Here is a 56,851-nt window from a genome sequence, read left to right as displayed (position 1 = left end):
GCAGGGAATCGCGGTAGGAGGCGTTGGGGTCGTTGTTCTCGGCGGGGCCGGGTGCCGCCGGATCGTCGGGGTAGACGGCGCTGGAGTAGATACCGAATCCGTACTTCTGCCGGTACTTCTTCGCCAGAGCGTAGTCCGCCCCGTCGATCGACGAGCTCGCCTCGTTCTGCGTGGAGCCGGGATTCGGCGTGTAGGTGAACCCCCGCTTCTTCATGCAGGCGGCTATGGCGTTCTCGGTGAGGTAGTGGTTCTTCGTGTCCGGGTCGGCGTCCTCGGGAATGGTCAGCGCGCCGGCCGGCGCGGCCGACGAACCGCCTCCGCTCCGGGCGTTCCCTTCGTCGCTTGCGGCGGAAGGGGATGTGTCGGAGTCGCTCTGGCTGCATGCCGGCAGGGACAGCATGCTCGCCGCCGCGAGCACCATCCAGATATTGCGGAACCGCAAGGTGATCACTTGTCCTTCGGTGGGGAGTCGTCGTGCGGTGGTTCGACGCTGCCCGGGCCGGGAGACCGGTAGTTCCGGTCTCCCGTCGCGTGGGTCGTCTGCCCTCGGTCGGGTGCCGTCCCCGTGGCACAGGCGGTGCCCGACTGTCGCTGCCCGCCCCCGGGGACCCGGAGGGGTTCTCGCGTCGGGCTTGTGTGGTCGACGCCGTATCGCCACCGCGCCATGGAAAAGGCACTGGCCGTGCTCCTTCCCTGCACGCCCCTCGTGTGATGCGCGCCACAATTCGCGCGGTCCAGGCGGCCGTACCCCGTGCCCACCCGGTTACAAGGCTGTGGACACGCGGCGAGAGCCGCACCTCCGACCGGCGAAGCACAGTGGAGAAGGGCGCAGGGGCAATCAGATGAGAAGTGCACCGGAACGAGCGTTTGACGATTTCGTGAAGGCCCGCCGGTCGGCGCTCCTGGGCTACGCGGGCTCGCTGGCGGGCGGGGACCGCCACGCTGCCGAGGATCTGCTGCAGGAAGCACTCGTCAAGCTGTGGCTGGCCTGGCCGCGACTCGGAGACGGAGCGCCGGAGGCTTACGCCCGGCGGATACTGATGCGTTCGGCCGCACGAGCGGCCAAGCGGTGTTGGCGGGGCGAGCGGCCTACGGAGAGACTGCCGGAACTCGCGGCGACGGCCGACGCGGCCGTCTTGGTGGAGGACCGCGTTCGACTGGAAGCCGCCCTGGTCCACCTACCGCTGCGGCAACGGACAGCTGTGGTGCTACGGCACTACTGCGATCTGTCGGAAGGCCAGGTCGCCGAAAACCTGAACTGCGCCCCGGGGACTGTCTCGTCGCTCGTCTCGCGGGGCGTGGCGACATTGCGATCGCTGATCGTCCCCACGGTGGCGAGCGTGCAGGCGTGAGCGGCGAACTGACCGGCACCGGCATCCTCCGCAGACCGGAGGCGCTCGGCGCAGGCGGAGCAGGACGAGTCGCAGTGTGGCTGGCACAAGGCGCCCAGGCACTTGCCCGCGCCGGGGCGACCGGCTCTCCTCTCCCACCGGCCGACCGCGTCAAGGCTCAACGAAGGGCCCAGGCGTGTGATGGTGACAGGGCGTCAGTGCCGGTGAGGGATTCGTCGTCGGACTTCGAGGAGTTCGTGACCGCACGCGGTCCGCGGCTGCTTCGCGCGGCGTGGCTGCTGACCGGCGATGCCCACCTGGCGGAGGACTTGGTGCAGACGGTACTGGCCAAGATGTGGCCGAAATGGCCCCGGATCGCCGAGGACAACCCGGAGGCGTACGCCCGCAAGGCCTTGGTCAACACCTTCTCGTCGTGGTGGCGGCGACGCTGGCGCGGCGAGGTTCCGCACGGGGAACTGCCCGAGTCCGCCGCCTCGGACGTGTTCGCGGACGTCGACCTGCAGCATTCGCTCGCTGCTGCGGTTCGTGCGTTGCCGACCCGGCAGCGCGCGGTGGTCGTTCTGCGCTACTTCGAGGACCTGAGCGTGGAGGAGACGGCCAGGATGCTGGGTTGCCGACCGGGCACGGTCAAGAGCCAGGCCACCAAGGCACTGCATGCGCTGCGCGGCGTGCCGGCCTTGAACACTCACGGGGAGGACGGTGAGCAGGGTGCACGACACTGACGGGAAGGACTCGCGGGAGCAACAGTTGCGCGAACTCCTCGAACGCACCGTGCCGCTTCTGCAGGCACCGCCGGACCGTATGCGCCAGGTCCACCGGCGGGTGGTGGCGCGCAGCCGGCGCCGTAAGGCGGTCGGGGCAACCGTGACAGGAGTGACGGCGATTGCCTTGCTCTACAGCGCCCTCGGCTCACAGCTGTTCGGGGTGCCCACGTCTCCCCGGACTCAAGTCGCCTCCCCCTCTTCCGAGGAGCGCCGGATCAACCTCTCGAACGGAACACTCGGCGTCGCGCTGCCCCAGGGCTGGTATGTGCGTGACCAGGCGGACCGGCTGAACACGGCCCCTGTCTTCGTCGCCAACCGGCCCTTGGATGCGACGAAATCCTGCCCGCCGACGACTGTCGGTGAGTATGACTGCGCACCCCTGTCCACTCTCGCAGAAGGAGAGGCGCTGATCTCCTTCCGGCAGACGGAACGTCCAGAAGCCATTGACTCGGGGACGAAAGTCCACCCCAGCCCGTACTCCAGCCCCGGCGAGGGCTGCCGGTCACTGGGAGGGGATCAGGAGCTGGTCCGACGGGGATGGGCGGCGCGTTCCGACGAGGCATCATTCCCCGTCGACGCCCACGTCTGCCTCAAAGGTGCCTCGGCCGCGACACGCACGGAAGTCGCAGGGATACTCGACACCGCGACCCTTGACCCCGGGCGGGCATAGTGCAAGAACCCCTGAGTGAGATCGACTCTTCGGGCGTGGCCGACAGGGCAGCACACACCCGGTGCGCGCATGAGGCGGCGGACCAGCTCCACGCCTGCGGCGACGCCCCGGTCGAGCTGGGCCTGGATGCGCCGGTGTCCGTAGGTGTGTCGTGGTAACCGCGGTCGGCAGCGCGGTCGTCGATTCGGACCCCCTCGGCAACCTCTACGCCACCGGCCTCATCGGTGTCGAGGGCCCGATGCGGATGTTTCGGCGACGGCAACGAGTGGGCGCTCCACCTCGACCAGTACGCCACCGGTCGCGGCTACATGCCGGTCAGGCCGCCCCTGCGCCTCTGGCGCCTACCGGCTCCCCGCGGCGGGCAGTTACAGCATGGGCGTCATGAGACGCTGGACCAAACGACTGACAGCGGCACGACTGCAGGCGAGTCAAGTTCGACCGCCTGCGAATTCTGGGACGGACCAAGCCCACGCAGACAGCGCCGGTCGACGCGGTGGTCGCCGCACACCCATCAGCAGGAAGAGGGCCGTCGCGGTGTGGAGCGGGAGCCACCAGTGCGGGAGTACGCCAGCAGGCGCCCGGTGTTCCGGAAGCGCAGGCCGGTGCTGGCCGGTGCTATGACACTTGTCCGAGCGCAATGCTTCAGACGGTGGCTGCCACCTTTCTCTGGCAAGGTGAGGTAGGGCTTCGGGCGGATCATCGCGATGACCCTCTCGTTGACCGTCATCGCATGCAAAGCCGTTGTACCCCAGAACACAGCCCTCACCCGACTGGCGACACACTCGTTCTGATTGCGGGGGGCAGAGCCTCCATGCGGCCGTCCGGCCGACGAGTTGGAACAGAACGCCTTTCATGGTGATGAAGCCGGTGGCGTTGGTGATCCCAGCCGCTAGGTCAGGCTCTGCGGGGCTTTCGGCGAGGGTCTTCTTGGCCGTCCTTCGTGGTGGTCTTGTGGGGGGCTGTGGTCTTCCGGGCGGCCGTCTTCTTGTTCGGCAAGTCGTGGACCGTGGCCTGGGAAGTGGCCCCGGGACGTGTCCTGGCCTCGCGAGGCTTTGGACTTCACGACGGACTCCTCCAGCACCGCCATCTGGTCCACCACCCGGCCCGGCGCCGCCTCCGGGGCCGGGGCCGGGGCCGGAGCCGGGGCCGCAGACGGATCGTGGCCCGCCCGCTTCGCCTCGATCCCCGCCTCCAGCGCTCGGTGCACTCGTCGGCGAACCCCTCCAGGCCCTCCAGCACCTGGCGCCGCTAGGCATTCCCCCTGGGACACGTTCCCTGCTCGGAACCCGTCCGACCTGCGAGCCGGGCAAGCCCGGTATCCGACTGCGCTGCTTCCTGGCCTGCCGCGAAATCGAGCTCGCTACATGTAGCCAGTGTTCGGGAAGTGGCCCTGGCGTGGAACACGACGACATAGGCAGGATCGTGAGTCATGCGTGCAGTTGTGTTCGACATGGATGGGACGCTTCTGGATAGCGTCCCCACGGTGTCCCGCGCGTACGCCGATGCGATTCGCTCGCTCGGCGGCCCGCCGGTCTCGCCGGATGAGGTGGTCGCCGGCTGGCATGTCGGCCACACAGAGCTGGTTCTCGCCCATTTCCTCGGCCGCACCTGCGGCCCCGCCGAGGTCGAACGCTTCCACGCCTACCTGGATCCGGCCGTCGCCGAGCTACGGCCGTTCCCCGGCATACCGGCCCTGCTAGAGGAAGTCGCCGATGTGGGCATGCGGCTGGGCGTATTCACGGCGGCCACCCGGCGAGTGGCTTCGAGCATGCTCGCTGCCGCCGGAATCGGCGCGCGAATCGACGTGGTCATCGCAGGCGACGAAGTCGACAGCCCCAAACCGGCGCCGGACGGGCTGTTGCTGGCGCTGCGGCAGCCCGGGGTTCCGGCCGAGGCAACCGCCTATGTCGGTGACGCTGAAGTGGACCTCGACTGTGCCGACGCCGCGGGATCGCGGGGAGTGCACGCCAGGTGGGGTGCACGCGCCGGTGTCCGCCACGGGGCCCACCCGGTCGCGGCGCGTCCGCACGACGTACTCAGCCTGCTGGTGGAGCCACGCAGGCGTACGGGCCACGGCACGGCCCTCCAAAGCGGGTCCGGGACAGTGTCCCGCGGATCGGCAGATCAGTTGACGCTCGCGAGTGAGGATGGGCAATCGTGATCACCATTGGTTCGCTGCGCGAGGAGGACCGCGCCGCCTGGGAAACGCTGGCGCGCGGTTACAAGGAGTTCTACCGCACCATGGTGCCGGACGAGGGCTACGAGCAGACCTGGCAGCGCCTACGGGGCGGCACCGAGCTCCACGGCATCGGCGCCTGGTCACACGGGAAGCTGGTCGGCATCGCGCACTATCTGTTCCACCCGACGTTCTGGATGGAAGACAGTTGCTACCTCCAGGACCTTTTCGTCGACGAGGCGGCACGCGGCCGAGGCGTGGCGCGGAAGCTGATCGAGAAAGTGGCCGATGCATCACGGGAGCAGGGAGCATCCCGCTTCTACTGGACCACTCAGGAGGACAACACCGCCGCCCGCGCCCTGTACGACAAGGTGGCGAGCTTCAAGGGGTTCATACGCTACGACTACCCCATTGGCTTGCGACCTGGGGGAAGTGCTGGCGGGACTGGTCGGCATGAGTAGGCCGGCTGCGCCGGTTAGCGTCTTCCGGCGGATCTTGGGCCGAAAGTCAGGCGACAGCCAGAGACCGAGCGCCTAAGGTCCGCAGGCATGGCACCTTCGTTTGAGCGTCCCCCCTTGCAGGCCGACGAGCGCACCGCGCTCGTCGGCTGGCTGGATCTGCAACGGCAGATCCTGAGATGGAAGTGCGAGGGCCTGAGCGAGGCCGACGCGCACCGCTCTGTCATCCCGACGTCGCCGGCGATGACGATGGCCGGCCTCGTCAGCCACATGCGGTGGGTCGAGCACACCTGGCTGGAGGTGCTGTTCCTGGGCGGCGACAAGACGCAGAACCCGTCCTTTGACGAGACGCTTGAGGACGCGAACTGGCGTACCGACGGCATCCCGCTGAAGCAGCTGCTCGCGGAGTACGAGGCCCAGTGCGCCCGCAGTAACGAAATCGTGGCCGCGGCCTCCCTGGACGACGTGGGCCGCCACCCCGACTACCGCTCAGGCAACGCCAACCTCCGCTGGATGCTCATCCATCTCATCGAGGAGACCGGACGGCATGCGGGGCATGCGGACATCGTGAGGGAGCTACTCGACGGGGCAAAGGGATATTACTAGGTACTCGGTGGATCACGACCGGAGTAGCGTCAGTCACGCTGGCACTGAGCTGCACTGACTTGTTGCCCCCCGCCTCGCCATACGACTTGGTCCAGAGAACCCCCTGTGCCAGTGGTGCTGGGGCGGTGGAGCCCGGGCGTGCGCTACGTCAGCACCGCGTCTCCTATCCCCCGCCGGCATTCCCCCCTGAGCGTCGCCGCCGCGCTGACGGCGGCACTGGCGCAGCAACCCCGACGGCATTGGTGCCGCCGGGGCCGCGGCACCGAACACGGTGCTCCACCTCACGGGGCGAGCACCAGGTCCGAAACCGTTGAAGGCAGACGCGCTTGGCCGCGGTGCGCATGGCGCGAGTCCGGCTACGGGCGCGCTGGGAAGCCGCCTCAGGTCAGCAGGGTCACCGAGTAGTCGAAGGTGGTCCCGGTGACGGTGTACGTGGCCGTCTGACCGTTGTCGCAGTAGGACACGTAGGAGCTGCCGAACTCCTTGGTCCCGCCGACCGCTTGGGCGTACGGACGGACGTCCGTGCCGTCCGCAAATGAGGTGGTGGACAGGTCGATCACCCTGGTCTGGTTGATCGGGTACTCGTCGGTCGGGGCCGACTGTTCACCGGTGCGGGCGGTGGCGGCCCAGGAGAGGACGAAGCCCGCGTTGTTGACGACGGCCATCTTCTGCACGCAGGGCTGGGCCTGTGCGGGTGCCGCCGCCGCGGTGACCGAGGGCAGGACGGCCATGGCCGTCGCGCTCGCCAGGACAGCGGCCGCCCGGCGACGTATCCGGGTCCGGTTCATGATCAACACTCCCTCCGGGCCGGGGCCGTCCCGGCCAGCGATCTCCGAGTTACCCGACGGACCATCAGAAAACGTTCGTGGACGGTGAGTTGCGAGCGACCTGAGTGGCTCAGGTCCGGCTCATGCTGCTCGCGTCCTTCTTCTTCGTCCTGCGTCCGAGGGCTCCGGGGGTAGCGGGCGTCATGGCGGAGTTGCGGAGAAGGGACGGTCAGGTCGACCGGGTGTCCGCTTCGGGCCGGGCGGTTCGGATCCGCACGTCTGAAGCCAGGGCAACACCGATGCCGGTGGCGATGAGCAGCCGGCTGGTGGTCACTTCCCAGCGCTGGTGGATCTTGGCCGGGTGAGGAACGACCGCAGCCGCGCGGCGACGGCCACGAGGGCGAACCAGTAGAGCAGAACAGCGCCGCAGCGGCCCACTCCATACGAGCACCGCCCGTATTGGCTGCACCAGCACGGCCGGGTTCGACCCTCGGATCGGACCGGACTCGCCGGAGTGCGGCACCGGCTTCACGGGTACTGTCTCCACCCGATCCCGACCCAGACGCCAGCACCGCCCCCCGGCTGGGCGTCACGGCGCGCCGAGCAGCAGAACACCGAGAACCGTCTACCGCCGACGGAGGTTCAGCGCTCATGGCGGACCTGCGAGCCTCCAGCGGCGGAGCCAGCCACGGGCCTTGGTTCGGCTGCGGCACCTGCTGCTCCTGGATCTGGCCCTCACCTCCGACCGTCAGGCCTGGGACCGTTCGGCGGTGTGGAGCCGTGCCGGTGGCCTGACCCGGTAAGAGGGTGCGGAACTGGGGTGCGTGGTGGTGTAAGGGCCCGGTTCTGTGCGACGCTGCAAGGACAACCAGCCTGATCCGGTGACAGACCCTGCGTTCTCCCTGAGGTGGCCACGATGGCCGGGGCGGGATTGGGGTGGTTTCGCCCGGCTGTGCGCGGCCCCACGTCGCGCGCTTGATACCGCTGACCGGACCGTGATCACCGCAGCCGGGGAGATAGACCTGGCCACCTGCCCGGCACTTCGGCGGGCCACCCTCGTCGTCCCGCTCGGCGGCAGAACACTGCAGATGGATCTGTCCGGGGTGACCTTCATGGACTCCAGCGGCCTGAACTTCAGGCCGCAACTGCGTAAACGTCTTCTCGCCGAAGGTGGCCAGGTTGTAGTCACGGGGCTTCAGCCCCGGGTGGAGTACATGCTGCGCCTGACAGAGACCTATGAACTTCTGACCACTGCTGCTGTCAGCAAGGCAGCATGAGGCTCCAGGAACAGAGTGAGGCCGTGGTGAGTGCTTGTTTTCATTAGAGTGACCTGCATGGACATGCGGAGGATCGTCGCAGTACTGGCCGAGGAGGCCGAACAGCAGGTCCGAGACCAGGTGTGGAAAGTGGCGCCGAGCGACCGCGCACTCGCCCTCGAGGCCGAGGCCGGCTTGCGCGACGCCGTCGGTCCGCCGGACGTTCAAGAGGCGTTGCCGCAGATCAAGCGGCTCGAACACTTGCGAGAGACTCTCGCTGTCCTGGCCATCGCCCTCGCGCGCACTCACGGCCGCCTGGCCTGGTTTCTTTCCGGCGCTCTCAATGCACTCGAACCGGTCCTGCGCTGGCGTGCTCTGCCGTCTGACGGTGGCGGCACCTTCGGCACTGTCCTCCCGAGTCCCGAGCAATACAGAGAAGCCGAGGATGCCGTCCGCCGACTCCAGGACGCTCTTGGGCAGCTCACCACCGAGACGGTTGACCTGAACCGTGTTCACCCAGATCAGCAAGCAAACGGGACGTGACTGTCTGAGCGAACGCGGGCGAGCCGCACGCGGACACCTGCACCCTGGAGGCCCTCGGACGCGCCTTCGTCACCACCCTGCATACCTGGGGGCAGGCGGGGCTGGACGCAGCGGAGGGCATCGCCCGCGCCGGTGAGCTGAGCGCGTGCGGGTCGAGGTTCACCTGCCGCCCGACTTGATCCATGGCCATTTAACGATGCAGACCACGACAGGTGCGACGAGCATGGTCAGCATCCACAGGCCCACGCTCGCTGGAGAGTAGATGTAGTAGCGCCAATGCTCTGGCAGGGGCGACGGCGCAAGTAGGAGCAAGATCAGCGTGGCCCATGTGGCCAGCACGGCGGCTGCCATGCGTGCTGCGGTCATCTCTATCGGCCCCCTCAACGGTGCTCATCTCTATGGATCGGATGATAGGGAGGCTGGGATGATCTTGGTGTGGCTGGTGTGATCAAGGCGTCGGAGCCGTCCTGAATAGCCCCAGCGTACAGAGGGCCAGAACATTGGCGTCAGCCTCTCCTACGGAGTTGCTGCAGTTCGCGCTGAGAACCAGAGCTCAATCAATCGGTTCGGCGAGTGTGAGTGGCTCACGCTCCACTTCGACATCTACCTGACGGTGGGCGGCAGGCCGCAGGTGGCGTGCGGGGAGCGGGGCCCTGATCGGCGCAGAGACCGCGTGCCCGCGGACATCGAAGGCGTTGACGTGTGGGTGTTGTCTGCGATGTCGCTGCTGGTCATGATCTGGGAACGGCTTGTGATGCAGGCTGGGAAGGGCAGGTACCGGTATGGGGGGGCAGTGTGGAGAGCGGAAGGGACGCGGCAGCGGCTGTGTGGCTGGCGCGTCGGCTGCGGGCGTCGGGGCTGTGGTGGCGAGCGGACTTCGACGGGTACCAGGTGACCGTGGCGAGGCGCTGGGTTTTGGTTCCGGGGTTGCGTGCGCGCCGGCTCCACATCGCGGAGGTGGCCTCCGCCGAGGTCTCGCGTCTGCAGGCGGATGGAGAGTTGTGTCGCTTTGACATCCATCTGCGCGGCGGAGAGCGTATACAGGTCGGCGGTCGTGTGGGGATCCGTGGGACGGGACCCTGGCATGACCTGTGGCGGGCGATTCGACTCGCGGCCGCGATACGTGAGTTCTACGTGCTTCGCACCACGGTGGGTCTGGGGCCGTGGGGCGAGGACGAATGGGCGCGGGTGGAGGCACTCGTACCGGAGATCACGGCGTTCGACACCTACGTCTGTCAGCCGACGTCCGCTCCCGGCCGGACACAGCGCGTGGCGATCAGTCATCGCGAGGGGGTCAACACCCTGCTGCGCCGGTTGGCGGACCCTAAGAGGCCGTTCGCCCTGGCCGGCTGGGACATCCTTCTCAGGGGGTGGGACCTGCCCGATACCGGCGCCGAGCGCGACGCGAAGATCAGACGCCGCTGTGACGCATGGGCTGCGCTGATCGAGCGCCTGCAGGACGGCACCGAGGTCACCAGGTCCCCCCAGTGGGCCTCGCAGGCCGACGCGATCTTCCGTGCGGTTCGCGTCGGGCCGTGTCCGGGACCCCTCGGGGTCGAGTGGAGGCTCGACGCTCCAACGTGAGCGACACCGCCCGCGCGCGAAATCGGCCTGCCTGGCCGGCGATGTCCCTCACTTCCCCGGTCGCCAGCGAATGCCCTTGACATCTCACACCCCTGGATGCGGAAGCGCCGACATACCTCCGGCCGCCCCATTGGTGGGCAGCGCCCACGGCGGTGTGTAGGGCGCGGCTGGCGGTGACGCCGGCTGCGGTGGTGTCCACTGACCGGAACCCGGGGGTTACGTCGGCAAATCGGGACCAACGGAATACTCCGTGGGCACCGCACCGTCCCCGCCCGCGCCCGCGCCCCGGCGACGAACGACGGCGGCTCCCGTCCACGCCTTCCCCGTTCTCAGCCCTTCCGTCGCCTTGCAAGGGTCGTGCGGGGGTTGCGCCTCTTGAGCCTCGGCCTCCTCCGTGGGTCGCGGGCAGCCGGGGTAAGGCGCCAGTACCCGTACGGGTTGTGGAAGAAGTCGTCGTCCTCGAACCGTTCGCACTCCACACGGTTCATGATCCAGCGCGTGGCCTCCGGGGTGATGCGGAAGCCCTCGCCGTCCTGGACGCCGTGGTCCGGCTGCTCGGTCAGCAGGTAGTACCCCGCGACCTCCACGGTGGTCACCCACTCCAGCACCAGCTCCGGCTCCGACCCGGGCGCCGCGGTGCGTCCGGGGGCCAGCTCCACGTCGGCCTCGCCCAGGAGGTGCATGCCGCAGCTGTAGTAGACCTCCCCGTCGTAGATCACCGGCACGACCCACGCCTGGACCAGGGCGCCGACCAGGTCCTCCACGTTCTCGGCGGCCGCCGCCTCGCTCGCCAGGGCCAGCCACCGCTCCCGACCGCAGGCCACCCCGCTGGACTCGTTCTTCACCGCGGTGGCCCCGTTGGCCAGCAGGGCCGCGGTGACGGCCAGCGCCCGCCGTGACACGTCGACGCCGGTGGCCTGGGAGATCGGCGGTGACAGGACATAGGCGACCGAGTCGTGCGCGTCCACCGCGGCCCAGTCGTCTTCGCCGAACTCATCGACACCGGTGATCCGGCGGGAAGCCACCGCCGCGTCGAACGCCTCACGCATCCGGGGGTCCGGCTCCCGCTGGAACTCGTCGAGTTCGAACTCCCCGCCTCCGGCCTCGTCGACCACGCGGCTGAGGACGTCGGGATCCAGGCCCACGCCGACCGCGCACAGCACGTGCCTCGGCATCACACCGGACGCCGGGACCACGAAACGCGTGCCCTCGATGACGTGTCCTTGCCACACCTTGCTCATCTGCCCAGCATCGCAGATGTGCGTACGACGTTGTGATCTCTTCTGCACCCACAGCCATTGTGGACCGGCCCGTTCACGCGGTTCCCCTCGTCTCCGGGAAAGTAGTGACGCGGAGAACGGTCGGTCACGTCCGGCTCCACCTCTGGTTGTCCTCATCGTTGCGGGACCAAAGGACGAGCTTCGTGCCGCTGGCCTGGACCGCCTGTCGGACAAGGTCTGCCCGGCCGCGAGCGAGAGATGCGGGCGACCCACGAGCAGTCGGCCGAAGCCGGGCTGGGGAAGCCCGCAGCGCACCCCGGCTCTCGAAGCGACGCGTGGGGGCAGAGCGCAGCCGTACCAACGGACTTCGAGCATGAAGCGGACGGCGAGCCGGGATGGGTGCTGTGTCTGGTGACCGGCCGCCCTCCGGCCGCCGTCGCCGCGCCGGTATGGCAGGCGATCGTCGCAGCGGGGCGGCGTGCCCCGGGCGGTCAGGACCCTCTCGCTGCCGTCGGCTTCCCCCGGCTTCCCCCCGACTCGGACACGCCGTGGGTGATCCCGGCCGACACTCGAAGCGTGGACCTCTACGGCGGATCGTGGGGTGCGGGCCGGCTCTCGCGGGCGGTCAGGGTGCGGGGAAGACGAGGCGGATGTCGTTCTGTTCTTCGGCCCGATGGAGTGCGGGGACCAGGGTCCGGCGCAGGGTGCGGATCTCCTCGGCGTGGTCGGTGACGAAGCGGGTACGCAGCCGCTTGCGGGCCGGTTCGCGGACGGCCTCGACCGGGCGCATGCAGGTCGCGTACGCGAGGCCGAGCTCGCGTTCCGCGCGGGGCAGGTCGGAGGGATCGGCGGTCTGCATGCGGGTGTCGGCGAGGGCGAAGAAGGCGTTCTCGTCGCGGGCCCGGATGCCGTATCCGGCGAGGCAGTCGGGCAGGGTGCGCAGGGCCCGGACCGTGGCGGGGTCGTGTCGTAGGGAGACGAGTTCGCCGAACCATTGTTGCTGGAGCGGGGCATAGAGGTCGCGCAGCGCGTCCGCCGCGGTCTTCCCTTCAGCACTGCACCGGCGCAACACGGCGGGGCCGGCGGTCCGGGTCGTGGCCGGGCCCGCCGCGGGGGTGGGAACAGGAGCGCTCCCGCTGGTGCCGTGCCGGGCGATGAAATCCAGGTCGGGAAGTTCGAAGAACCGGATGAAAGCGAGCGGAACCTGTGCGGGCAGGGTCACTCCCTGTTCACGCGCGCAGGACGCCGCAGCGGCACGCGACACCTGCTCCACGAAGACGTCCAGCCCCTGCGTCCAGCGTGTTTCGGCACCGATCGCGGGCAGGACCATGCGTACCGGATCGTTCGGCAGGGCCCGGCTGAGCCGGGCCGGAATGACGGACGCCGGCGAACCGCGATCCGGCGCCGCCTCGTTCGAACGCTGGACGGGTTCGGCCGCGCAGGCGGTGAGCAGGGTGGCCGCGGCCGCGACCGCGACGCGGGTCAGAAACCGGAGCCGGTTCGTCCGGCGGGCCATCCGGATCAGTCCTCTCCTCCTCGCGGGGACGCCGTCGACGTGCGCCGTTGACGCCCCCGCACACGGCGGGACGTGGTCAGTGGGTGATCTGAACCGAATCGCCGCCGTCGTAGTAGCTCGCCACCGTGAACGCGGTGCCGTCGTTGACGTCGGTGCACAGCCAGTAGGTGGAGTCGTTGACGCTGTGGTTGCCGTCCGAGGCCCAGACGTAACCCTTGTTGCAGGTGTTCCAGACGCCGCTGGAGTTGCGGAGTCGGCCGGCGTAGCGGTCGCCGAGGGTGGACGTCGAGTCGTTCGAGTAGGTGAGGTTGAGGTCGCCACAGGTGCTGGTGGACGACTTGTAGCGAATCGTGCCGACGCCCTGGTGGGCGCCCGTGGTCAGCGACGTGGTGACGCATGCCTGCGGGGCGGCGGATGCCGCGGGTGCCAGGGCCACACAGGTCGCGGCGGAGGCGAGCGCGAGTGCGCCGGCCGTGATGGCTCGTTTCATGGTTCCCCCAACTGTGTTTGCCACGGGCGGGGATGGTCCGCTCCGCCCTGTGGATGTTCTCCGCGGTGGTACGCCGCATACGCTCGCAGAGCGGGGCATGCCTCGGCCATGACCTTCGAACGAGGTCGAAAGACCATGGCCGGGTGGTGGAAGCCGCTACTCCGGAGTTACCCCTGAGACTTCTGTGACCAGTGAGAAGGAGAAGGACGGTCCTGGACCGCCGATGCGGGGCGGACCGTTGGCCGGAACTCGGCGGGAGGGTCCGGTTCCCCGGGCAACGGCGGTACGGGGCGGAGCATCGCCGCGCCCAGCGGGGTGAGTGTGTGCCGCACGGTGTTGTGGGAGCGTCGGCTGGTGATCAGGCCCGCGTCGCGCAGCACGGTGGTGTGATGGGTGACGGTGGCCGGGGAAATGCTCAGGAACCGGGCCAGTTCGGAGGTGGTCGCGCCCAGCGCGAGGGCACGCAGGGCGGCGGCGCGGGTCTTGCCCAGGAGCGCGGCGAGGGAGGCGTCGGAAGGGCGCGCGGGTGTCGGGAGCCGGGAGCGGTGCAGGGGGTAGACCAGAACCGGCTGCAGGGTGTCGTCGGCCAGGGTGATGGGCGTCTGCCAGCAGAAGTAGGAGGGGACCAGGTGCAGCCCGCGGCCGCCGAGATGAAGGTCGCGGTCCGCGACGTAGTCGACGTGGAGAACGGGTGGGTGCCAGCGCATGGCGGGCGTCAGGGCGGCCAGCAGGCCGTCGATGCCGGTGTCGAGGGCCTGGTGGGCGCGCAGGCTGCGCTCACCGGTGAGTCCGGCGCAGATGCGGTCGTGGTGGGGGGCGATGACGGCGTCGTGGTATGCGCGGAGCACCTTCACGAACTCCTCGCGGGTGCGGCGTTCCACCAGCCTCCAGGCCCAGGCGGGGGCGCCGTTGACCTTCGCCAGCCGGTGCACTTCGCTGGCGACCCGGGCGGACGGGGTGTCACGGATCGCTGTCAGTCCCTGGTCCAGTCCGTCCGCGGACTCGTGCGGGGTGAGGAAGTCGGGAAAGTAGCGCGCCCGGGGGAGCACCGGGATGAGCAGTCTGCGGACCGCGTCCCCGAGCGGTTTGTTGCCGACCAGTGCTTCCCGGGTGCTGCAGTACCAGTCCGCGTAGGCCCAGCGTCCGTGCGTCGTCTGGAGCCGGTGCAGGCTGCAGACGATCTCCCAGAGCGGATCGGGAGTCCTCGCCAGCCGGACGTGCGCGAAGTCCTCGGGCGTGAAGTGGATACGCAGCACAAGACTCGTCTCCCGTCGACTGTCACCCTGCTCGGGAAGCAGCCTTGCGACACCGGTCACAGGAGGCAACACGCTTATTCGGTCGGTGCATGCCGTCACAGCCGGTGTCGGGTACCACTCCCCCAGCACTGCCCACGCTTGGTCGCGTCGCGCTGCCGTCGTCGAGTGTGGAGCTGGCGGGCCCGCGCAGCCTCACATGCGGGATCTCAGCACGTCGACCTCGCAACCGGGCGCGAACGGGTCGAATCCGTGCTCGACCAGCCAGCGAACCGCCAGCAGGCTTCGCAACGACCACCACGCGTGGATCACGTCGAGGTCGATGTCGGCGCCGTAGCCGGCGATGACGTCGTCAAGGTGCTCCTCGTGTCCGAGCGTGAGGGTGGCGAGGTCGTACAGGGCATCACCCTGGCCCGCCTCGGACCAGTCGATGATGCCCGTGACCTCGTCGGCCTCGACGAAGACGTGCGCGATCTGCAGGTCGCCGTGTGTGAACGCCGGAGTCCACGGCCGGAGCGCGGCCTCGGCGACCCCGCGGTTGCGGGTGACCAGGTCCGCGGGCAGGACGCCGTTCGTCACGAGCCACTCGCACTCGTCGTCGAGTTGCGCCGCCAGCGCGATGATGCTCCGGCCTGCCCGGCCGGGCCGGGGCGGCAGCGGCGCGTCGTGCAGCTTCCGGATGGCGGCGCCCGCCGCGGCCCATGCCGTCGGCGACCCGGTCGACGGCCCGCCGAGACGTCCAAGCGTCGTCCCTGGGAGCGCGGCGATCGCGAGCACGGGCGGCTTGCGCCACAGGACCTCCGGGGTCGGGACCGGAGCGAGGGACATCGTCTCGACCTCGACGTCGATGCGCGCCTGATCGGCGTCCACCTTCAGAAACACATCGCCGACGCGCAGGGTCGCGCGCTCGGAATGGGCGACGACGACTTGGACCTCATCCATGGGCGACCAGTATCCCGGGGGTGATCGCCGACGTCGCCGGCTTTATCGCGCGCGATTACGCGGCTGACTGCGTCCCGATACCCGGCGGCCTCGTGCGCGACACAGGAATCTGCTGTTTGGTCTGCGGGTCGGATCGCGCGGGTGGTCACCGCCCTCACCACCCGTCCCGGCGACACGTCACCCGGCAAGCGGCGCGGACTCGGATCCGGCTTCAAGGGCGTCGCCGCCCGGTAGGCCAGCGTCACAGGGCTGGTCGGCCCCTACTCGTCCGGGAGGCTTCCGCCAGCGGAACCGCCAGCTTGCTGGGCATGTGCACGTCCCAGATGATGACGCCGCGCGATTGCATGGCAGTGACGGGCCCGTCGGGAGCACCGCGGCGAACATCTACGCCGCCCAGCCCGCCGTCGGCCGTCCACGAGCCGCACATCCCGGCGGCTGGCAGGGCTGAGCCGTCCCAGAAGGGGTAGTCGAGATGAGAAGGCACTCGCCGGTAACAAGGGATGGGAGCCGCATGCCACGCATGATGGAACGAATCAAGCAGTTCGCAAGGAGCCCCCAAGGGCGCCGAACGGCCGAGCAGGCGCGGCGGGCCGCTGCCGACCCCCGTCGCCGACGCCAGGCCAAGAGCCTGCTGAACAAACTCCGCAGCCGTCACTGACGGTATCCGCCTCACCAATACTCGCGTTCGACTGCTTCCTGCGAGACGGCGCCGCGCCTCTTCGGCGCGGCGCGCGAGGGCGGCATCGCGGTGGGGGTTGCCGATCGCGTCCCAGAGGTTCTGTCGGTCCTCGCGGCCGAAGGCGGGACCGATTCCGGGCCGTGCTCGCACAGCAGCTCCTGGTGGTCGCCACGATCGGTATCTTCCCCATGCGAGGGTGGAAGCCGTCGGCTCCTGCCCTGCGGTGCTCCCGGTGCTCGCAAAGGAGGGCGGCGTATCGGGTCATGATGGCAGCCTCGCTCCCGCTCGTCACACCCCATGCCCGCCCGACGACTCCGCACGGGCAGCGGCTGGTGGGCTCCGTCGTCCCCGCCGGGGACCTCACCGAGTCTTCAGGCCCGCCGCGACCCCGGTCCGCCCCCCATTCGACGACGTCGCCGTCGAGCGCAGCGCCGCAGGCGCAGTTTTTCGATGCGGCGTATGACGACATGTGGCCTGGCCATCGGCGACGGTGATTCCGTGACACCTCGGTGACTTTTCGGTCTGCCCATCACAGGCTTGATCAGTACGTGCTTCGCTGTGCGCGCAAGCTGGCGTGTTTCCTTTAAGGTGTGCCGGTCTAACGTGACCAATCTGATGATTCGGCGGTTCGGGAGGATGTGAGGACTCGGCCGTGGATGGTGGACGATGAGTTGTGGGCGCTGATCGAGCCGTTGTTGCCGCCCTGGCCGGAGAAGGCACCCGGGCCAAAGCCGGTGGATGACCGGCTGTGCCTGCAGGGCATCCTGTACGTGCTCCACAACGACGTCAGCTGGCAACTGCTGCCGCTGGAGTTGGGGTTCGGCTCCGGGCAAACCTGCTGGCGCCGACTGGGCCGGTGGCACGAGGCGGGCGTCCGCGAGAACCTGCACCACGTCCTGCTCGCCCGGCTCCACGCTTCCGACGCGCTGGACTGGTCGCGGGCCTGTGTAGATGCCTCCCACTTCCGCGCGAAAATGGGGGCGAGGCCACCGGTCCCTCGCCGGTCGACCGCGGGAAGACGGGCAGTAAGCATCATCTGATCTGCGACGGCAAGGGCACCCCGATCAAGGTCATCACTACTGCAGCCAACGTGAATGACGTCACCCAAAGCACGACGCCTTCGTCTCCCTGGCCTGCGGCCTCATCTGCTGGAGACACCTCAAAAGCCGCACCCGGTGAAGGTAGTGGGAGGCGTCTTGAGGACGGCGTGTGGGTGGCCGGCAGACTGACACCGCCAGCAGCAGGTAGGAATCCCAGTGCCCTGGAGTTCCTGATAGCGCCACACTGTCACAATGGATCAAGTGAAGATCGCCAGGGAACTGGTGCGGAACCGTTTCCCTGAGGCCCGGGCCGCCTTCCTGGCTGGCAGCGTACTGACACACCGCCGCACACACACCTCCGACCTGGACATCGTGGTGCTGCTGGCGGGCCCGCCTGCTCCCTTCCGAGAGAGCCTGGTGCATGAAGGTTGGCCGGTGGAACTGTTCGTCCAGACTGAGGCCGACTGGCGTCTCTTCGCTGAGCGGGAGACGGCGGCCCGTAAATCTCCGCTACTGGCCATGTGCGCGGAAGGCATGCTGCTGGCCGATGCGGACGGGCTCGGAGCTGCATTGCAGGCAGAATCTCGGGAGCGGTTGGCAGCGGGGCCTCCTCCCGCATCAGCGGCAGAATTGGAAGACCGGCGGTACGCGCTCACCGACACGTTGGACGATCTTCACGGCTGTACCGACCCGTTGGAGCGGACATACATTGTGGCCGACCTGCTGCAGCGCGCCTCAGAACTGGCCCTGCTGACGGGCGGGCACTGGCTCGGCGGCGGCAAGTGGCTCTCGCGGCGACTCGCTGCAGCCGAACCCGAATTGCACAGTCGCCTGACGGCAGGCGCGGCTGCAGCGATGTCCAATACGGGCGACGGAACAGGCCACTTCACAGAAGCAGTGAAAGAAGTCCTGAAGTTGGCCGGCGGCCCCCTGTGGGCTGGGTACAGCCGCAGATGAGACTGCGCGGCAGCCGCCATCGGCCGGGATGTCTTGCGAGTTCCCATCTCAACGAAGAGCCACCTCGAGATCAGTAGCGATGCGCAAGATCGTGTTACCGGCTCCTTGTGGCAGCTGGCGTCCACCCCGCATTGCAGTCGTGCGGGATCGGCACGTTCCTTGTTGAAGCCGCAGAACTGCGGATCAGGAGCCGCGGTCTGCGGCAGGCCGAGCTCGGTGTGGAGGAAAGCAACCCCCGGGCACGTGCGCTCTACGAAAGGCTGGGTTATGTCGAGTACGACCGTCAGCCGGACTCATGGGACGAGCAAACCCCTGATGGGTCGGTGCGCCGCTACGAGACGATGTGCACGTTGATGCGGAAGGATCTCACGCAGCTCAGTCACCTTGGCGGGGTCTCTCAGCGGACGCGGCATCCCAGGTCATGGTGTCGTCAGATCCGGGCGCCGTACTCCGAAGCCGTCGGCCACGGCGGGGGCTGCTTCCTCAGATCCAGCCAAGCTGTGGTCGCGGCGCGGGTTGATCCGCACCCAGTTCGCCCTGCCCCGCGCATGCCGCGGCACGTGCGTGCTCGATGGAGCACAACCAGACTCGCGGGACGGCTTGCCCGACGGCGAGAGCGTGCGGACGTGGCGACGTAGCCCGAGCGGTCACAAGATGGCCCACCACTGACCCCCGGCGATCTTTACGGGACAAGCCTTGGTGTGATGACGGCGTCAGAGCCGTCCTGCATAGCCGCGTTCACCGGGCTGAGTCCGCGACAGTTGAGCCCACGACAGTTCAGCAAGCTGATCACCGCGTTGTGACGCGAGGGTGCGGACGCGGTCCGCATGGCGGTCGGCATAACGGAGGATCTCGGCGTTTGCCGTTGCGGGAGTCGCCGCCGTTCTTGCCGACCGGATCATGCTTGTCATAGCCAAGGGCACCTTCAACGGCGCCACCTTCAACGGCGCCATCATCCAGACCGGCACCGAGTCCTACCGCCTCGCCCACACCAAGGCCCTGCCCGAGCAGACCGGCGCGTCGGCTGAGATCCAGAGCCGGGTGCTTGCGCGGTACTTGCGACCGCGCAAGCACCTCTCAGGCTCCGGTGACTCCGTCGATCTGCTCGCGGATCAGATCGGCATGACCGTTGTGACGTGCGTACTCCTCGATCATGTGCACCATGATCCAGCGCAGGGAGACACCCTGATCGCCCACATGACCCGCTTCCTGTTCGGACAGGCGCCCGGAGTCGTCCAGCGATGCCTCAGCGATCAGCTCACGGCCGCGGGCGACCTCGGCCTGCCAGGCAGCCATCGCCTCGTCGAGCCCTCGGTCCGGCTGCAGTGCATAGCCGTCGACGTTGTTCTCCCCGAAGACCGGGGGCACATGTTGACCTGCGAAGACACGCTGGAACCAGTTGCGTTCCACCTCAGCCAGGTGCTGAACGAGGCCGAGCAGCGTCATCGACGAGGGTGACACGGCAGCATGCCGTAATTGATCATCCTTGAGGCCCGAACATTTCAGGGCAAGAGTTGCACGGTGAAAGTCCAGCCATGCCTCCAGCATGGCGCGCTCCTCAGCATGCGCGGGTGGGACGGGCCGTCCATCCGGTGTCGTATTCATCGGCCCACCATGGCAGCAACACCAGTGACCCACGACCACCTTCGCTGGCGACGAACACGCTTCCGTCCCCTCCCCCGGCGAGCCAGTGACCCACGGCCCTGCCTCCGTCGCTGCTGACGTCGACGCAGGGGGCGTCGTCGCGGCGCCGTGTGGCGGGTCGGTGTCCTGCGCGCGGCGGCCTGGACCGCCCGTACGCTGCGGGTGCCGGCCCGCAACGCGCTGCCGGCCGACATACGTCCCGGTCCAGGTGTGTGGCCGGGCGTGCGGCGGTGTCCGTGTCTCATCCGGTCCGTTCGGCTGGCCGACACCGGTCCGGTGCGGCCGGCCCGCAAGGTGGAGCCGAGGGCGTCTCTTGCGTGGAAACGCGGTAGCGGGCCAGGGCGCTGGGGCGGGGTGACGCTCCCTTCAGTACGCCGGTGGCCTGCACAGCCCGGGCGGGTCGGGCAGGCCGTCGTGCGGCAGGCCCTGCCTGACCCTGGGCTTCGGTGGCCGGCAGAGGCGTTCGTTCAGCTGCTGAGTTCGCGGGCGGCCAGGGCGGTGCCTTCGATGCGGGCGCTGATCTTGGCGAAGGCGGTGTCGCGGGAGGTGGAGGTGTCGTCGGCGAAAGGGGGCGAAGCCGCAGTCGTCGCAGGTGCCCAGACGGTCGGGGGGCAGGTGCCGGGCTGCGGCGAGGACGCGGTCGCGGACCTGCTGGGGGGTTTCGACACGTGGGTCGATCGGGTCGGTGACGCCGATGAAGACCCGGGCCTCGTCGGGGAGGTGTTCAGCGAGGACGGTGAGGACCTTGTCCGGTTCCGGCTCGCCGGCGAGCTGGATGTAGAAGGCGCCGGCCTTGAGATGGAGGAGGGCAGGCAGCAGCGCGGGCACGGAGTGCAGGTCACGCAAGCAGGGGCGAAACAGCGAGGCAACGCCGCTGGCCCCGCCCTGACGCCTCCTTGCCTGTCAGGGGGTCGGCCGCCCGGGTTGCGGGCGCCGCGGCGCATGCCCGGGGGGCGGGCTTGTGACGGGGTTCCGAACAGACGGCCCCAGCCGGGCTGTCCCAGCGCTCACCTGGACTCAGGCGCGCCGATCGCGTCGAGCACCGCCTGGGTGACCTGCTCGGGGTCGTCGGACATCGGTGAGTGCCCGCAGCCCCTGAGCGAGAGGTGCCGGGCGCCCGGAAGCAGTCGGGCTGCCCTGAGGGCCTGGTGGGGTGGGGTCATCAGGTCCCGAGTGCCCCAGCCGACCGTGACCGGGACCGGGACCTCAGGGACGAAGGCCCGCAGCCGGTAGGCGCGCACCGCACGCCGCGTCGGCTCGAAGCCGGGCGAGCGAGCCAGGTTGCGCAGCGCGCCTGCCGCCGCCTCCTGCGGGATCCGCCAGGGCCGGGCGACGAGCTGCCAGAAGGCCACGGTACGCCCGATCGGGTGGCCGGCGATCCAGCCGGGGCGTTCGGCGCAGGCCCGCGCCATGGCATGAGCGACGCGAAGCGAACCGAGAGCGTAGGCGGCCTCGGCGCGCGTCCACAGCCCGATCGGGGACAGCGCGACGACGCTGCCGACCGCGCCGATGCGCGCCAGTTCCAGGGCGACCGCCCCACCCAGGGAGTTCCCCACAACGGGCGGGCGGGTGAGGCCGACGCCGGGGAGCCACTGCGCGACGGCGGCCGCCAGTGCCTCGACGGTCGGCGTGGACTGTTCGGGGAGCGCAGGGCTGTCACCGAAGCCCGGGAGGTCGACGCCCACCACCTCGTACCGGCGGGTGAGCCGCTCCAGGACAGGCGCCCAGCCGTCCCGGTCGAGCTGGAGGAGGACCAGCAGAGGCGGCCCGCTGCCGAGCCGCCGCGATGTCAGTGCCATGTCCGGCATATCCGCAGCGTAAGCAGACGCCCCGGAGCCCGCACCCGCACCCCTTCCCCTGGGGCTACGGCCACATCGGCATCGCCGTCACCGTCGAAGCGGAACTCACCGGCAGCCGGCCGCTGCTCCACCTCAGGTCCGACCTGAGTGCTCGCTGTCGGGGTGGAGGGCGAAGATCTGGTCGAGGCCGACGAGACGCAGGATGCGCAGGGTGTGGGCGGGAACGGCGGCGAGCGCGATGTCCGCCTCAGCGGCGTGGGCGTGGCTGCGGGCCGCGATCAGAGCGGTGATGCCGCTGGAGTCGCAGAAGGTCATGCCGGCGAGATCCAGGACGAGGCGGTCGCCGGGCCGCAGCGTGAGCGTGGAGAGCACGTCCCGCAGCCGGGTGGCGTTGGAGTAGTCGAGGTCACCGGTGATCTCCAGAACGGGACCGGCGGTTGTCTCTCTCGGGGCGATGTTCAGCGGGCTCATGGTGTGGGATTCGTTGTCGGGGCGTGGACGGGGACGCCGAGGGCGAGGAGGGCGGTGTCGTCGTCGAGGCCGTCGCCGAAGCCGGCGAGCAGGTGGGTCAATGCCTGGATGACGGCGTGCGGGGTGGTGCCTGAGTGCGCTGTGGCGAAGGCGAGCAGGGCGTCGTCGCCGTACAGGCTGCCCCGGTCCTTCCCCGTCCGCGCTTCGGTGAGGCCGTCGGTGTACAGCAGAAGGGTGTCGCCGGGGCCCAGGACGGTGTCCGCCGTCGTGAACCGTGCCTCGGGCAGGGCGCCCACGAGGAGGCCGCCGGGGGTGGGCAGATAGTCGGCTGTGCCGTCGGCGCGCAGGACCAGGGCGGGCGGGTGGCCGCCCGAGGCGAGACGGACGGCGACCTGTCCGGTGACGGGGTCGGGTTCGAGGGTGCCGAAGACCACGGTGCAGTAGCGGGGGTCGCCGCTGCCGGTGTACCGCTCGTGGAGGACGGTGTTGAGAGTCGACAGGGCGGGGACGGGATCGGGGTCGTGCAGGGCGGCCGCGCGCAGGGTGTAGCGGGTCAGTGAGGTGACCGCGGCGGCTTGGGGGCCCTTGCCACACACGTCGCCGAGGAAGAAGGCGAAGCGTTTGCCGTCGAGGGGGAAGACGTCGTAGAAGTCGCCGCCGAGCCGGTCCGGCGAGGCGGTGTGGTAGTAAGCGGCCGTCTCCATGCCCGGTATGGGCGGAAGGGTGGCCGGCAGCAGGGACTGCTGGAGAACTGCGAGGGCTTCCTGCAGCCGGGCGCGGTCTGCCTCTGCCTGCTTGCGCGCCTCTTCCGCCGCTTTGCGGCCGCGCAGCAGTTCCTCCTCGTAGGCGCGGCGGTCACGGGCGTCGGAGAGGGTGGTGCGGATCAGGAGAGGTTCACCGGTGGTGCCGTGCTTGATCACGGAGGAGACCAGCACCGGCATACGGCCGCCCTCGGTCTGCTTCACCTCCAGCGCGATGCCGCTGATCTGGCCTTGCATCCGCAGCAGCGGCGAGAAATGGGTCTCGTGGTACAGCTTGCCGCCGACGGTGAGCAGGTCGGTGAACCGCATCCGGCCCACGACCTCCTCGCGTGCCAGGCCGAGCCAGCCCAGCAGCGTGGCATTGATCTTGGCGATGGTGCCGTCCATCAGTGTGGAGAGGTATCCGCACGGAGCGCTCTCGTACAGCTCTTCGGCGCTGTCCTCCAGCAGCGCGGCGAACGCCGCGTCCGGCCGCTGGCCCCCGCCGGTGTCACGGGGTTCGGGCTGCGGCCCGATACGGCACATCACCGCTGGCTCGCCAGGAACGCCGTGATCGCCTCGTTGGTGGCCTGCGGCGCGGACAGGTGTGGACAGTGCCCGGTCGCATCGAGCGTGACCAGGACCGAGCCGGGGATCGTCTCATGGACGAACGCCCCGACCTCCCGCGGCGCGATGGCGTCCTGGGAGCACTCCAGTACCAGTGTCGGTACCCGAACGCTCTTGAGGTCCTCCCGCGAGTCCGACAAGAACGTGGTGCGGGCGAAGACGCGCGCCATGTCCGGGTCGGTGGCGCAGAAGCTGTTCGTGAGTTCCTCACCGAGTTCGGGTCGTTCGTCGTTACCCATGATCACGGGTGCCATCGCGGCAGACCAGCCCAGGTAGTTCGCTTCCAGGGACTCAAGCAGTTCGTCGATGTCCTGTGCGCTGAACCCGCCTCGGTAGCCTTCGTCGTCGATGTACCGCGGAGACGGAGCGACCATCACCAGCGCCCCGATCCGCTCGGGAGCCCGGTCGGCCGCCAGCACTCCGATCATCGCGCTCACCGAATGCCCCACGAACACCGCGTCGCGAAGGTCCAGCGCCTCGCACACCTCCACCACGTCCTGGGCGTAGCCGTCCAAAGAGGTGTAACGCTCCTCCGTGAACGCGGACAGGTCCGAGCGGCCCGAGCCGACGTAGTCGAACAGCACGACCCGGTGGTCCTCGACCAGAGCCGGCACCGTCAGCCGCCACATGTTCTGGTCACAGCCGAACCCATGAGCAAGCACCACCGGCCGCCCCTGGGGGTTGCCGGTCACGGTGATGTTGTTCCTGCGTTCGATATCCATACTCGTCAGTCTCTCAGGCTCCGCGCACTCTCATGTCCTGCGGCTCTGCGTCGGAGCTGATCAAGCGCTTGCCGCACCGTTGGAGGACGAGCGGACCGGCGGGCACACCCGGTCTCCGGGGCTCCGGTCGTTCATGGATTGGGCGTCGTACGGTCCGGTCGTCGACGCCACCGTCGGCAGACGCCTGAGGCCCTCGCGGCCTCGACCGTCGCGAGGAGCTCGCGTGCGGTGAGCGTCGCGGTGTGGTCGGGGCCGAAGGCACGCTCACGCCCTGCCAGGGTCTGCCGCAGCAGGGCGGCAGGCTCGGTGCGCTGTCCCAGGTGGAAGAGGGCGCGGGCGAGGTTCTGACGGGTGTCGAGGGTGCGTGGGTGGTCGGGACCGAGGACGATCTCACGCTGCCGCAGCGTCTCGCCGAGCATCGCGGCTGCTTCGTCGTACTGTCCCATCCCGTTGAGCGCGGTTGCCAGGTTGTTCCTGCTCTGCAGGACCGACTCATGGTCGGGGCCGAAAGCGGCGAGCCGCTTCTGGAGCGTCTGCTGGTGGATCCGCGCGGCCTCGGCGCAACGGCCCGCGCCGCTGAGCGCGTTGGCCAGACTGTTGTCGCTGACCAGCGTCAGGGAGTGGTCGGGTCCCAGGATCCGCACACGCTGGTCGACGGTCTCCCGCAGCAGCGCGATGGCCTCGTCGTGCTGTCCGGATGGCTGAGCGCCATTCCCAGGCTGATCTTGGTCTGCAGGGTGAAGTAGTGCCCCTCCCCCAGTGCTCGACCGCGGTGTGCGAGGGTATGGCGCAGAAGTTCGACGGCTTCGGCGTGCAGGCCCAGATGGTTGAGCGCCGCGGCCAGGGTGTGCCGCCTCTTGTCCGTTCGGATGTGGTCCCTTCCGAACTTCGTTGCGTCAGCTTCGTACGCCGCCCTGGCCAAGGAGGCCGCCGGAGGGAGGGAGCTTGGCCCACACCCGGGCCTCGGTCCACGCGGTGAACCGGCGGGAGGCGGTGACGCCCGACAGTCCGAAGCCGGGTGGCAGTTGGTTCCAAGTGCAGCCGGTGTCGGCCATGAAAATGATCGCGGCCAACACCTCACGGTCCCCTCTCCGACGATGCCCCCACCCCGCGGGCGAACTGGTGGGGGCGGCACCACCCGCTGGAACAGCGTCCACAGGTCTTCCAGCGCCGTCCGCTCGACAAGCGCAGCAGGCATCACCCCAGGCCGCCGCAGAATCACGCCGACTGAATGGCTTCTTGTCGGGGGCGCCAAGAAGACAGCGGGTGGCGGTGTCGCTCGGTAGTCCGGCGACGGGCGTCGGTTGAGGTGACGCCCGTCGTTGGGAGGGACGTCAGACGGCGATGATCTGCCACTGCTGCCGCGCCAGTGACGCGTATGGCTGCTGTTCGATGTTGGTTCCGTCGGCGGTGCCGCCCTCGTCCACGGCGAGGCAGAGGCCGCTGTAGCGGTTGATGAGGACGTAGTAGCCGTCACCGGTGGGCGTGACGGCCCAGTGCTGCTGGGGGGCGGCGGCGTCCGACCAGATGCCGACGTTGCCGCCGTCCACGCGGGAGAGTCCCGCGACCTCCATGAGCTTGCCGCTGCCCACACCCTTGACCTTGTAGTAGCCGTCGCCGGTACTGGTGAACGTCCACTTCTGGTTCGCCTTGTTGAGCCATGGCCACTGGAGCACGTTGGTGTTGTTCGCGGTGCCACCGCCCTCCACGTCGGCGACCTTGCCGCTGTGCCGGGCGACCAGCCGGTAGACGGTGCCGTCGCCGGGCAGCGTGGTGGACACCAGAGCCGGCTTGGCCGTCCGGCCACCGATCCTCACGCCGCCCATGTTGGCGTAGCCGCCGGTGGCCGCGTTGGCCCGGATCCGTACGAAGCCCACATCACGGGCGGGCCATTCGGCCACCTTGGTGGCGCGGTCGCCGGCCCAGGAACCAGTGGCGACCTGGGTGAAGTTCGTGCCGTCGGTGCTGGTGGAGATGGTGTACGAGGTGATGTCACCGTCGGTGGAGCCGCTGCGGCCCCACTGCTTGGGCAGGTACTCCAGAGTGGAGACGTTGCTCCACACCCCGCCCAGGTCGATCGTGATCGAGTGCGGCAGGGCGTTGGGCAGTCCCCACGTCGACCAGCAGGTCTCGTACCCCTTGTCGCTCAGCCCGTCGATGGCGTTGAGCGGGCCCTCACCCGCGCGGAACGCGGTGGCGTAGGCGTTGACGGGTGTCACGGGGTGTTCGGCGCGCAGTGGCTGTGTCGGCAGGGGCGGGCGGGAGGTGTTGGGGCTCCAGGCTGCTCCGACTTCGGCGAGTCGGTTGACGATGTTGGTGTCCAGCTTGCCGTTGCGGTTGGGCGGGCAGTTGAGGATGAACGAGGTGTACTTCGGTTCGAGGTCCGCCAGGTGGGACAGAATGGCGTCCTTGCTCATCAGGCTCTCGGTCGGCGTGGTCGGGTGCCAGAACCAGCCGTTGCTGATCGTCTGCCCCTGGGTGGCGGCGTAGGTGTTGCCGGCCGGCGCCGAGACGCCCAGCGGTTCCTCGAAGTAGATGGCGTCGCCGAGCCACGGCACCGACAGGGCACCATGGTCGATCATGATGATGTCCGGCTGGAGCGACTTCACGTGCTCGCGGATGCGCTGGTAGGAGACGGCCTGCTGTCCCATCTGCCACGCGTAGCCGTCGGTGATGAACATGTCGATGGTGCCGTAGTTGGTGAGCAGTTCGGTGATCTGCCCGAGTATGAAGGTCATGTCGGCGGGCTGGATGGCATCGGTGATCTCGAGCCCGGACACCTTGTGCCGGCTCTCCCACGCCTCGACGCCGAAGGTGCGGTCCCAGATCGAGTAGTAGAGCCCGACCCTCAGGCCCTTCGCGCGGAAGGCGTCGCAGTACGCCTTCACCACGTCCTGCTTGTAGGAGCTGTTGGCGACGTTCTGGGTGCCGTAGGCGCTCGGCCACAGCGCGAAGCCGTCGTGGTGCTTGGTCGTCAGGATGCCGTAGCTCATCTTCGCCGCCGCAGCGGCGGCCGCCCACTGGGCACAGTCCACGGCCGTGGGGGCGAACAGAGCGGGGTCCTGGTTCGGGGCGGCCCACTCCTGGTTGGTGAACGTGCCCAGGCTGAAGTGGTTGAACATGCCGAACCGCATGTTCGCCAAGTTCTCCAGGTTGGTCTGGGGGTCCGCCGCAGCCGCTTCCGCCAGCAGGGGTGACAGTGCGGGGAGCACGGGCAGCGCGGTCGCCGCCACAGCGGCGCCCGCGGCACCCAGCAGCGTGCGACGGGACAGTCTTCCTGACGACATGGGTGACTCCCAGTTCGGGGTGGTTTGTTGGTCGGGGACGAGGCAGGTGAAGGAGGACAGGCAGCGGGCCGAGGGCGTTCAGTGCCCGACATTCGAGTGCCCGACGTTCGGTGCCAGACCTTTGAGCGCGGGCTCCCTCTGTGCCCCGAGGCGCCGGATGTTACGCATGAAGTTCGACGAAGTGACCACCCCGTGTCAACGGGTAAGAGGATGAAAGCGATCGACGGCTGGACGGAATGTGCGGTTTCACACCACTAAGAGGGCATTCAATTTCCCGCAGACATGCCATGTCTCATGGGTGGCCGGGATGGTGGATGACCGGGGTGCACCGTTTTCGGGGCCGGTCCCGGGATGCCGCTCAGTGCGACGTCGGATATGGACGTCAGCCGACCCGGGCCCGGGCCCGCTCAGGAGGCTGACACGCTGTGGCCATGAGTCCCCAGTTCAATGGCGTGTCCGGCATTTCGTGGCTGGGCAACCCGATCGACGCGCGTGCGCTGTTCGGTCCCGAACTCAGGTCGCTGCTCGGTACCCTGCGTGGTCTGACACCCTCCGGCTGGAGCAGGAGGGCGGCCGGGCGCTGGAGGTGCACGACGTTGCCGCCCATCTCCTCGGTGACTACTACGGCCGCCTCGGCCACGGATACCGGAACGGCTTCGCCGCCGGCGAGACGCTCGAGGCGTTCATTCACCGCACGAATCAGGAATGGGTCGAACTGCACGCCGATGACGACCCTGCTTCGCTCATCGACGCCCTGGCAGCGGCAGGCACGCAGCTGGCCCAGCGATTCGCCACAGCCAGCCTCGACTCGGCCGCGCTGGGCGTGTCGTGGGCGGGCGTCGACCCCGCGCCGGCGTGGCTGGACATCGCCCGGGAGTTCACCGAGCACTGGACTCACCGGCAGCAGATCCGCCACGCCGTCGGTTGCGACACCGACCCGGAACCGCGGGGCCTGGCCCTGGTCCTCGATACCTTCATGAGGGCCTTGCCTCACACGCTCCGAGGCGTGTCGGCGCCGATCGGGACGCAGGTCCAGGTGATCGCCGAGGGCCCGGGCGGGGGCAGCTGGACGGCGACTGCCACCGAGGAGCGATGGTCGTTGGCCGAAGCGCCGAGCGGCAGGCCAACCGCCACCGTACTGATGGATACAGAGACCGTCTGGCGATTGGCTACGCGGAACATCGAGCCTGCGGATGCGCTTTCCCGCGGCCATGTGCGAAAAGATCGTCGGCTCGCCGACGCCGCGTGCCAGATCGTCTCCATCGTCTACTGACGATGCTCGCCGCCCAGGCTTCTTCCGCGGAAGGGCCCCTTGCGGCCGTCCGATGCGGGCGGACGCCTGTGCGAAGATCCCGGCGTGAACGATCTACGCTTCCGTCTCGCCGGCGACGCCGATCTCACCGCCCTCGTCCGTCTGCGTGACGACGCGGCCCGCTGGATGCTCGCCCAAGGCGTCGTTGGTCAGTGGCAGCCTGGTGAGCTGGGCGGGGACCACTTCCGGCGGATCATGGAGAGCGGAGAGGTATGGCTCGCGGAGGCTGCCGGTCATGTCGTCGGGGCTTGGGAGCTCTGGTGGGAGGACGAGGACGCCTGGGGGCCGCAACCACCGACAGCCGGCTATGTGCACCGGCTGATGGTGGACCACGGGAAGGTCCCGCCCGGTACGGGGCGGGACCTCCTGCGCGTCGCGGAGCGACGTGTGGCCGAGGCGGGGCGACCCCTGGCGCGTCTGGACTGCCTGGCCACCAACGCCCGCTTGAGTGCGTACTACCTCGACGCCGGCTATCGGGTCGTGGGGCGCAAGGAGGGCAAGCCGCAACCGGGCGGTGCCCCCAAGTCGTTCACGCTCCTCGAGAAGTCCGTACGGGATGGTTGGCCCTCAGCACAGGGGGACATCCGGCAGTTGATTGTCCGGATGACTGATGTAGATGTTGGAGATGTAGCCGCCGTACTGCGGTAGATACGCCCACCAGTCGTTGGTGTACGGGGGTACGGAGACGGACTGGCCCTTTTTCTGGCAGCCCACCAGTACTTCCACCCCTGCGGGCAGTCGGGTCAGCACGTTGTTCCCGATGCGCGGTTCGCTGCGGACGCTGACCTGTGAACTCCATGTTCCGTACCATTTCCCGGACGGCGCGATGCCACCGGGAACGTTCAGGGAACGCGTCAGTCGACCGATGTCGGTGAAAGCCTTTCCGTAGGAAGTACCGACCGGGTGCAGTGTGTAGACGGCCACGATGGAGCGGTCACCGGCGCCGACGGTGCCGGTGGAATGCAGGGCCGGGTGCGTCAGGTCCACGGTCGCGGCGGTGGGACCGGCGTCGGCCGCCGCCCCTGACGAGAGCGCGCTCGTGGGGCCGCATGTGCCCTCCGGGAACGAGTCGCCCGACCACCCCTGCTTCACGGCCCATGGACGGTTGAAGGCCCCGGCGATTCCGAAGTGCTGGTCGAATTCGTCCGACGCGCAGCGGGTCGACTGACGAAGGTTGTCCATGATGAAGGTGCGTACGGGCGCGGGGGCTTCGTCAAGGATGTAGCGGTAGATCGTCACCGTGTCGCGGGCCGACATGGCGGTGTAGCCCCAGTAATTCGGGTCGGCAGGGGGCTCCGTGTCGCTGAGTTCGAGATCGTCGTCCATTCGCGTGACGATCGACGTATAGCCGTGGTTCGACCAGTAGTAGTTGGCCGCGTCGTCATCGCTGCTGCGGAGCATGGGTTGCAGCCAGGCGCGGTCGGCGGGCGGAACGGTGTAGTCGGGGCCCCGGTTCCTGAAGTAGTCCAGGACCATCAGCAGTTTGACGATCGAGGCCGAACGGAATTGCTTGCTCGTGTTCAACTGCTCGGTGAAACGGCCGGTCTGCCGATCGAAGACGGCGACCCCGGCGGTGACGTCGGCGGGCACGACAACGCTTGTACGTCCGACGGCCGAGGTGTCGTCGGCGCGTGCCGGCGCGGCCGCCGCCGAAGGGGAGAACGATGCGCCGGCGAAGGTCAGGGCGAGGATCGCCGTGACCGAGGCGAGAAGGCTCCTGTGTCTGTGGCCAGCGGTGGCCTTGGTGGAGGCAGTGCAACGCATGGTGTCATCGACCTTCAGGTGAGGAGAGGGCAAGACCTGGTGTTCTGCCGTGCGTCAGGAGGGGCACTGGCGGATCTGCAGCGTCCAGGGATCGGGTTTCCCGTGCGCCCCTTCATTTCAGTGCAACCCTGTACCGAAGAGTGCCGACCAACGGGGCATATCCGCTCGCCCTTTCGGTCAGGGCCGAAAAGCCGGTGGTAGGGGCCCGGCGTGGCGGTTGTCACCCAGCACGCGATCGCCTCGGGGCGGAGGGAGGTCGTCCGTGTCGCGGACCTGTTGGTCCTGGTGCGTGCGGCGCTGAGCCTCGCCTGGCGGCGGGTGTCGGCCACGCGGTGTCCGCGGCCCGCTCCCTCTTCGAACGGCCGCGCGTGTGTCTCGCGTTGGAGCGCGTGACCGGCGTCGTACTGATCGGCTTCGGCCTGCGCGTGGCCGTGCCAGCCGATTGAGTGTTCCGGATGTGCCGAGCCGACCGTTCGGCCGGGAGAAGGGGGTGGGGATGAGGCTGGGCACCATCGAGCGGATCTGGCGGTACCCGATCAAGTCCATGGGAGGCGAACAGCTGGCGTCGGCCGATGTGGACGAGCGGGGTCTGGTGGGTGACCGGCTGTACGCCGTGCGGGACGCCGAGGGCAAGTTCGGCTCGGGCAAGAACACCCGTAGGTTCCGGCGCATGCCCGGTCTGCTGCGGCTGAGCTCCCGTTACCCGCAAGCGGAACGGCCGGCCGAGCCCGAGGTGCTCGACCCGGACGGCGTGCCGGTGGGCGACGCCACCGCCTACGTGCGCCGTTACCTGCGGCGCGACGACGTCGAGGTGGCCCGCGAGGGGGCCGTCTCGCACTTCGACCAGCTTCCGCTGAGCGTTTTGAGCACCGCCACCCTCGACTGGATGCGCACCGCCCTGGCGGGAGTTCCGGTCGACGAGCGCCGGTTCCGGCCCAACCTCCTCATCCGTACGCCGCCGGGCACCCCCGCGTTCGTGGAGGACCAGTGGCTCGGCTCCACGGTCCGTATCGGCACCACGGTGTGCGTGACGTTCGAGCGCTCCAGCGAGCGCTGCGTCATGGTCAACGAGTCCCAGCAGGACCTGCCGCACTCCCCGCTCGTGCTGAAGACCATCGCCCGGGCACACGCCATGCGCCTGGACGCCCTGGGCACCGTGACCGCACCGGGCACGATCGGTGTCGGGGACCCGGTCACACGAGAGGACGCCTGCTGACCAGCCGTACCCGCCGACTCGGCGCAGCGGTTCGGCAAGGTCGCGCGGGCCGGGGCGGAGTGCGTAACGGCTTGGACTGGTGCCCCCCGGCCTGTCCGGGCACCGGCATGCTCGGGTCATGGGGAGACGTGACGGGGCGCGGAGCGGAACGGCCGGGGGGTGTCTGTTCAACGGTTGCCTGGCGGTGCTCGTCCTGCTTCTCGTGTACGTCATCGGGCTGTGGATCTGGCTGGCCACGGCGGACGACCGCGCCGAGGCAGAGGCCCGCGCCGACCTGCGGAGTGGTGCCGAGACCCGGCGGGAAGAGCTCGCCGGGGCGGCGGCCGACGGTGTGCTGGACGACAGCGAGATCGCTCGGGTTCTCCCTCCGGGAAAGCCGGCTCAGGGCCTGGTCAGGACCGAGCGGCACGGTTCCGAAGTCACCGTGACGGCAGAGCTGCTGGGCATCGGCCCCGGGGGCTTCCTCTCCGGCGAGACACTGGTGACCGGGTGCTTCACCTTCACCGCCACCGTCGCACCGGACGGGCGCGACCGGCAGGGACCCGAAGTCACCCTCGGGGAACTGGCCGTGGAGAACGAACCGCGGTCCGCGCGTATGACGGCGGGAGTGCCGGCGCCGACACCCACAGCGGTTCCACGGCAGTGAACGGCTCGTCCCATGGCCGGCCTGAACGTCCGTCAGGCTGTCACTTGTAGATCGCCCCGGGCACGGGCTTGGCCGGAGCGAGCAGTTGGGAGACGGTCACGAAGGTGTAGCCCTGGTCGCTGAGGGCCTTCAGGATGGACGGCATGGCCGGCACGGTGCCCTTGTGCAGCGGGTGGAGCAGGATGATCCCGTCGCGGTCGGCGCCCGCGAGCACGCGTTCGGTGATGAGCGCGGAGTCGTCCGTCTCGTAGTCCTTCGCGGTCACCGTCCACAGCACCTGCGCCATCCTCAGCTCTTTCGAGATCTTGGAGACGCGGTCGTCGGTGCGGCCCTGCGGCGGGCGCATCAGCGTCGGCTCGCCGCCCGTGATGCGTGAGATGGCCCGAGTCGTGCGGCGCAGCTCGTCGCGGATCTGCGTGTCGGAGACATCCGTCAGCACCGCGTGCGTCCATGTGTGGTTGCCGATCTCGTGGCCCTCCTCGTCGATCCGCCGCACCACATCCGGGAACGCGTGGAGGCGTCGGCCTTCGAGGAAGAACGTCGAGGGCGCCTGGTACTCCTTCAGGAGGTCCAGCAGTCGGGCGGTGGGTTCGCCCGGGTTGCCGTCGAAGGTGAGCGCGACGCACTTGAGCCGCCGGCAGTCCGACTGCCCGGACGGTGCGCCCGCCGCCAACGCGACCCGGTCACGTTCCTCACGCGGGGAGAGGGTCTGCATCTTGTTCGCCTGGACGACCAGGATGACGGTCATCGCTATAGCCGAAGCCACGGCCAGGGTCAGGAGTATGAGTAATCGGGGCCGTCTCTTGAGGATCTTCATGCCAAGGAGAGGATCTCGGCGCCGGAAGGGTTGCCCAGCGGCCCCCGACAGTGACGCAGGACACGCCACCCCCGGGCCCGGGCTCGCCCGCCCCTCGGCCTCTCCCCCTCCATCACGACGCTCCGGTGACGGTGACCGCGACCGCGACCGTGACCGCGACCGCAGCCAAGGCCCTGGCCGTGGCCGTGGCCGTGACGGGCCCATGAGATCCCGCTCGGCGTCAGTCGCTTAGGCTGGTGTACTCGCAGTCTGTCCCAGGGAGGCGTTCGCGTGGCGGTTGCCGGAGGCCGGTCGACGAAGCGGCTGCAGCGGGGGACCCTCTCCCGGGGGCTCATCGTGGCGACCGCGCTGCGGATCCTCGACGAGGACGGGCCGGACGCGCTGACCTTCCAGCGGCTCGGCAAGGAACTGTCGTCCTCAGCGACCGCGGTCTACCGGTACTTCGCGAGCCGCGACCACATCATGGTCGCCGTCGCGGACGAGCTCGACCGGATCTCCCTGGAGGGGTACGAGCCGCACGAGTCGTGGACCGAGTCGCTGCGGGACCTGGCGACCCGCGCCTGGAACACCGCGCTGGACCACCCCGCGGCCGCCGCGCTCTGCATGGGCCGGGTCACCCGGGGCGTGCACGAGTTGCGTGCCGTCGACGCCGTGCTGGAGGCGTTCCACCGCGGCGGCTGGCGCGGCCGGGCGGCCGTCCTGCACTACCAGGCGTTCTCGAACTTCCTCCTCGCCGTCGCCAGCAACAACGCCTGGCGACTGGTCAACCAGCGGTTCGGTGCCGAGGTGAACTGGGTGCAGGAGTACCAGCCGGCGGACCCTGACGCGTACCCCTACGCCGAGGCGGCGAAGGAGTATCTGCGCAGCATGGACATGACCGATGTCTTCCAGCGGCAGACGAGCATCCTCCTCTCGGCCCTGGAGGCCGAGGCGGCGACACTTCCACGCGACTGACCCGCGGCTCTACGCGACTGATCCGGGGCACCACGCCCCGACTCGCCGCACCGCGCCCCCGATCCGCGACTGACACGCGTCAGCCTTCGCCACCGCCTTCCAGCAGCGTTTTCGCGGCCGAGATCCGCGCCGGTGCCGGTGCGCGCAAAGATAGTTAACGCTATTGACTACGCCGTTCACTAGGCGGCATCCTCTCCCCACCGAGCGCTCCACGGTTCGCTCTCCCCGCGTCCACCGAGCGCCGCGCGCACCGCCTCCAGCCCCGACTGCTCGCGCTCTTCCCGCCCGCTCCCGTGCGACCTGTGCGGAGTGCGACATCCCTCTCCAGGAGCACCCATGCGCCAGATCCGTACCCGTGCGGTCCCCGTGACCGCGGCCGTCGCCGTGACGGCCGTCCTCGCCGGCTGTACCACCACGGGGTCCACGTCCGCAGACCCGAGCGGCGGCGATGCCGCCGCGGCGACGAGGATCCGGACGACGATCGACGTGCCGGCGAGTTTCGACCCCGCCAAGGCCCTGTCCCTGCCGGACTACCAACTCGCCCGGAACAGTTACGACACCCTCGTGCGCAAGGACGACGGCGGGCTCGTCGGCGGGCTGGCCACCCGGTGGAAGAGCACGCCGACCTCGGCCACGTTCACCCTGCGCACCGACGCGACCTGCACCGACGGGACACCGATCACGCCGTCGGTCGTCAAGGACTCCCTCGACCGCTACATCGACCCGAAGACGGCGGCGCCCGACCTGCCCACGGTCTTCGGGCCCGGCAACAAGGTGAAGGTGAGCGCCGACGACTCCGCGCGAACGGTGAAGATCACGCTCGCCGATCCGTGGGGGGACATGGTCACCGGCCTGTCGGTCGCGAGCACCGGCATCGTCTGCCCCGCCGGCCTCAAAGACCTCAAGGCCCTCGCCGCCGGGAAGGCGAAGGGGTCCCAGTCGGGGCCGTACCTGCTGCGGAAGTCCCAGTCCGGTGTCTCGTACTCCTACACGCTGCGCCCGGAGTACAAGGCGTGGCCGGCCTGGCGTACGAAGATCCCCGGCAAGGTCGCCGCGACGCTGGAGTACCTGGTCTCCCCCGACCCGACCGCGACCGGCAACCTGGTGACGAGCGGCCAGCTCGACATCGGCAAGATCGATGCCTCCGGCATCCCGCGCTTCGACGGTGTGGGCGGCCACAGCGTGAGCATCAGCCGGTTCTCCGACTTCTACCTGCTCTTCAACGAACGGCCCGGCATGGTCTTCGCGGACGTCGCCACCCGCCGGGCCGTCGCCCAGGCCGTCGACCGCGCCGCCTTCACCAAGGTCGTCTCGAAGGACACGGGTGAGCCGTCGACGATGTTCGTGCAGAAGGGCATCCCCTGCAACGACCCCGACTCCTCCTTCCTCGTGCCGAAGAACAAGGCCGCGGCGGCCTCCGTGCTCAAGGGCAGGAAGATCCGTCTCGTCGGCCCCCAGGTCGTCGGGCCCGCCGGCGCCGGGAACCAGTACATCCAGGAGGCGCTGCGGGCCGCGGGCGCGGACGTCACCCTCGCCAACGTCGACGTCGGGGCCTGGGTCGGGACCGTGTTCGGCAAGCCCGACGCCTGGGACCTCACCGTCTTCGCCGACCTCAACTTCCTCGGCAGCCTGGCCAACCCGCTCGCCCACTTCGTGGGCCCGACCGTCCCCGAAGGCGGCGGCAACCTCGGCGCGGTGAAGAACCCCGAGCTGAACAGGGCCTTCGCCCGGGGCGCCGAAGCGACGGACGAAGGGGCCCGCTGCGCCGCCTACCAGAAGGCCGCCAAGGCGCTGATCTCGCGGGTGGACGCGGTGCCGCTGGTCAACGACCCGTTCATCTACGCACTGCGCGAGGGATTCAGCGCACGGATGCTCGGCGGCTCGCTCGACGACCCCATCCTGCGCATCACCGGCTGAGACAGCCACCGTTCGCCCGGAGGCGGCCCGCACGCGGCCGATGCCCCCTTACCCGGAGGAGGCGGAGGCCCCGTGCCCGGCGGAGGCCCACGCGGCCCGACGACACCGTCCGGCACGGAGACGCCCGCGCCTCTTCGGAGCCCCGACCCGAGACCCTCGCACCCGACAGGAGTCCCCTGGTGATCGACCCCTTCAGCAGCGCCCAGCAGATCGCCGACCTCATCCGCGCGAAAGAGGTCAGCCCGGTGGAGGTGGCCGAGACCTACCTCGACCGCATCGAACGGATCAATCCCGCCGTCAACGCCGTCGTCTGGCTCGACGCCGACGCCGTACGCGCGGCGGCCGTCCGGGCCGAGCGGGCGGTGCTGCGCGGCGACCCGCTCGGCCCGCTCCACGGCGTCCCCGTCCCCATCAAGGACCTCAGCTCCGTCGCGGGACAACCCAACACGATGTCGTCGCTGGCGATCCGCGACACCCCGCAGACGGCCACGGACCCCGACGTCCAGCTCCTCCTCGACGCCGGGGCGATCCCCCTCGGCCGGACCAACTCGCCGGAGTTCGGCGCCCTGACCGTCACGGAGAACGCCCGGCACGGCAAGACGCGCAATCCGTGGAACCTGGCGCACACCTCCGGCGGGTCGAGCGGCGGCGCCTCGGCGGCGGTCGCGGCGGGGCTCGCCCCGGTGGCACACGCCGGCGACGGCGGCGGGTCGATCCGGGTACCGGCGTCCGTCACCGGCCTCGTCGGCCTCAAGCCGAGCCGGGGACGCGTGCCCGCGTTCATCCGGGCCTGGGAGCACTCGACGACCGAGGGCGCGATCACGCGCACGGTGCGTGACACGGCCCTCATGCTCGACGTCATGGGCCGTGCCGACCGGCTCGCCTGGTACAGCGCGCCCGAACCGGTGCGCCCCTACCTCGACGAGGTCGGTGCCGACCCCGGGCGGCTGCGGATCGGACTGCTCCTCGACGCGCCGACCGGGCTGCCGGTCGACGAGGAGTGCCGCACGGCGGCGCTCACGGCGGCGCGGGCCCTGCGCGACCTGGGGCACGATGTCGTCGAGGCCCGCCCGAGGATGTTCTCGTACGAGGCGATCATGGGCTTCACCTGGACGATCATCAGTGCCTCCACCTACGCCATCGAGGTGGACGATCCCGACGCCCTCGATCCGTACATCCGGCGCCGCCGGGAGACGGCCCTGGAGGTCAGCGCGGGCGACTACGCCCGGACGGCGGCGCGCCTGCAGGCCGAGTCACGCGACGTGGTCGCCCAGTGGGGCCGGGACTTCGACGTCCTCCTCACCCCGACCACGGCGGTCGTGGCCCCGCCGGTCGGCCCCGTGTACGACGAGGCGAACTCCGACCCGGACGGTCCGCGGACCACCGAGACCCGCATGGTCTCGTTCACCGCGTTCGTCAACATCGCCGGGCTGCCCGCCATCTCCCTGCCCGTCCACACGACCGGGGACGGACTGCCGGTCGGCGCGCAACTCGTCGGCGCGCCCTACGACGAGGCGACGCTGCTGCGCCTGTCGGCCCAGCTCGAACCACGGTTCCGCTGGCACGAGCGGCGTCCGGACGACGCGGTGCTCGCGGGGGCGCTGTGAGTGCCGGGGCGGCGGTCCCGACCGGGCAGCTGCCGACCGCACCGGTCCGGCGCGTCACCCGGCTGCGGCTGGGCGGGGGCTGGGCAGGGTTCGCCGTCCGCCGGGCGGGCGGACTGCTGATGTCCATGCTGCTGCTGGTCCTGGTGACGTTCCTCATCGTGCCCTTGCTGCCGGGGGACCCGGCCCGCGCGATCGCCGGCACCAACTCGTCGCCGGCGACACTCGCGGCGATACGCGAACGGCTGGGCCTGGACGAGCCGTTGGCGACGCGGTTCGTCCACTATCTCGGCGACATCGCGTCCGGGCGGCTCGGCACCTCGTTCCGGTTCGACACCCCGGTCGCGGACATCGTCGCGACCCGGTTGCCGTACACCGTCCAGCTCGTCATCCCGGCCGTCCTGCTGTCCCTGGTCATCGCCGTCCCGTTGGGGATGACCGTCGGTGTCCTCACCCGTGACGGACGCCGTCGCCGGCTCGGCGTCGCGTTCGGCACGGTGGCCGGGCTCCTCGCGTCGGCGCCGGTCTACGTCGTCGCGACCCTCCTCATCGTCCTGTTCTCGATCAGCCTCGGGCTGCTGCCGTCCGGGGGCGCCACGACACCGAGCGCGCTCGTCCTGCCGATCGCCGCGCTCTGCGTCGGGCCGGCCTTCGCCATCGCGCGGGTCGTCCGGCAGGAGACGGCGTCGGTGCTCGCCCAGGACTACATGCGGACCGCCCGCGGCCACCGTCTGGGATCCGTGCGCCTCCACCTCCGCCACGCGCTGCCCAACCTGGTGACGAGTGTCCTCACCCTCAGCGGACTCGTCCTCACGTCCCTGCTGGGCGGGACGATCATCCTGGAGAACGTCTTCACCTACCCGGGGCTCGGCACCGAGGTCGTCCAGGCGATCATCTACAAGGACTATCCGGTGATCCAGGGCATCATCCTCGTCGTCGGCATGCTCGCCCTGCTCGTCAACCTCCTCGTCGACGTCGTCCTCGGCATCGTCGACCCGCGCACTCTCGAGGGAGGTCGTCGTGGCCACTGACGCGACCGTGCGCCGGTGGCGCCGCAACCCGTCGCTGCTGTCCGGCGCCGTGATACTCGGCCTGCTTGTCGTCGTGGCCCTCGTGGCCCCGCCGCTGCTGAGCGGTTCCGCCGAGACCCTCACCGACGACGCCCGGCTGGGGCCGGGTGCCGAGCATCTCCTCGGCACCGACGCCTTCGGCCGTGACGTCCTGGCCCGGGCGCTCGTCGCGACCCGGCTCACGCTGCTCATGGCCGCCGCGGCCACCGCCGCCTCGTTCGTCGTCGGCGTCGCGATCGGCGCGCTGGTCCATCTGACCCCCGGCTGGCTGCGCGAGACCTGTCTGCGGCTCATCGACTCGGCGGTGGCGTTCCCCTCGCTCGTCCTCGCCCTCGTCATCGCGGCGGTGCTCGGTCCGGGCACGGTGTCCGCGATCGTCGCGATCGCCGTCGCCGGCGTCCCCGGGTTCGCACGGTTGACGGCGAATCTCGCGGCGACCGTTGCGGACAAGGACTATGTGCTCACCGCGCGGCTGCTCGGCGTTCCCGGCCCGCGCATCCTGGGCCGGCACGTCCTGCCGAACATCAGCGGGCCGCTGCTGGTGCTCCTCAGTTCGAGCTTCACCCTGTCCCTGCTGGACATCAGCAGTCTGTCGTTCGTCGGTCTCGGTGTGCAGAGCCCGCAGTACGACTGGGGCCGGCTCCTCAACGAGGCGCTGCCGTCGATCTTCGCGCAACCGTCGGTCGTCCTCGCTCCGTCGATCATGCTCATCGTCACCGGTGTGGGCGCCATGCTCCTCGGGGACGGCGTGGCCTCACTCGTCGACCCGCGAACCCGTGGCACAGCATCCGCGACCAGCGAGGCGGCGGACGCGGCGGAACCGCCCGCCCCCGCACGGGCAGCTCAGGCCCTTCGGGTCTCGGGCGGCGCGGGTGCGGCGGCCGAAGCGGAGCAGGACGGTCTGCTGACCGTCGCCGGGCTGACCGTGCGGGCCGGTGACCGGACCCTCGTCGACGACGTGTCGTTCACGATCGGAGCCGGCCAGATCGTCGGCCTCGTCGGGGAGTCGGGCTCGGGCAAGTCCACCATCGCCATGGCGGTCGCCGGCCTGCTCCCCGAGGGGGTGCGGGCGCACGCGTCGCGCCTCGCCCTCGGTGACCTCGACCTGCTCGGCACACCGCCGGAGCGACGCCTCGCGACCGAGATCGGCGTCGTCTACCAGGACCCGATCGGTACGTTCAACCCCGCGCTGAGGCTGGGCGCCCAGCTCACCGAGGTGGCCCGGGTGCATCTGGGGACGCCCCGGCGCGAGGCGACGCGGGACATGGTCCGCGCCCTCGCCGACATCCACGTCACCGAGCCGGAGCGGCGGCTGCGCCAGCACCCGCACGAGCTGAGCGGCGGCATGCTCCAGCGCGCGTCGATCGCCTCCGCGATGACGACGAACCCGCGGCTCCTCATCGCCGACGAGCCGACGACGGCCCTCGATGTGACCGTCCAGGCGGAGGTGCTGCGCCAGTTCCGGCGCATCAACCGCGAGCACGGCACGGCGATGCTGTTCATCTCGCACGACATCGGCGTGGTCGGCGTGCTCTGCGACACGGTCCTGGTGCTCCACGGCGGCCGGGTCGTCGACCGCACGACAGGCAGCGACCTGCGCCGGGGGACGGTCACCCACCCGTACACCCGCGCGTTGCTGGCGGCGACGCCCGCCGCGGTCGAGGCCGGCGGGACGCTCAGCGCCGTCCGGTGGACGGCCGACGCGCACGCGGCGCAGCCGAACGGCGCACCGCCGGACCACCTTTCCGAGACGGCCGCGGACCGCCCAGCGGCCGCGGAAGGGAGCCGCTGATGTCAGCCGCAGTCACCGCAGCCGACCCACACCCGGCGGGCCCGCTGCTGCGCGTCGAGGACCTCACCGTCGAGCTGGGCCACGGCGGCGCCGCCCGCAGGGTGCTCAAGGGAGTCTCGTTCGAGATCCCCCGGGGCAGCACCCTCGCCCTCGTCGGCGAGTCCGGGTCGGGCAAGACGACGCTCGCGCGGACTCTCGTCGGTGTCCACCGGCCGTCGAGCGGCCGGATCCTGCTGGACGGCGCTCCGCTGCGCGCCGCGCGTGGGCGGGCGGGCGCCTCGACGGTCCAGATGATTCCGCAGGACCCGTACTCGTCGTTCGACCCGCGGCGCACCGTCGCGCAGTCGCTCGCCGAGGCACTCGATCCGGTCCGGGCCAGGGTGGGGCCGGTCCGGGCCCGGATCGCCGAGCTGCTCAGCCAGGTGAGCCTCGACCCCGACGCCATGGGCCGCTACCCGCACGAGTTCTCCGGTGGTCAACGGCAGCGGCTGGCGATCGCGCGGGCCCTCGCACCGAGTCCCCGGTTCGTCATCGCCGACGAGATCACCTCGGCCCTCGACCTGACGACCCAGGCCGAGATCCTCAACCTCCTCGCGGATCTGCGCCGCCGGCTCTCGCTGACGATGCTGTTCATCTCGCACGACCTGGCCGTCGTCCGGCACGTCAGCGACACGGTCGCGGTCCTGCTGCACGGGGACCTGGTGGAACTCGGCCCGACCGGGGCCACCTTCGCCGAGCCGAACCACCCGTACACCGCTCGGCTCCTCGCGTCCGTCCCCGGTGACCCGAGGTTCCGCCTGGACGACGAGCCCGTCACCGCCTGAACCGACCGGGCGCGGTACGGCTCCCACCCTGCCGCACACCCCCGAGCACCCGCCGAGCACCTCGCCGCACACCCCGCCTCGCCGAACGGCACGGGCCGGCCGGCGAGGTGCTCGGCGCGTGCGAGGTCGGCCTGAAGTCGTCGATCCGGCCGGGTCCCGCGTTCGCCGGTCACCCGAACATGCGCCGCTGGATCTCCCGGCGGTAGTCCTCCAGTGTCCTGTCGAGATGGGCCGCCGTGGCCTCGGCCGCCTCGTCGGACCGGCCGTCGCGGATGGCCTGGTAGATCGCCTCGTGCTCCTCGACCGCCAGCCGGGTGCCCTCGCCCAGCCTGTCGTGGATCCCGATCGCGCTGGACTGGCGCTGGAGGCGTCGTGCGTCGCGTACCGCGCTGACCAGGAAGGTGTTGTGCGAGGCCGCGGCGACGGCCGTGTGGAAGTCGTCGTCCGCCTGGTTGAACACGTCGACCTGGCCGTGGACGAACCCGTGCCGGCACTCCTGCACGGCCAGTTCGATCGCACGCAGTTCGGCGGGCGTGGCCCGGGTGGCCGCGAGACTGCTCGCGGCCGTCTCCTGGACCCTGCGGAACTCGAACAGCATGAGGACGTGGTCGAGGTCGACCGGCCGGAAGAAGCCGCCCCAGCGGCTGGTGACGAGCATGCCCTCGTCGTCCGCGACGAACAGTCCGCGGCCCTTGTGCGCCCGTACGCGGCCGAGCGCCGACAGGATCTTCACCGCCTCGCGGACGACGGCCCTGCTGGTGTCCAACCGCTGGGCGAGGTCGTGCTCCGTGGGCAGCCGGTCGCCCGGCTCCAGCCGCTCCTCGACGATGAATTCGAGGATCCGCTCGGCCGCGATCTCATAACCGGGGCGGTAGTCGCCCTGCCCGTCCGAGCCCTTCGCCGCGACTGTCCCCACGGGGGTGGCCTGCACGGGCGGGGCTGCCGCGAGCGAGGGCGTGTCGTTCATCTGTCCAGCCTCCGTGGGAGTGACTGCGGTGGAGCGCGGCTGACCGCTGCGAAGTCGAACTCATCGTACACCAGGACCTGAATGAGTCGTACTTATCTTCCAGCCAAACGCAGGAACGGGGCGCCCGTTATGCCATACATTTCGGGCGCCTATGCGAATTTGTCCACGTGAACACCGCACTCTGGGTCGAGAGTTCACCGCAGGAAAGCCGACCACACCCCTTGACTGGTGTCTCGATAAGGCGGCTAATTTTTAGCGCGACGGCAGCGGCCCGGCCGAAGCGCAGGAGACGTTCGGTGTGCAAGAGAGGCGCGTTGACCGTCCGGTGACCCCCGCGCGGGCCCCGCCGACCCGGCCACCAGCCCCCGTACCCACACCATGCCGCCACCCCGAACGGAGCCCCTTCCCATGCCCTCCAGCTCTGCCGACCGCTCCGGTGAGGACGCCCCGGCCTCCTCGCCCGGAATCCGGGCCGGGGTGCCGCTGCTCGAACCACCCGGCTGGGCCGTGGCCCAGCGGGCCCTGTTCGACCTGCTCGACCACGCCTGGCGCCGCTTCGCCCGTGACTTCACCGGGCCCGACGGACGGCTGAACTACACCGGCCGGCTGACCACCCGCGACGGGGTCGACGACTTCTACGAGGTGTTCTTCAACTGGCCCCAGCTGTATCTCCTCGGCGGCGCCGACGACCTGCTCCCCGCCAGCGAGAAGCACTGGGAGGGCGTCACCCGGCAGCTCACCGAACTGGGCATGCTCCACGACGAGTACGAACGCGGCTACGACTGGTTCCACCAGGGCGAGAGCCTGCTGCTGCTCTACTTCCTGTGCATGGCCGCACCCGACCGCTGGTCCGAGCGCGCCCTGCGTTTCGCCGAGCTGTACGTCGACCCGGCAAAGGGCAATTGGGACCCGGAGCACCGCGTCATCACCCGCCCGCACAACGGCAGCGACCCCGACCGCCGGGGCCTGTTCGACGGCGACGTGTATCCGTGGCTGGCGAAGGAGGCGGAGACGTACGGTTTTCCGCTCGACTGGATTCCCGGGGCGGACGGCGGCCCCTACCCGCTCTCGGAGGATCCGCGGCTCGGCGCGCAGATGCGGGACCGGATGGGCGTCGGTGACACGGCGGTCAACCTCGCCGCGGCGGGACTGGTCCTCAACGCCTGGATCCTGTCCGGCGAGGAGCGCTACCGCGACTGGATCGTCGAGTACGTGGGCGCGTGGCGTGAGCGCACACGGGCCAACGACGGGCTCGTCCCGGACAACGCGGGCCCGGACGGGGTCGTCGGCAGTCTGCTGGACGGCCGCTGGTACGGCGGCCACTACGGATGGTCCTGGCCGCACGGCTGGCACAGCGTCGGCCACGCGGCCTGTGTGGCGGCGCTCGCGGCGGCGACGGTCACCGGGGACGACGACTACCTCTCCATGGTGGCGACCTCGCTCGACACCCTGATCGGCCACGGCAAGGTGATGCCCCACACGGAGGCGGACTCCAGTCTGCCGTCGAAGTGGGTGGTCGAACTCGGCACGGACATCCACACGCCCACGGTCCACCTCCCGTTCCGGCACAACGACTCGGGCTGGTTCGACTACAACCCGGTCACGCCGCCCGTGCCGGTGGCCCTGTGGCACCACACGGCTTCGGACGCCGACCGGTCCCGGCTGGAGCTGCTGCGTGAGGCCGACGGCATCGACTGGCGCACCGTGCGGCCGTTCCGTGCCAAGGAGGAGTCGGGGCACGAGAAGGCGTGGTTCGCGTTCCTCGCCGGTGACGACCCCGGCTACCCGGAGCGCATCCTCACCGCCGCCCAGGCCCAGGTCCGCCACCGCCTGCGGCGCATCGACCGCTACCGCGACCTGGACGTGCCCGAGGCCGACATCCATGTGTGGCAGCTGTGCAACCCCGTGGTCACCGAGGCCCTCGTGCAGCTGACCTGGGGCGGCCCGCAGGTGCTGTACAACGGCGGTCTGCAGCAGGCCCGGCTGCGCTACCACGACGCCGAGGCCCGCCGCGCCGGACTGCCACCGGACGTGGCCGCGCTCGTCACCTCCATCGACCCCGAGGCGACCACCGTCGAGCTGGTGAACCTCTCCCCCGCGGCGGACCGCACGGTGATCGTGCAGGCAGGTGCCTTCGCCGAGCACACCATCACCGCCGTCCGGTACACGACCTGCGCGGACGACGGCTGGATCGGCGACATGTACGACTACGGCCACTCGGAACCGGTGGTCGAGGAGAGGGAACAGTCCTGCGACAGCGCCTTCCTGACCGTCGCGCTGCCCGCGTCCACCCGTGTCCGGCTCACTCTGCGGCTTCGGCTGCGCGCCAACACGCCCAGCTACCGCTCACCGTTCGACGCACTGGGCGCCACGTCCGCCCCGGCCCCGGAAGGGGAAGCCTCATGAAGCGCATCGCCCAGACCATCCGGCTCCGGCCCGAGCACCGCGAGAAGTACCTCGAGCTCCACGCCGCCGTCTGGCCCGGAGTGGAAGCCGCGCTGCACCGGGCGCACATCCGCAACTACAGCATCTTCCTCCACGGGGACGCGCTGTTCGCCTACTTCGAGTACCACGGCGAGGACTTCGAGGCCGACATGGCGGGGCTGGAGGCCGATCCCGAGACCCAGGAGTGGTGGAAGCTCACCGACCCCTGTCAGGAGCCCTGGCCCGACCGGGGCGACTCGCGCCAGTGGACGGAACTCACCGAGGTCTGGCACCTGAGCGCGCCCCACGACAACATCACCGCCTGACAGCTCGTACCGCTCCGCACCCCTGGGACCGCCCGTGACCTCCAGCCCCAGCTCCGTCCTCGTCGACGCCCACCATCATCTGTGGGATCTCGCCCGGCGTCCGCAGCCCTGGCTCGACGACCCCGCCGTGGCGGCGATCCGCCGTACCTTCACCGCCGACGACCTGCGTTCCACCGCCACCCGTCCGATCGCGGGCCGCCGGCTGAACAGCACGGTGGTCGTGCAGTGCGTGCCGGACGTGCCCGAGACCGAGGACCTGCTCGCGCTCGCGGAGCGGGAGCCGCTGATCGGGGCCGTGGTCGGCTGGGCGGACCTGACGTCCCCGGCCGTCGGTGACGTGCTGGACCGGCTGCTCGCCGGGCCGGGCGGCACGTATCTGCGGTCCCTGCGCCACCTCGTCCAGAGCGAGACGGACCCGGGATGGCTCCAGCGCCCGGACGTCGAGCGGGGACTGGCGGCGCTCCGGGACAGGGGCCTCGGCTACGACGTACTGGTCCGCAGCCACCAACTCGACCAGGCGATCCGCCTGGCGGAACGCTTCCCGGACCTGCCCCAGGTGCTCGACCACGCCGGCAAGCCGCCCATCGCCCGACGTGAACTGGCCGACTGGGAACGGCAGGTGCGCCTGCTGGCCGCGCACCCCCAGGTGGTCTGCAAGGTGTCGGGCCTGATCACCGAGGCCGACCACAGCACCTGGACGACCGCCGACATCCGCCCCGTCTGGGACGTTCTGCTGGCCTCGTTCGGCCCCGGCAGGCTGATGTTCGGCTCGGACTGGCCCGTCGCGAACCTCGCGGGGGGCTGGAACCGCTGGGCCGCCACCGTGGACGAACTGCTCACCGGCTGTTCCGAGGACGAGATCGAGGCGCTCCTCGCCCGCACCGCGACCGACTTCTACCGCCTGCCCGGCCGCAGCTGACCGTCGGGGACGACGCCCCGCAGCGGGGCGGCGGCCACTCCCCTGCCACCGCACCGACAACACCCCCGGAGCCGCCGCATGAACGTTTTCCCGATCGTCCGCACCAGCAGGAGGGGCAGACGATGAAGGCCGCCACCTCCGCCATCGGCAGGTTGTCCGCGGTGCTCGCGACGGCTCTTCCCGCGGCACTGCTGGTGTCCCTCGCGGCGCCGACCCCTGCCTCGGCCGCGATCCAGGCGACGTACTACGTCAGCCCCGACGGCGACGACGCCAACACCGGGACGATCAACGCGCCGTTCAAGACCCTGCAGCACGCACGGGACGTCGTGCGCACGGTCAACGACGACATGAGCGGAGACATCAACGTCTTTCTCCGCGGCGGCGACTACCGGGTGAGCGGCACGATCGGCTTCACGGCGGCCGACTCCGGGACGAACGGCCACCGTGTGGTGTACGCCGCCTACCAGAACGAGAAGCCGGTCCTGAACGGAGGCGTTCAGGTGACCGGCTGGACACAGCACAGCGGGAACATCTGGAAGGCCCCGCTGGACCGCGACACCAAGCTCCGCGCGCTCTACGTCAACGACAAGCGCGCCCAGATGGCCTCGAAGACGGTCACGTCGGCCGGCTGCTACGGCAGCTACACCGTCACGGCCGGCCAGGCTCCTTGGGCCTGGGAGTCGGGCTCACAGTGCGACGGGTCCAAGTACGGCCTGTCCGATCTGCCCGCCGTCGCCGCCAACCAGGACGACGTCGAGATCCAGTCGGCGACGACCTGGACCACCGCCATCGTGGGAGTCCGGCAGATCACCAAGAGCTCGGACGGGACCCAACGCGTGGCCCTCTTCCAGCAGCCGGGCGCGGCCATCGCCCAGGGCCCGCCGAACGGCAACTTCAACCCCGGCGGTACCCACACGTTCATGAACGCCTACGAGTTCCTGGACGAGCCGGGCGAGTTCTACTTCGACAGGACCGCCCACACGGTCTACTACTACCGGTCCGGCTCGGACGACATGACATCGGCGAAGGTGTTCGCGCCGGACAACGTGTCCACCCTCCTCAGGATCGCCGGTACGTCCACGACCGACCACGCGCGGAACATCACGTTCTCCGGGCTCACCGTGGAGCACTCCGACTGGAACCTGACCAACGTCGCGGGCTCCGTCTTCCGGCAGGGCCAGCAGGGCAACGCCGGATCGACGGTGTACGCGAGGAAGAACTTCCACGCCTACACCTACCGCAACGTGGACCTGCCGCCGGGCATCATCCAGATCGAGAACGCCGACGGAATCGTCCTGCGGCGCAACACGGTGCGGCACACCGGCGCCGACGGCATCAACATGGTCAACGACGTGACGGACACACAGCTGACCGGCAACGTCACGGATGACATAGCCGGATCGGCCGTGACCGTGGGGCACCCGCAGCACGTGTACATCGGCGACCACACCTCCACCAACAACGAGAAGTACCCGGTGAACGTCGAGGGTGTCTGCAAGAACATCTCCCTGACGAACAACTACCTCCACGACAGCGCGGTGCTGTTCCGGGGGTCCAGCCCCGTGTCGGCGTACTTCGTGGACTCCCTGTCCGTGGAGCACAACCGGATCGAGAAGTCCCCGTGGGCGGGCATCACGCTCGGCTGGGGATGGTGGAACTTCGACGGCTCGGCCAACTCGATCCGACCCGGGGTGCCGACCACCACGGCGAAGAACAACACCATCAGGTACAACGAGATCGTCGACGCGATGCAGCTGCTCAGCGACGCCGGTCCCGTGTACACCCTGGGCAGCCAGCCGGGCACCGAGATCAGCGGCAACTACATCCGGGGCGTTCCGGCCGGTCACAAGTACGGACTCCACCCCGATGAAGGCTCCGCCTACATCGACTTCCACGACAACGTCCTCGACGTGGACAAGGACCTCAGGTCCACCATCCACTCCGGCACGTGGGGCCGCCAGCACGACCTGAACATCACCGACACCTACGGCACGGTCAACAAGATCCTCGACAAGCGTGTCCCGAACAGCACCATCCAGGACGTGCGAGCCTACGCGGACAACGTGTGGCCGTCACAGGCATACGCCGTCGCCCTGAACGCGGGCCTGGAGGACGCCTACAAGGACATCGTGCCCCGGAGCGAGGTCGGCCCGCAGGACTACGCCCTGCCCGCGAGCACGTTCACCGGCAAGGGCGTGTCGTCCGTCCCCGTCCGCGGTCTCGGTGACGGGACCAGGACTCTCTGGCTGGCTCCCTCCGGTACGACGACGTTCGCCGTCGGCCCCACCATGACGAAGGCGGCCGGGACCGCGACGGCCATCACCGTCCCGCCCACGGTGGGCGACTACCGCCTCTACGTCGTGGACGCCCAGGGGAACGCGTCGGCAGCGTCGAAGTCGCTGGTACGGCAGCGCTGGACCTACGTCGACGACAAGGACCCCTCGCTCACCTACTCCTCCGCCTGGTCCAACTGGAACGACTCCCAGGACTTCAGGGGATCCGAGAGGTTCACGAGCAGGGCGGGCGACTACGTCGAGTACGCGTTCACCGGGACGGGCATCAGGTACCTCGGCATGAGGCAACCGAACATGGGCAAGGTCGACGTCTACATCGACGGCACGGTCGCACAGGCCGGCATCGACGCCTACGCACCGACCGTCACGAAGCAGGTGCCGCTGTTCGAGAAGACGGATCTCCCCGCGGGGCCCCACACGATCAGGGTCGTGTGCACCGGAACGAAGAACGCGTCCTCCTCCAACACGGTCTGCGCGCTCGACGCGTTCGCCTCCGTCGCCTTCCCCGCGAAGAACGCGTACTACAAGGTCCTCAACAAGAACGGCGGCAAGGCCGCCGACGTCTCGGGCGGATCGGTCTCCGCCGGGGCGAACGTCGTCCAGTGGAACGACACCGGAGCACAGAACCAGCGCTGGCGGTGGGTCGCGGTGGGTGACGGCAGCTACGAGATCGTCAACCAGAACAGCGGTCTGCTGCTGGACGTCACCGGCGGGTCCACCGCGGACGGCGCGACCGTCATCCAGCAGACGGACGCCAACTCCGCGAACCAGCGATGGAGCCTGATCGCCGCCGGAAACGGCTACTACAAGATCAAGAACGTGCACAGCGGGAAGCTGCTCGCGGTGTCCGGCTCGTCGACGACAGCCGGTGCTCAGCTCGTGCAGACGACGGACACGAACGCCGACAGCCAGTTGTGGCGGGCCGTGAACGTGGACTGAGCCCTCCGCTCAGTGAAAGAACCACCCATTCCTGTGACGGCTCCCGCTCAAGGACGGACACCGTGGACATCACCAGAAGACAGTTCGGCCGTTTCGCCGGGGTCGGCGCCGGCGCGCTCCTGCTGCCGGGCCTGCTGCCGCCGACCAGCGCGGCGGCGGCCACACCCCCGGTCGGCACGTGGGGCGACCAGGGCGACGGCACCTACGTCAACCCGATCCTCCCGGGCGACTTCAGCGACTGGGACTGCATCCGGGTCGGCGACGACTACTACGGCATCACCAGCACGTTCGGCTACTCCCCCGGCATGGCCGTCCTGCACTCGAAGGACCTGGTCAACTGGCGCACGCTCGGCGGCGTGGTCGACGATGTCACCCGTATCGGGCCCTTGTTGAACTGGGACCGGATGAACCGCTACGGCCGTGGTGTGTGGGCCGGAGCCATCCGCCACCACGCGGACCGGTACTGGGTGTACTTCAACACGCCCGACGAAGGCTTCTTCATGACGTCCGCCCCCACGCCGAGCGGCCCGTGGGAGCCGTTGACGGCGATGTGGCGGACCTCCGGGTGGAACGACCCGTGCCCGTTCTGGGACGACGACGGCCAGGGCTATCTGGTCGCCACGCACTACTCGGACGGCTACAAGATCCACCTGTTCAAGCTGTCGGAGGACGGGAAGTCGCTGGTCGGCCCGTCCACGGTCATCCACCAGTCCTCGCGCAGCGAGGCCAGCAAGCTGTACAAGTTCGACGGCGTCTACTACCACCTCTACAGCGAGGTGAAGCCCGAGGGCCGGGTGCTGATGATGAACCGCGGCTCCAGCCTCTACGGTCCGTTCGAGACCCGGCAGCTGGAGCACGTCAACGCCTCGGTGGACCGCGAGCCCAACCAGGGCGGGCTGGTGCGGACTCCGGACGGCGCCTGGTACTTCGTCACCCATCACGGCCATGGCGACTGGGAGGGGCGGGTGCTGTCCCTGCTGCCGGTGACCTGGGTGGACGGCTGGCCGATCCTCGGCGAGGTGGGCGCGGACGGCATCGGCGGCATGGTGTGGACCGGCCGGGTCCCCTCCGGCGGCACGCCCGGCATGCCCCTCGACGCCCTGCCGCCCGTGGTCACCAGCGACCTGTTCACGGACACGCGCCTCAAGCCGCAGTGGGAGTGGCACTACCAGCCGCGCGCGGACCACTGGTCACTGACCGAACGCCCAGGCCACCTGCGGTTGAAGGCGTTCGCGCCGCTGGTCGCCGACAACCTGACCAAGGTCGGCAACACCCTCACCCAGCGCGTGCTGCGCACGGCGGGCGGCGCGACGGTGACCGTCCGCCTGGAACTGGCCGGCCTCGCCGACGGCCAGCACGCCGGACTGTCCCACTACGCGGCCACCTACGCCGGGCTGGGTGTCCGGCGTTCCGGGACCACCACCACGATCACCCACAACGCGGGCGGCACCCTGACCGACGGCCCGGTGATCACACAGAACGCCGTGTGGCTGCGCACCTCGTGGGACGTCAACGGAGTCGCCCAGTTCGCCTACAGCCTCGACGGGAGCGCGTTCACCTCGTTCGGCGGGACCTACAAGCTCACCTGGGGCGGTTACCGCGGTGACCGCGTCGGCCTCTTCACCTACAACCCGAACGGCACCGGCCACGTCGACTTCGACTCGGTGCAGTACACGATCGCGCCCACCAGGGCCTACACCTGCGTCAGCGTCCGCAGCGGCAAGGTCGCCGACGTCTACCGTGCGTCGAAGGCGGACGGTGCCGCCGTGGTGCAGTGGCCCGACAACGGCCAGCCGAACCAGCGGTGGGCCTTCCAGTCCACGGGGGACGGCTACCACACCATCACCTGCCTCAACAGCGGCAAGGTGCTCGACGTGGCGGAATCCTCGACGGCGGACGGCGCGGCGGTCGTGCAGACGACGGCGGACGGCCGTACGAGCCAGCAGTGGCAGCTGCGTCCGCAGCCGGGCGGCGAGTTCACCCTGGTCAACCGCAACAGCGGCAAGGTGCTCGACGTCAAGGGAGGCAGCACGGCCGACGGTGCCGCGCTGATCCAGTACCGCGACGTCGGCAGCTCCAACCAGCGTTGGACGTTCCGCCGCGTCACCGGCTGACCAGCGCGCCCGCCGGACCGCGCCCCACGCGAGGCAATGCCGGACGCCTCCACCACGGCCGCACCGGTGGCCGTGGTGGAGGCCACGTGGCATGGGTCCGCCGACCGTGTGGGGGTCAGCGGACGGTCGCTGCTACGTCGTCGGCCGGCCGTCGAGCGCCGCCCGGGCGGCCAGGGCCCTCGCCAGCACCTTGGCCCGGTAGGGGTTCGCGGCGCGGAGGGCCGTCGCCACCGCCACCGCCTCGTCCAGGAGGGCCAGCCGCTGCTCGGGGAGGTCCCGCACCAGCGGCGAGGCGCTCGCCTCCACCAGGACGTACGCCAGCTTCGACCCGTACACCTCCGGCTCGACCGGTGTCAGTACGCGGTAGATCCACAGCCCTTGCACGCCGCGCACCACCCGCCGGTTGGCGCCGAGCAGCTCGACCTTCGCCCGCAGAACCATGTCCTGATCCATCGATTCCCCCTTCGTCCGCACACCCCCCGGCCCGTCCCGTCACGCGACGGGACAGCACAGCGAACGCGCCGGCAGCCGGGAACGGATGCCGACGCGGACGTCGGAGAGTGGATGACGAAGAGTCTGCGGGCGGACCACCACCGGCGACAAGCCCGAACGGACGTGCGCTCCGTCCTACCGAAACCGCCTCCGAACAGGCATGATGGACCTGACACTCACTCATGGCTGAGTGCCGCTTTGGGCGAAGGGTCAGCCCGAGGGGGTCAGCCCCTGTGCTCCGGGTGCGTGAGGTTGGCGCCGGTCGTCGGGTCGAACACATGGGCCTTGGTCATGTCGACCCGCAGTTCCAGGGGTTGGCCCTCGCGGGCGCGTGACGCGGCGTCCAGGCGGGCCACGATCTGCCGGGCCTCGGCACCGGTGTCCCGCAGACCGGAGTCCTGGGCGAGTTCCTCCAGTTCCTTGGTCATGGCCGGCCCGCCCTCCGCGGTGAAGTAGACGTACACGTCGGAGCCCAGTGACTCCAGTACCTCCACGTCGGCGGTGTAGTGCGGGCCGCGCCGGGCGCCTTGGTCGTGCGACAGGGCGGCGTCCTCGAACGCCTCGGGGCGCAGTCCGATGATGACCTCGCGGGGCGCGTTCCGCCGTTCCAGTTCCTGCCGTGTGCGGTCGTCGAGGGGCAGGGCGCCCAGGGGTGAGCGCAGGACGCCCTCCTCCAGGGTGGCGTTCAGGAAGTTCATGGCCGGGGAGCCGATGAAGCCGGCGACGAAGAGGTTGCGCGGCTCGTCGTAGAGCTGGGCGGGCGTGCCGACCTGCTGCACCAGGCCCTGACGCATGACCACGACCCGGTCGCCGAGGGTCATCGCCTCGGTCTGGTCGTGGGTCACGTACACGGTGGTGGTGCCGAGGCGCCGTTGCAGTCGGGAGATCTGGGTGCGCATCTGGACCCGGAGCTTGGCGTCCAGGTTGGACAGGGGTTCGTCCATCAGGAACGCCTTGGGGGCACGGACGATCGCCCGCCCCATGGCCACCCGTTGGCGCTGGCCGCCGGAGAGGTTGGCCGGCTTGCGGTCGAGGTGGTCGGTCAGGTCGAGGACCCGGGCGGCCTCCTCGACCTTGGCGTTGATCGTGCCCTTGTCCACCTTCGCCAGGCGCAGGGGAAAGCCCATGTTCTCGCGAACGGTGAGGTGCGGGTACAGGGCGTAGCTCTGGAAGACCATCGCGACGTCGCGTTCCTTGGGAGCGAGGTCGTTGACGATCCGGTCACCGATGCGCAGCGTGCCCTCGGTGATGTCCTCCAGCCCGGCGATCATGTTCAGGGTGGTGGACTTTCCGCATCCGGACGGACCGACCAGGATCACGAACTCGCCGTCGGCGATGTCGAGGTCCACATCCTTCACGGCGAGGGCTCCGTCGGGAAAACGCTTGGTGACTCCCTCAAGGATGATCTCGGCCATGGGTGGTGCCTCCTTGCCTCACGTGCCCTTCGGCGCGGTCATCCCTTGACCGCGCCGGAGGTCAGACCGGCGACGATCCGTCGCTGGAAGAACAGGACGAAAACGATGATCGGGACGGTGATCACCACAGCCGCGGCGGCGATCGACCCGGTGGGCTGCTGGAACTGCGAGCTGCCGGTGAAGAACGCGATCGCGGCGGGCACGGTGCGCGCGGACTCGGTGGAGGTCAGCGAGATCGCGAACAGGAAGTCGTTCCAGCAGAAGATGAAGACGAGGATGGCCGTGGTGAACACGCCCGGCGCGGCCAACGGGGCGATGACGAGACGGAACGCCTGTGCGGGCGTGGCGCCGTCCACCTTGGCGGCCTTCTCCAGGTCCCAGGGGATCTCCCGGAAGAACGCCGACAGGGTGTAGATCGCCAGCGGCAGGGAGAACGTCATGTACGGGATGATCAGTCCCAGCCAGGTGTCGAAGATCCCGATGATCCGCTCGATGTTGAACAGCGGTGAGACCAGGGAGATCGGCGGGAACATGGCGATCAGCAGCGACATGCCGATGAGGACCCGCTTGCCGGGGAACCGCAGCCTGGCCACCGCGTAGGCGGCCATGGTCCCCAGCACCACCGCGATCGCGGTGGAGATCAGCGCGATGCCGATGGAGTTGATCAGTGCCCGGGTGAACTCCGTGGTCTCGAAGATGCCCCGGTAGTTCTCCCAGGTCCATTTCCTGGGGATGTAGTTGCCGTCCGTGAGGGTGCTGGGGTCCTTGAACGACAGCGCGGCGATCCACCACACCGGGAACAGGGCGTACAGCACCACCACGACGTTCACGACGGCCCATTGGGCGGTGTGTGTCCTGCCTGCGGCGGCCATCAGCGCTTCACCTCCGCGCCGGGTGCGGCCGCACCGAACAGTTTGACGAAGGTGAAGGCGATGAGCCCGACGCAGATGAAGATCAGGACGGAGATCGCCGAACCGATGCCGAGGTTCAGTGCGGTGAAGAGGTTGTCGTAACCGAGGATCGACAGGGAGCCCGTGCCGTGGGCGCCCGCCGTCAGGATGTAGATGTTGTCGAAGATGCGGAACGCGTCCAGTGTGCGAAAGAGCAGGGCCACCAGGATCGCGGGCTTCATCAGCGGCAGCGTGACCTTGATGAAGCGCTGCCAGGCCGTGGCGCCGTCCACCATGGCCGCCTTCAGGGTCTCCCCCGGGACCAGAGCGAGGCCCGCGAGCAGCAGCAGCGCCATGAAGGGGGTCGTCTTCCACACCTCGGCGAGGATGATCAGCCACAGGGCGGGCCACTGCTCGGTCAGCGGGGCCTCTCCGCTGGGCAACAGCTCGGCGAGATAGCCGAGTTCCGGTGTCCAGGCGTACTGCCAGGAGAAGGCGGCGACGACGGTGACGATGCCGTACGGCACGAGGACCGAGGTGCGTACGGTGCCGCGGCCGAAGATCGTGCGGTGCATCACCGTGGCGATCGCCATGCCGAGGACCAGTTCGATGGCCACCGACACGACGGTCACGAACAGCGTCACCCAGAAGGCGTCCCACCAGAACGGCGAGGACAGCACAGCCCCGTAGTTGCTGAGTCCCACGAACTTCGCCTGTCCAGGAAAGCGCAGGTCATACCGCTGGAGGGACAGGTAGACGGCGTATCCGATGGGGTAGGCGGTCACGGCGAGCATGACGACGACGGCCGGCGCGCACAGGAGCCAGCCCAGTCGGCGCTCCTGCCGGGCGCCCTCCGAGAGCGCCGCCCGGCCCCGTCGTGGCTGTTCGTTCACGGGATCACACCCTCGGATCGCAGTGCCTCGTCGATCTGGTCCCTGATGGTGTCGACCGAGCTCTCCGGTTTGATCCCGGCGGGCGGGGAGAGCGTGTGGGAGACCGCGATCGACACGTTCTGGTAGGCCGGGGTGAGCGGGCGCACGCTCGCCGACTCCAGGGCCGCCAGCACTTCACGGGAGAAGGGGTACTCCTTCATGAACGCCGGTTCGTCGTACAGCGCGCGCAGGGTGGGCGGCAGGCCCCCCTCCAGCGCGGCGGTGAGCTGGTTCTCGCGGTTGCGCAGACACAGGGCCGCCTCGAAGGCGAGGTCCGGGTGGCGTGAGTAGGCGCTCACCGCCAGGTCGATACCGCCGATGGTGGGCCGTGCCGGGCGGTTCGCGTCGACACGTGGGTACGGCGCCCAGCGGAAGTTCTCGAACAGCTCCGGGTTGTTCGACCGCATCGACGGATACACGAAGGGGTAGTTGAGTTCGAACGCCGCCACGCCCGACTCCATCGCGAGGCGGTTCTGGTCCTCCATCTGGTTGGGCAGGGAGGGGTCCGCGGCCGGAGATCTGGCGAGGTCACGCATGATTCCGGCGGCCCGCACGGCGGGGGCCCCGAGGGAGGGTTCGGTCGCGTCGGCGTTGAGGATCGAGCCGCCCGCACTGTTGATGAGCGAGTTGAACCAGACGGTCAGGCCCTCGTACTGCGCGCCCTGGATCTCCACGAAGTGCGGCTTGCCCTGCCGGGCGAGTTCGCCGGCCATGTCCAGCATCTCGGCCCAGGTCCTGGGCGGCGTCGGCACGAGGTCCTTGCGGTACCAGAGGAGTTGCGTGTTCGTGTTGTACGGGACGGCGTACAGCTTTCCCTTCCAGGTCGAGGTCTGCAGCGGTACGCGCAGGGTGCCCTCGGCCGCCTGCCGCTTCGCCTCCCCCGTCCACTCACGGATCCAGCGGGCCTCGGCGAACTCCGCCGCCCAGGTCACGTCCAGGCCCAGGATGTCGAGCGAGGTGTCCTCGGCGGCGAGCCTGCGGACGAGCTGCTGGCGCTGGCCGTCGGCGGCGCGCGGAAGCTTGTTGTAGGCGATCCTGTAGCGGCCGCCCGACGCCTGACCGCACCGGTCGGCGGCCTTCTGGAGGGCGCCGGAGTCGTCGGGGAAGTTGTACCAGTTCACGGTGGGCGGCCCGGCGCCCTCGTCGCCCCCGCAGGCGGCGAGCATCGACGCCGCCAGCGGCAGTACGGCGAACGCCCACAGCCGTCGTGTCCGCTTCGGACGGCTCTTCCTTCCGGAACGCGGCCGACAGCCCCGCCTCGCGTGCACGCTCCACACCTCACCCTCGGACCGTGACCACGGGGCTCGACGTCCGCAGCCATTTCACGCAGGTGAGACTAAATGCCACAGGAGCGACACAAGGTGCCTATCGCAACAAGACGCCCTTTTGTGGCGCAGGAAACCATCCGGCTGGTGGAATCCTGCCGCGGTCGCCCTCCTCAGGGAGCAGGGCATCCGCTGGGAAGGGCGACCGCGGCAGGCAGGGAGGAACCGACCTAGGCCTGTCGTCACATTCCCGCCGTCGCCCGGGGGGTAGGTGGGAATGTGACGACAGGGGCCTAGGCGCAATGCCGGTGACTTAGATGGTGTGTGGTCTGGAGATCGTGAGGACTGCCATGGCTGGTGGCGGCAGGTTGCGGTGTTCGGCTCGTTTGAGGGGC

47 protein-coding genes and 6 pseudogenes (1 of these 53 cut by a window edge) are annotated in these 56,851 nt (G+C 69.5%); 27 read left to right on the top strand and 26 right to left on the bottom strand.

Annotation, left to right across the window (positions count from 1 at the left end):
• A protein-coding gene (locus ACZ4Z2_RS24890; protein ID WP_468078861.1) for a hypothetical protein crosses the window boundary here: on the bottom strand, positions 1 to 451 show its start. The gene continues 491 nt to the left of window position 1, outside the view; only the first 451 of its 942 coding nucleotides appear in the window; it begins with the start codon at positions 449 to 451; the stop codon falls past the left edge of the window.
• Between the two features lie 391 nt (positions 452 to 842).
• Between ACZ4Z2_RS24890 and ACZ4Z2_RS24885 the strand changes: the two genes are divergently transcribed.
• The 3 genes from ACZ4Z2_RS24885 to ACZ4Z2_RS24875 all read left to right on the top strand — a co-directional run bounded on the left by ACZ4Z2_RS24885 (position 843) and on the right by ACZ4Z2_RS24875 (position 2,786).
• The gene (locus ACZ4Z2_RS24885; protein ID WP_468078860.1) at positions 843 to 1,352 is read left to right on the top strand and encodes a SigE family RNA polymerase sigma factor; all 510 of its coding nucleotides are present in this window, start codon (positions 843 to 845) and stop codon (positions 1,350 to 1,352) included.
• Positions 1,353 to 1,555: 203 nt separating this feature from the next.
• Complete coding sequence (locus tag ACZ4Z2_RS24880) at positions 1,556 to 2,074, top strand: SigE family RNA polymerase sigma factor (protein WP_468078954.1); 519 nt, start codon at positions 1,556 to 1,558, stop codon at positions 2,072 to 2,074.
• Positions 2,061 to 2,786 carry a hypothetical protein gene (locus tag ACZ4Z2_RS24875; protein ID WP_468078859.1) on the top strand — a complete coding sequence of 242 codons (726 nt, stop codon included), beginning with the start codon at positions 2,061 to 2,063 and terminating at the stop codon, positions 2,784 to 2,786. Before ACZ4Z2_RS24880 ends, ACZ4Z2_RS24875 begins: the two co-directional genes overlap by 14 nt.
• A 53-nt stretch (positions 2,787 to 2,839) precedes the next feature.
• Here the strand turns inward: ACZ4Z2_RS24875 and ACZ4Z2_RS24870 are convergent.
• Positions 2,840 to 2,926: pseudogene (locus ACZ4Z2_RS24870) on the bottom strand (hypothetical protein); the annotation flags it as partial.
• Between the two features lie 1,289 nt (positions 2,927 to 4,215).
• On the opposite strand from ACZ4Z2_RS24870, the gene ACZ4Z2_RS24865 reads away from it, so the two are divergent.
• From ACZ4Z2_RS24865 to ACZ4Z2_RS24855, 3 genes are all read left to right on the top strand, one after another.
• Complete coding sequence (locus ACZ4Z2_RS24865; RefSeq protein WP_468078858.1) at positions 4,216 to 4,947, top strand: HAD family hydrolase; 732 nt, start codon at positions 4,216 to 4,218, stop codon at positions 4,945 to 4,947.
• The gene (locus tag ACZ4Z2_RS24860) at positions 4,944 to 5,423 is read left to right on the top strand and encodes a GNAT family N-acetyltransferase (protein ID WP_468078857.1); all 480 of its coding nucleotides are present in this window, start codon (positions 4,944 to 4,946) and stop codon (positions 5,421 to 5,423) included. Before ACZ4Z2_RS24865 ends, ACZ4Z2_RS24860 begins: the two co-directional genes overlap by 4 nt.
• Positions 5,424 to 5,510: 87 nt before the next feature.
• A complete protein-coding gene (locus ACZ4Z2_RS24855; protein WP_468078856.1) occupies positions 5,511 to 6,026 on the top strand; it encodes a DinB family protein in 516 nt (171 codons plus the stop codon).
• A 380-nt stretch (positions 6,027 to 6,406) separates the two neighbouring features.
• On the opposite strand, the gene ACZ4Z2_RS24850 is transcribed toward ACZ4Z2_RS24855, so the two are convergent.
• Positions 6,407 to 6,814: a hypothetical protein gene (locus ACZ4Z2_RS24850; RefSeq protein ID WP_468078855.1), complete on the bottom strand. Its 408-nt coding sequence runs from the start codon at positions 6,812 to 6,814 to the stop codon at positions 6,407 to 6,409.
• Between the two features lie 974 nt (positions 6,815 to 7,788).
• Here ACZ4Z2_RS24850 and ACZ4Z2_RS24845 point away from each other — a divergent pair.
• Positions 7,789 to 8,070 carry an STAS domain-containing protein gene (locus ACZ4Z2_RS24845; RefSeq protein ID WP_468078854.1) on the top strand — a complete coding sequence of 94 codons (282 nt, stop codon included), beginning with the start codon at positions 7,789 to 7,791 and terminating at the stop codon, positions 8,068 to 8,070.
• Between the two features lie 57 nt (positions 8,071 to 8,127).
• Entirely contained in the window at positions 8,128 to 8,592 is a 465-nt protein-coding gene (locus ACZ4Z2_RS24840; RefSeq protein ID WP_468078853.1) for a hypothetical protein, read from the top strand.
• A 159-nt stretch (positions 8,593 to 8,751) separates the two neighbouring features.
• Here the strand turns inward: ACZ4Z2_RS24840 and ACZ4Z2_RS24835 are convergent, their stop codons facing one another.
• Positions 8,752 to 8,958, bottom strand: a complete 207-nt coding sequence (locus ACZ4Z2_RS24835; protein ID WP_319063594.1) for a hypothetical protein — start codon at positions 8,956 to 8,958, stop codon at positions 8,752 to 8,754.
• 459 nt (positions 8,959 to 9,417) lie between these two features.
• Here ACZ4Z2_RS24835 and ACZ4Z2_RS24830 point away from each other — a divergent pair, with 459 nt between their 5' ends.
• A complete protein-coding gene (locus ACZ4Z2_RS24830; RefSeq protein ID WP_468078852.1) occupies positions 9,418 to 10,176 on the top strand; it encodes a hypothetical protein in 759 nt (252 codons plus the stop codon).
• 329 nt (positions 10,177 to 10,505) lie between these two features.
• Here ACZ4Z2_RS24830 and ACZ4Z2_RS24825 read toward each other — a convergent pair whose 3' ends face one another.
• From ACZ4Z2_RS24825 to ACZ4Z2_RS24805, 5 genes are all read right to left on the bottom strand, one after another.
• Complete coding sequence (locus tag ACZ4Z2_RS24825; protein ID WP_468078851.1) at positions 10,506 to 11,417, bottom strand: hypothetical protein; 912 nt, start codon at positions 11,415 to 11,417, stop codon at positions 10,506 to 10,508.
• 604 nt (positions 11,418 to 12,021) lie between these two features.
• The gene (locus ACZ4Z2_RS24820; RefSeq protein WP_468078850.1) at positions 12,022 to 12,912 is read right to left on the bottom strand and encodes a hypothetical protein; all 891 of its coding nucleotides are present in this window, start codon (positions 12,910 to 12,912) and stop codon (positions 12,022 to 12,024) included.
• A 76-nt stretch (positions 12,913 to 12,988) separates the two neighbouring features.
• Entirely contained in the window at positions 12,989 to 13,402 is a 414-nt protein-coding gene (locus tag ACZ4Z2_RS24815; protein ID WP_468078849.1) for a hypothetical protein, read from the bottom strand.
• Between the two features lie 167 nt (positions 13,403 to 13,569).
• Positions 13,570 to 14,658 (bottom strand): helix-turn-helix domain-containing protein, encoded by a 1,089-nt coding sequence (locus tag ACZ4Z2_RS24810; RefSeq protein WP_468078848.1) that lies wholly within the window; start codon positions 14,656 to 14,658, stop codon positions 13,570 to 13,572.
• 192 nt (positions 14,659 to 14,850) lie between these two features.
• A complete protein-coding gene (locus tag ACZ4Z2_RS24805; RefSeq protein WP_468078847.1) occupies positions 14,851 to 15,597 on the bottom strand; it encodes a phosphotransferase family protein in 747 nt (248 codons plus the stop codon).
• 1,335 nt (positions 15,598 to 16,932) lie between these two features.
• On the opposite strand from ACZ4Z2_RS24805, the gene ACZ4Z2_RS24800 reads away from it, so the two are divergent.
• The 3 genes and pseudogenes from ACZ4Z2_RS24800 to ACZ4Z2_RS24790 all read left to right on the top strand — a co-directional run.
• Complete coding sequence (locus ACZ4Z2_RS24800) at positions 16,933 to 17,316, top strand: transposase (RefSeq protein ID WP_468078846.1); 384 nt, start codon at positions 16,933 to 16,935, stop codon at positions 17,314 to 17,316.
• Positions 17,317 to 17,568: 252 nt separating this feature from the next.
• Positions 17,569 to 18,273 (top strand): nucleotidyltransferase domain-containing protein, encoded by a 705-nt coding sequence (locus ACZ4Z2_RS24795; protein ID WP_468078845.1) that lies wholly within the window; start codon positions 17,569 to 17,571, stop codon positions 18,271 to 18,273.
• 99 nt (positions 18,274 to 18,372) lie between these two features.
• Positions 18,373 to 18,641, top strand: a pseudogene (locus tag ACZ4Z2_RS24790) (GNAT family N-acetyltransferase); the annotation flags it as partial.
• A gap of 709 nt (positions 18,642 to 19,350) precedes the next feature.
• On the opposite strand, the gene ACZ4Z2_RS24785 reads toward ACZ4Z2_RS24790, so the two are convergent.
• From ACZ4Z2_RS24785 to ACZ4Z2_RS24745, 9 genes and pseudogenes are all read right to left on the bottom strand, one after another.
• Positions 19,351 to 19,878: a DinB family protein gene (locus ACZ4Z2_RS24785; RefSeq protein WP_468078844.1), complete on the bottom strand. Its 528-nt coding sequence runs from the start codon at positions 19,876 to 19,878 to the stop codon at positions 19,351 to 19,353.
• Positions 19,879 to 20,384: 506 nt separating this feature from the next.
• Positions 20,385 to 20,736 (bottom strand): annotated as a pseudogene (locus ACZ4Z2_RS24780) (5-methyltetrahydropteroyltriglutamate--homocysteine methyltransferase); the annotation flags it as partial.
• A 188-nt stretch (positions 20,737 to 20,924) separates the two neighbouring features.
• Positions 20,925 to 21,725, bottom strand: coding sequence for an alpha/beta fold hydrolase (locus ACZ4Z2_RS24775; RefSeq protein WP_468078843.1), 801 nt, complete (start codon positions 21,723 to 21,725; stop codon positions 20,925 to 20,927).
• A gap of 123 nt (positions 21,726 to 21,848) precedes the next feature.
• Complete coding sequence (locus ACZ4Z2_RS24770; RefSeq protein WP_468078842.1) at positions 21,849 to 22,187, bottom strand: STAS domain-containing protein; 339 nt, start codon at positions 22,185 to 22,187, stop codon at positions 21,849 to 21,851.
• Complete coding sequence (locus ACZ4Z2_RS24765) at positions 22,184 to 23,473, bottom strand: PP2C family protein-serine/threonine phosphatase (RefSeq protein WP_468078841.1); 1,290 nt, start codon at positions 23,471 to 23,473, stop codon at positions 22,184 to 22,186. Before ACZ4Z2_RS24765 ends, ACZ4Z2_RS24770 begins: the two co-directional genes overlap by 4 nt.
• Positions 23,473 to 24,276 (bottom strand): alpha/beta fold hydrolase, encoded by an 804-nt coding sequence (locus ACZ4Z2_RS24760; RefSeq protein ID WP_468078840.1) that lies wholly within the window; start codon positions 24,274 to 24,276, stop codon positions 23,473 to 23,475. Before ACZ4Z2_RS24760 ends, ACZ4Z2_RS24765 begins: the two co-directional genes overlap by 1 nt.
• Positions 24,277 to 24,407: 131 nt before the next feature.
• Positions 24,408 to 24,965 (bottom strand): annotated as a pseudogene (locus ACZ4Z2_RS24755) (tetratricopeptide repeat protein); the annotation flags it as partial.
• A gap of 252 nt (positions 24,966 to 25,217) precedes the next feature.
• A pseudogene (locus ACZ4Z2_RS24750) lies at positions 25,218 to 25,474 on the bottom strand (transposase); the annotation flags it as partial.
• A 136-nt stretch (positions 25,475 to 25,610) separates the two neighbouring features.
• Complete coding sequence (locus tag ACZ4Z2_RS24745) at positions 25,611 to 27,563, bottom strand: RICIN domain-containing protein (RefSeq protein WP_468078839.1); 1,953 nt, start codon at positions 27,561 to 27,563, stop codon at positions 25,611 to 25,613.
• A 431-nt stretch (positions 27,564 to 27,994) separates the two neighbouring features.
• Between ACZ4Z2_RS24745 and ACZ4Z2_RS24740 the strand changes: the two are divergent.
• Both ACZ4Z2_RS24740 and ACZ4Z2_RS24735 read left to right on the top strand, forming a co-directional pair.
• Positions 27,995 to 28,836, top strand: a pseudogene (locus ACZ4Z2_RS24740) (maleylpyruvate isomerase family mycothiol-dependent enzyme).
• Positions 28,837 to 28,920: 84 nt separating this feature from the next.
• Positions 28,921 to 29,523 (top strand): GNAT family N-acetyltransferase, encoded by a 603-nt coding sequence (locus ACZ4Z2_RS24735; protein ID WP_468078838.1) that lies wholly within the window; start codon positions 28,921 to 28,923, stop codon positions 29,521 to 29,523.
• Here the strand turns inward: ACZ4Z2_RS24735 and ACZ4Z2_RS24730 are convergent.
• A complete protein-coding gene (locus tag ACZ4Z2_RS24730) occupies positions 29,443 to 30,639 on the bottom strand; it encodes a hypothetical protein (protein WP_468078837.1) in 1,197 nt (398 codons plus the stop codon). The genes ACZ4Z2_RS24735 and ACZ4Z2_RS24730 overlap by 81 nt on opposite strands.
• Positions 30,640 to 31,135: 496 nt before the next feature.
• Between ACZ4Z2_RS24730 and ACZ4Z2_RS24725 the strand changes: the two genes are divergently transcribed.
• Together ACZ4Z2_RS24725 and ACZ4Z2_RS24720 are read left to right on the top strand one after the other, a co-directional pair.
• Positions 31,136 to 31,855, top strand: coding sequence for an MOSC domain-containing protein (locus ACZ4Z2_RS24725; RefSeq protein ID WP_468078836.1), 720 nt, complete (start codon positions 31,136 to 31,138; stop codon positions 31,853 to 31,855).
• Between the two features lie 118 nt (positions 31,856 to 31,973).
• Complete coding sequence (locus ACZ4Z2_RS24720) at positions 31,974 to 32,501, top strand: hypothetical protein (protein ID WP_468078835.1); 528 nt, start codon at positions 31,974 to 31,976, stop codon at positions 32,499 to 32,501.
• Positions 32,502 to 32,541: 40 nt separating this feature from the next.
• On the opposite strand, the gene ACZ4Z2_RS24715 is transcribed toward ACZ4Z2_RS24720, so the two are convergent.
• Positions 32,542 to 33,318, bottom strand: a complete 777-nt coding sequence (locus ACZ4Z2_RS24715; RefSeq protein WP_468078834.1) for a polysaccharide deacetylase family protein — start codon at positions 33,316 to 33,318, stop codon at positions 32,542 to 32,544.
• Between the two features lie 270 nt (positions 33,319 to 33,588).
• Between ACZ4Z2_RS24715 and ACZ4Z2_RS24710 the strand changes: the two genes are divergently transcribed.
• The 6 genes from ACZ4Z2_RS24710 to ACZ4Z2_RS24685 all read left to right on the top strand — a co-directional run bounded on the left by ACZ4Z2_RS24710 (position 33,589) and on the right by ACZ4Z2_RS24685 (position 41,479).
• Positions 33,589 to 34,272, top strand: coding sequence for a TetR/AcrR family transcriptional regulator (locus tag ACZ4Z2_RS24710; protein WP_468078833.1), 684 nt, complete (start codon positions 33,589 to 33,591; stop codon positions 34,270 to 34,272).
• 336 nt (positions 34,273 to 34,608) lie between these two features.
• Positions 34,609 to 36,189: an ABC transporter substrate-binding protein gene (locus ACZ4Z2_RS24705; RefSeq protein WP_468078832.1), complete on the top strand. Its 1,581-nt coding sequence runs from the start codon at positions 34,609 to 34,611 to the stop codon at positions 36,187 to 36,189.
• 179 nt (positions 36,190 to 36,368) lie between these two features.
• On the top strand, positions 36,369 to 37,796 hold the full coding sequence (locus ACZ4Z2_RS24700) for an amidase (RefSeq protein ID WP_468078831.1): 1,428 nt from the start codon (positions 36,369 to 36,371) through the stop codon (positions 37,794 to 37,796).
• Positions 37,793 to 38,824: an ABC transporter permease gene (locus ACZ4Z2_RS24695; RefSeq protein WP_468078830.1), complete on the top strand. Its 1,032-nt coding sequence runs from the start codon at positions 37,793 to 37,795 to the stop codon at positions 38,822 to 38,824. Before ACZ4Z2_RS24700 ends, ACZ4Z2_RS24695 begins: the two co-directional genes overlap by 4 nt.
• Complete coding sequence (locus tag ACZ4Z2_RS24690) at positions 38,814 to 40,655, top strand: dipeptide/oligopeptide/nickel ABC transporter permease/ATP-binding protein (RefSeq protein WP_468078829.1); 1,842 nt, start codon at positions 38,814 to 38,816, stop codon at positions 40,653 to 40,655. Before ACZ4Z2_RS24695 ends, ACZ4Z2_RS24690 begins: the two co-directional genes overlap by 11 nt.
• Positions 40,655 to 41,479, top strand: coding sequence for an ATP-binding cassette domain-containing protein (locus ACZ4Z2_RS24685; protein WP_468078828.1), 825 nt, complete (start codon positions 40,655 to 40,657; stop codon positions 41,477 to 41,479). The genes ACZ4Z2_RS24690 and ACZ4Z2_RS24685 overlap by 1 nt, the downstream gene beginning before the upstream one ends.
• A 169-nt stretch (positions 41,480 to 41,648) precedes the next feature.
• Here the strand turns inward: ACZ4Z2_RS24685 and ACZ4Z2_RS24680 are convergent, their stop codons facing one another.
• On the bottom strand, positions 41,649 to 42,446 hold the full coding sequence (locus ACZ4Z2_RS24680) for a FadR/GntR family transcriptional regulator (RefSeq protein ID WP_468078827.1): 798 nt from the start codon (positions 42,444 to 42,446) through the stop codon (positions 41,649 to 41,651).
• Positions 42,447 to 42,854: 408 nt separating this feature from the next.
• Between ACZ4Z2_RS24680 and ACZ4Z2_RS24675 the strand changes: the two genes are divergently transcribed.
• From ACZ4Z2_RS24675 to ACZ4Z2_RS24655, 5 genes are all read left to right on the top strand, one after another.
• On the top strand, positions 42,855 to 44,852 hold the full coding sequence (locus ACZ4Z2_RS24675; protein WP_468078826.1) for a DUF8034 domain-containing protein: 1,998 nt from the start codon (positions 42,855 to 42,857) through the stop codon (positions 44,850 to 44,852).
• Positions 44,849 to 45,196 carry an L-rhamnose mutarotase gene (locus ACZ4Z2_RS24670; protein ID WP_468078825.1) on the top strand — a complete coding sequence of 116 codons (348 nt, stop codon included), beginning with the start codon at positions 44,849 to 44,851 and terminating at the stop codon, positions 45,194 to 45,196. Before ACZ4Z2_RS24675 ends, ACZ4Z2_RS24670 begins: the two co-directional genes overlap by 4 nt.
• A 34-nt stretch (positions 45,197 to 45,230) precedes the next feature.
• The gene (locus ACZ4Z2_RS24665; protein WP_468078824.1) at positions 45,231 to 46,115 is read left to right on the top strand and encodes an amidohydrolase family protein; all 885 of its coding nucleotides are present in this window, start codon (positions 45,231 to 45,233) and stop codon (positions 46,113 to 46,115) included.
• A gap of 122 nt (positions 46,116 to 46,237) precedes the next feature.
• The gene (locus ACZ4Z2_RS24660; protein ID WP_468078823.1) at positions 46,238 to 49,348 is read left to right on the top strand and encodes an RICIN domain-containing protein; all 3,111 of its coding nucleotides are present in this window, start codon (positions 46,238 to 46,240) and stop codon (positions 49,346 to 49,348) included.
• Between the two features lie 62 nt (positions 49,349 to 49,410).
• Positions 49,411 to 51,462: a family 43 glycosylhydrolase gene (locus tag ACZ4Z2_RS24655; RefSeq protein ID WP_468078822.1), complete on the top strand. Its 2,052-nt coding sequence runs from the start codon at positions 49,411 to 49,413 to the stop codon at positions 51,460 to 51,462.
• 132 nt (positions 51,463 to 51,594) lie between these two features.
• Here ACZ4Z2_RS24655 and ACZ4Z2_RS24650 read toward each other — a convergent pair whose 3' ends face one another.
• The 5 genes from ACZ4Z2_RS24650 to ACZ4Z2_RS24630 form a co-directional block, all read right to left on the bottom strand.
• Positions 51,595 to 51,915 carry a hypothetical protein gene (locus ACZ4Z2_RS24650; RefSeq protein ID WP_468078821.1) on the bottom strand — a complete coding sequence of 107 codons (321 nt, stop codon included), beginning with the start codon at positions 51,913 to 51,915 and terminating at the stop codon, positions 51,595 to 51,597.
• Positions 51,916 to 52,178: 263 nt separating this feature from the next.
• Complete coding sequence (locus tag ACZ4Z2_RS24645; protein ID WP_468078820.1) at positions 52,179 to 53,369, bottom strand: ABC transporter ATP-binding protein; 1,191 nt, start codon at positions 53,367 to 53,369, stop codon at positions 52,179 to 52,181.
• Between the two features lie 38 nt (positions 53,370 to 53,407).
• Positions 53,408 to 54,241, bottom strand: coding sequence for a carbohydrate ABC transporter permease (locus ACZ4Z2_RS24640; protein ID WP_468078819.1), 834 nt, complete (start codon positions 54,239 to 54,241; stop codon positions 53,408 to 53,410).
• Positions 54,241 to 55,152, bottom strand: a complete 912-nt coding sequence (locus ACZ4Z2_RS24635; RefSeq protein ID WP_468078818.1) for a carbohydrate ABC transporter permease — start codon at positions 55,150 to 55,152, stop codon at positions 54,241 to 54,243. Before ACZ4Z2_RS24635 ends, ACZ4Z2_RS24640 begins: the two co-directional genes overlap by 1 nt.
• Positions 55,149 to 56,459, bottom strand: a complete 1,311-nt coding sequence (locus tag ACZ4Z2_RS24630; protein WP_468078817.1) for an ABC transporter substrate-binding protein — start codon at positions 56,457 to 56,459, stop codon at positions 55,149 to 55,151. The genes ACZ4Z2_RS24635 and ACZ4Z2_RS24630 overlap by 4 nt, the downstream gene beginning before the upstream one ends.
• Positions 56,460 to 56,851: the final 392 nt, after the last annotated feature.

The organism is Streptomyces sp. NPDC030183 (genome assembly GCF_055573455.1).
Note: the sequence above shows the minus strand (reverse complement) of the source record. Positions and strands in the feature narration are given on the sequence as shown.

Coding starts and splice junctions, on each gene's coding strand:
- ACZ4Z2_RS24795 (WP_468078845.1), top strand. CDS start 17,569: ATGGATCAAGTGAAGATCGCCAGGGAACTGGTGCGGAACCGTTTCCCT.
- ACZ4Z2_RS24885 (WP_468078860.1), top strand. CDS start 843: ATGAGAAGTGCACCGGAACGAGCGTTTGACGATTTCGTGAAGGCCCGC.
- ACZ4Z2_RS24850 (WP_468078855.1), bottom strand. CDS start 6,814: ATGAACCGGACCCGGATACGTCGCCGGGCGGCCGCTGTCCTGGCGAGC.
- ACZ4Z2_RS24720 (WP_468078835.1), top strand. CDS start 31,974: ATGGGGAGACGTGACGGGGCGCGGAGCGGAACGGCCGGGGGGTGTCTG.
- ACZ4Z2_RS24725 (WP_468078836.1), top strand. CDS start 31,136: ATGAGGCTGGGCACCATCGAGCGGATCTGGCGGTACCCGATCAAGTCC.
- ACZ4Z2_RS24680 (WP_468078827.1), bottom strand. CDS start 42,446: ATGAACGACACGCCCTCGCTCGCGGCAGCCCCGCCCGTGCAGGCCACC.
- ACZ4Z2_RS24770 (WP_468078842.1), bottom strand. CDS start 22,187: ATGAGCCCGCTGAACATCGCCCCGAGAGAGACAACCGCCGGTCCCGTT.
- ACZ4Z2_RS24800 (WP_468078846.1), top strand. CDS start 16,933: ATGGTGGACGATGAGTTGTGGGCGCTGATCGAGCCGTTGTTGCCGCCC.
- ACZ4Z2_RS24840 (WP_468078853.1), top strand. CDS start 8,128: ATGGACATGCGGAGGATCGTCGCAGTACTGGCCGAGGAGGCCGAACAG.
- ACZ4Z2_RS24640 (WP_468078819.1), bottom strand. CDS start 54,241: ATGGCCGCCGCAGGCAGGACACACACCGCCCAATGGGCCGTCGTGAAC.
- ACZ4Z2_RS24650 (WP_468078821.1), bottom strand. CDS start 51,915: ATGGATCAGGACATGGTTCTGCGGGCGAAGGTCGAGCTGCTCGGCGCC.
- ACZ4Z2_RS24785 (WP_468078844.1), bottom strand. CDS start 19,878: ATGAATACGACACCGGATGGACGGCCCGTCCCACCCGCGCATGCTGAG.
- ACZ4Z2_RS24775 (WP_468078843.1), bottom strand. CDS start 21,725: ATGCCGGACATGGCACTGACATCGCGGCGGCTCGGCAGCGGGCCGCCT.
- ACZ4Z2_RS24765 (WP_468078841.1), bottom strand. CDS start 23,473: ATGTGCCGTATCGGGCCGCAGCCCGAACCCCGTGACACCGGCGGGGGC.
- ACZ4Z2_RS24660 (WP_468078823.1), top strand. CDS start 46,238: ATGAAGGCCGCCACCTCCGCCATCGGCAGGTTGTCCGCGGTGCTCGCG.
- ACZ4Z2_RS24675 (WP_468078826.1), top strand. CDS start 42,855: ATGCCCTCCAGCTCTGCCGACCGCTCCGGTGAGGACGCCCCGGCCTCC.
- ACZ4Z2_RS24815 (WP_468078849.1), bottom strand. CDS start 13,402: ATGAAACGAGCCATCACGGCCGGCGCACTCGCGCTCGCCTCCGCCGCG.
- ACZ4Z2_RS24825 (WP_468078851.1), bottom strand. CDS start 11,417: ATGAGCAAGGTGTGGCAAGGACACGTCATCGAGGGCACGCGTTTCGTG.
- ACZ4Z2_RS24760 (WP_468078840.1), bottom strand. CDS start 24,276: ATGGATATCGAACGCAGGAACAACATCACCGTGACCGGCAACCCCCAG.
- ACZ4Z2_RS24705 (WP_468078832.1), top strand. CDS start 34,609: ATGCGCCAGATCCGTACCCGTGCGGTCCCCGTGACCGCGGCCGTCGCC.
- ACZ4Z2_RS24745 (WP_468078839.1), bottom strand. CDS start 27,563: ATGTCGTCAGGAAGACTGTCCCGTCGCACGCTGCTGGGTGCCGCGGGC.
- ACZ4Z2_RS24820 (WP_468078850.1), bottom strand. CDS start 12,912: ATGGCCCGCCGGACGAACCGGCTCCGGTTTCTGACCCGCGTCGCGGTC.
- ACZ4Z2_RS24715 (WP_468078834.1), bottom strand. CDS start 33,318: ATGAAGATCCTCAAGAGACGGCCCCGATTACTCATACTCCTGACCCTG.
- ACZ4Z2_RS24670 (WP_468078825.1), top strand. CDS start 44,849: ATGAAGCGCATCGCCCAGACCATCCGGCTCCGGCCCGAGCACCGCGAG.
- ACZ4Z2_RS24835 (WP_319063594.1), bottom strand. CDS start 8,958: ATGACCGCAGCACGCATGGCAGCCGCCGTGCTGGCCACATGGGCCACG.
- ACZ4Z2_RS24685 (WP_468078828.1), top strand. CDS start 40,655: ATGTCAGCCGCAGTCACCGCAGCCGACCCACACCCGGCGGGCCCGCTG.
- ACZ4Z2_RS24805 (WP_468078847.1), bottom strand. CDS start 15,597: ATGGATGAGGTCCAAGTCGTCGTCGCCCATTCCGAGCGCGCGACCCTG.
- ACZ4Z2_RS24865 (WP_468078858.1), top strand. CDS start 4,216: ATGCGTGCAGTTGTGTTCGACATGGATGGGACGCTTCTGGATAGCGTC.
- ACZ4Z2_RS24855 (WP_468078856.1), top strand. CDS start 5,511: ATGGCACCTTCGTTTGAGCGTCCCCCCTTGCAGGCCGACGAGCGCACC.
- ACZ4Z2_RS24730 (WP_468078837.1), bottom strand. CDS start 30,639: ATGCGTTGCACTGCCTCCACCAAGGCCACCGCTGGCCACAGACACAGG.
- ACZ4Z2_RS24645 (WP_468078820.1), bottom strand. CDS start 53,369: ATGGCCGAGATCATCCTTGAGGGAGTCACCAAGCGTTTTCCCGACGGA.